This is a genomic window from Adlercreutzia sp. CNCM I-6207 (assembly GCF_977072305.1).
Genome location: NZ_CDRVLZ010000005.1, coordinates 1 through 57,671, shown reverse-complemented (window position 1 = coordinate 57,671; position 57,671 = coordinate 1). Strand labels below are relative to the sequence as shown.

Annotated in this window: 47 protein-coding genes (1 of these 47 running past the window's edge); 16 read left to right on the top strand and 31 right to left on the bottom strand. The window is 64.7% G+C overall.

All coding sequences use genetic code 11. The annotated features are described in order from the left end of the window. Both ACW4QM_RS03890 and ACW4QM_RS03885 read left to right on the top strand, forming a co-directional pair. A protein-coding gene (locus tag ACW4QM_RS03890; RefSeq protein WP_455798208.1) for a MarR family transcriptional regulator crosses the window boundary here: on the top strand, window positions 1-317 show its final stretch. It extends 661 nt beyond the left edge of the window; the window shows 317 of its 978 coding nt (coding positions 662-978); its start codon lies beyond the left edge, outside the window; its stop codon occupies window positions 315-317. Continuing rightward, window positions 305-1,078 (top strand): hypothetical protein, encoded by a 774-nt coding sequence (locus tag ACW4QM_RS03885; protein WP_114539491.1) that lies wholly within the window; start codon window positions 305-307, stop codon window positions 1,076-1,078. The genes ACW4QM_RS03890 and ACW4QM_RS03885 overlap by 13 nt, the downstream gene beginning before the upstream one ends. Window positions 1,079-1,232: 154 nt before the next feature. On the opposite strand, the gene ACW4QM_RS03880 is transcribed toward ACW4QM_RS03885, so the two are convergent. From ACW4QM_RS03880 to ACW4QM_RS03870, 3 genes are all read right to left on the bottom strand, one after another. Next, window positions 1,233-2,144, bottom strand: coding sequence for a dimethyl sulfoxide reductase anchor subunit family protein (locus tag ACW4QM_RS03880; RefSeq protein ID WP_114539492.1), 912 nt, complete (start codon window positions 2,142-2,144; stop codon window positions 1,233-1,235). A gap of 87 nt (window positions 2,145-2,231) precedes the next feature. Beyond that, window positions 2,232-2,918, bottom strand: coding sequence for a 4Fe-4S dicluster domain-containing protein (locus tag ACW4QM_RS03875; protein ID WP_114539493.1), 687 nt, complete (start codon window positions 2,916-2,918; stop codon window positions 2,232-2,234). Beyond that, window positions 2,918-5,896, bottom strand: a complete 2,979-nt coding sequence (locus ACW4QM_RS03870) for a molybdopterin-containing oxidoreductase family protein (RefSeq protein WP_417190773.1) — start codon at window positions 5,894-5,896, stop codon at window positions 2,918-2,920. The genes ACW4QM_RS03875 and ACW4QM_RS03870 overlap by 1 nt, the downstream gene beginning before the upstream one ends. 243 nt (window positions 5,897-6,139) lie before the next feature. Between ACW4QM_RS03870 and ACW4QM_RS03865 the strand changes: the two genes are divergently transcribed. Continuing rightward, window positions 6,140-7,627 (top strand): response regulator transcription factor, encoded by a 1,488-nt coding sequence (locus ACW4QM_RS03865; RefSeq protein ID WP_455798207.1) that lies wholly within the window; start codon window positions 6,140-6,142, stop codon window positions 7,625-7,627. Window positions 7,628-7,684: 57 nt separating this feature from the next. Here ACW4QM_RS03865 and ACW4QM_RS03860 read toward each other — a convergent pair whose 3' ends face one another. Both ACW4QM_RS03860 and ACW4QM_RS03855 read right to left on the bottom strand, forming a co-directional pair. Continuing rightward, window positions 7,685-8,965: a 4Fe-4S binding protein gene (locus tag ACW4QM_RS03860; RefSeq protein WP_114539496.1), complete on the bottom strand. Its 1,281-nt coding sequence runs from the start codon at window positions 8,963-8,965 to the stop codon at window positions 7,685-7,687. Window positions 8,966-9,155: 190 nt separating this feature from the next. Further along, window positions 9,156-10,100 (bottom strand): ATP-binding cassette domain-containing protein, encoded by a 945-nt coding sequence (locus ACW4QM_RS03855; protein ID WP_227070429.1) that lies wholly within the window; start codon window positions 10,098-10,100, stop codon window positions 9,156-9,158. A 492-nt stretch (window positions 10,101-10,592) separates the two neighbouring features. Here ACW4QM_RS03855 and ACW4QM_RS03850 point away from each other — a divergent pair, with 492 nt between their 5' ends. The 5 genes from ACW4QM_RS03850 (at window position 10,593) to ACW4QM_RS03830 (ending at window position 14,608) form a co-directional block, all read left to right on the top strand. Then, on the top strand, window positions 10,593-10,967 hold the full coding sequence (locus ACW4QM_RS03850; protein ID WP_114539498.1) for a GntR family transcriptional regulator: 375 nt from the start codon (window positions 10,593-10,595) through the stop codon (window positions 10,965-10,967). Between the two features lie 13 nt (window positions 10,968-10,980). Next, complete coding sequence (locus ACW4QM_RS03845; RefSeq protein ID WP_173114365.1) at window positions 10,981-11,865, top strand: ABC transporter ATP-binding protein; 885 nt, start codon at window positions 10,981-10,983, stop codon at window positions 11,863-11,865. Continuing rightward, window positions 11,862-12,566, top strand: coding sequence for an ABC-2 transporter permease (locus ACW4QM_RS03840; RefSeq protein WP_161127560.1), 705 nt, complete (start codon window positions 11,862-11,864; stop codon window positions 12,564-12,566). Before ACW4QM_RS03845 ends, ACW4QM_RS03840 begins: the two co-directional genes overlap by 4 nt. 115 nt (window positions 12,567-12,681) lie before the next feature. Then, window positions 12,682-13,170 (top strand): MarR family winged helix-turn-helix transcriptional regulator, encoded by a 489-nt coding sequence (locus tag ACW4QM_RS03835; RefSeq protein WP_173114368.1) that lies wholly within the window; start codon window positions 12,682-12,684, stop codon window positions 13,168-13,170. Between the two features lie 52 nt (window positions 13,171-13,222). Continuing rightward, window positions 13,223-14,608 carry an MATE family efflux transporter gene (locus ACW4QM_RS03830; RefSeq protein ID WP_022740741.1) on the top strand — a complete coding sequence of 462 codons (1,386 nt, stop codon included), beginning with the start codon at window positions 13,223-13,225 and terminating at the stop codon, window positions 14,606-14,608. 131 nt (window positions 14,609-14,739) lie between these two features. On the opposite strand, the gene ACW4QM_RS03825 is transcribed toward ACW4QM_RS03830, so the two are convergent. From ACW4QM_RS03825 to ACW4QM_RS03795, 7 genes are all read right to left on the bottom strand, one after another. Beyond that, window positions 14,740-17,799: an FtsX-like permease family protein gene (locus tag ACW4QM_RS03825; protein ID WP_455798206.1), complete on the bottom strand. Its 3,060-nt coding sequence runs from the start codon at window positions 17,797-17,799 to the stop codon at window positions 14,740-14,742. Then, entirely contained in the window at window positions 17,796-18,479 is a 684-nt protein-coding gene (locus tag ACW4QM_RS03820) for an ABC transporter ATP-binding protein (RefSeq protein WP_022740744.1), read from the bottom strand. The genes ACW4QM_RS03825 and ACW4QM_RS03820 overlap by 4 nt, the downstream gene beginning before the upstream one ends. Before the next feature lie 173 nt (window positions 18,480-18,652). Then, a complete protein-coding gene (locus ACW4QM_RS03815; protein ID WP_241520669.1) occupies window positions 18,653-19,837 on the bottom strand; it encodes a sensor histidine kinase in 1,185 nt (394 codons plus the stop codon). A gap of 99 nt (window positions 19,838-19,936) precedes the next feature. Beyond that, window positions 19,937-20,608: a response regulator transcription factor gene (locus ACW4QM_RS03810; RefSeq protein WP_114539504.1), complete on the bottom strand. Its 672-nt coding sequence runs from the start codon at window positions 20,606-20,608 to the stop codon at window positions 19,937-19,939. Between the two features lie 152 nt (window positions 20,609-20,760). Further along, window positions 20,761-22,215, bottom strand: a complete 1,455-nt coding sequence (locus ACW4QM_RS03805; RefSeq protein ID WP_455798205.1) for a bifunctional phosphopantothenoylcysteine decarboxylase/phosphopantothenate synthase — start codon at window positions 22,213-22,215, stop codon at window positions 20,761-20,763. A 284-nt stretch (window positions 22,216-22,499) separates the two neighbouring features. Then, on the bottom strand, window positions 22,500-23,417 hold the full coding sequence (locus tag ACW4QM_RS03800) for a 3-phosphoglycerate dehydrogenase (RefSeq protein ID WP_022740757.1): 918 nt from the start codon (window positions 23,415-23,417) through the stop codon (window positions 22,500-22,502). A 143-nt stretch (window positions 23,418-23,560) separates the two neighbouring features. Then, window positions 23,561-24,199: a TetR/AcrR family transcriptional regulator gene (locus ACW4QM_RS03795; protein ID WP_022740760.1), complete on the bottom strand. Its 639-nt coding sequence runs from the start codon at window positions 24,197-24,199 to the stop codon at window positions 23,561-23,563. Between the two features lie 353 nt (window positions 24,200-24,552). On the opposite strand from ACW4QM_RS03795, the gene ACW4QM_RS03790 reads away from it, so the two are divergent. Beyond that, complete coding sequence (locus ACW4QM_RS03790) at window positions 24,553-24,993, top strand: plasmid pRiA4b ORF-3 family protein (protein WP_161127552.1); 441 nt, start codon at window positions 24,553-24,555, stop codon at window positions 24,991-24,993. Here ACW4QM_RS03790 and ACW4QM_RS03785 read toward each other — a convergent pair. After that, window positions 24,982-25,827, bottom strand: coding sequence for a hypothetical protein (locus ACW4QM_RS03785; RefSeq protein ID WP_223899882.1), 846 nt, complete (start codon window positions 25,825-25,827; stop codon window positions 24,982-24,984). The two genes, ACW4QM_RS03790 and ACW4QM_RS03785, sit on opposite strands and share 12 nt — an antisense overlap. 10 nt (window positions 25,828-25,837) lie before the next feature. Continuing rightward, window positions 25,838-26,533 carry a SanA/YdcF family protein gene (locus tag ACW4QM_RS03780; protein WP_418694076.1) on the bottom strand — a complete coding sequence of 232 codons (696 nt, stop codon included), beginning with the start codon at window positions 26,531-26,533 and terminating at the stop codon, window positions 25,838-25,840. A 173-nt stretch (window positions 26,534-26,706) separates the two neighbouring features. Between ACW4QM_RS03780 and ACW4QM_RS03775 the strand changes: the two genes are divergently transcribed. Then, a complete protein-coding gene (locus tag ACW4QM_RS03775) occupies window positions 26,707-29,457 on the top strand; it encodes a PAS domain-containing hybrid sensor histidine kinase/response regulator (RefSeq protein WP_455798204.1) in 2,751 nt (916 codons plus the stop codon). 224 nt (window positions 29,458-29,681) lie between these two features. On the opposite strand, the gene leuS is transcribed toward ACW4QM_RS03775, so the two are convergent. Further along, window positions 29,682-32,255, bottom strand: coding sequence for a leucine--tRNA ligase (gene leuS / locus ACW4QM_RS03770; RefSeq protein ID WP_452039287.1), 2,574 nt, complete (start codon window positions 32,253-32,255; stop codon window positions 29,682-29,684). A gap of 361 nt (window positions 32,256-32,616) precedes the next feature. Continuing rightward, window positions 32,617-32,850: a hypothetical protein gene (locus ACW4QM_RS03765; protein ID WP_157012408.1), complete on the bottom strand. Its 234-nt coding sequence runs from the start codon at window positions 32,848-32,850 to the stop codon at window positions 32,617-32,619. 83 nt (window positions 32,851-32,933) lie between these two features. Here ACW4QM_RS03765 and yihA point away from each other — a divergent pair, with 83 nt between their 5' ends. Continuing rightward, window positions 32,934-33,518, top strand: coding sequence for a ribosome biogenesis GTP-binding protein YihA/YsxC (gene yihA, locus ACW4QM_RS03760; protein WP_022740782.1), 585 nt, complete (start codon window positions 32,934-32,936; stop codon window positions 33,516-33,518). Between the two features lie 305 nt (window positions 33,519-33,823). Here the strand turns inward: yihA and ACW4QM_RS03755 are convergent, their stop codons facing one another. Next, entirely contained in the window at window positions 33,824-34,813 is a 990-nt protein-coding gene (locus ACW4QM_RS03755) for a TDT family transporter (RefSeq protein ID WP_455798203.1), read from the bottom strand. A gap of 211 nt (window positions 34,814-35,024) precedes the next feature. Between ACW4QM_RS03755 and ACW4QM_RS03750 the strand changes: the two genes are divergently transcribed. Next, the gene (locus ACW4QM_RS03750) at window positions 35,025-35,906 is read left to right on the top strand and encodes a LysR substrate-binding domain-containing protein (protein ID WP_452040817.1); all 882 of its coding nucleotides are present in this window, start codon (window positions 35,025-35,027) and stop codon (window positions 35,904-35,906) included. 101 nt (window positions 35,907-36,007) lie between these two features. On the opposite strand, the gene ACW4QM_RS03745 is transcribed toward ACW4QM_RS03750, so the two are convergent. Then, a complete protein-coding gene (locus ACW4QM_RS03745; protein ID WP_455798202.1) occupies window positions 36,008-37,525 on the bottom strand; it encodes an IMP dehydrogenase in 1,518 nt (505 codons plus the stop codon). Window positions 37,526-37,717: 192 nt separating this feature from the next. Further along, window positions 37,718-39,178, bottom strand: a complete 1,461-nt coding sequence (locus tag ACW4QM_RS03740; RefSeq protein WP_455798201.1) for a response regulator transcription factor — start codon at window positions 39,176-39,178, stop codon at window positions 37,718-37,720. A 215-nt stretch (window positions 39,179-39,393) separates the two neighbouring features. Between ACW4QM_RS03740 and ACW4QM_RS03735 the strand changes: the two genes are divergently transcribed. Further along, window positions 39,394-41,121, top strand: coding sequence for an FAD-binding protein (locus ACW4QM_RS03735; RefSeq protein WP_237974452.1), 1,728 nt, complete (start codon window positions 39,394-39,396; stop codon window positions 41,119-41,121). A gap of 152 nt (window positions 41,122-41,273) precedes the next feature. Here ACW4QM_RS03735 and ACW4QM_RS03730 read toward each other — a convergent pair whose 3' ends face one another. The 5 genes from ACW4QM_RS03730 to ACW4QM_RS03710 form a co-directional block, all read right to left on the bottom strand. Then, the gene (locus ACW4QM_RS03730) at window positions 41,274-43,007 is read right to left on the bottom strand and encodes an ABC transporter ATP-binding protein (protein WP_455798200.1); all 1,734 of its coding nucleotides are present in this window, start codon (window positions 43,005-43,007) and stop codon (window positions 41,274-41,276) included. Beyond that, window positions 42,997-44,826, bottom strand: coding sequence for an ABC transporter ATP-binding protein (locus tag ACW4QM_RS03725; RefSeq protein ID WP_223899874.1), 1,830 nt, complete (start codon window positions 44,824-44,826; stop codon window positions 42,997-42,999). Before ACW4QM_RS03725 ends, ACW4QM_RS03730 begins: the two co-directional genes overlap by 11 nt. Before the next feature lie 9 nt (window positions 44,827-44,835). Beyond that, window positions 44,836-45,465, bottom strand: a complete 630-nt coding sequence (locus ACW4QM_RS03720; protein WP_303149948.1) for an MptD family putative ECF transporter S component — start codon at window positions 45,463-45,465, stop codon at window positions 44,836-44,838. Window positions 45,466-45,543: 78 nt separating this feature from the next. Then, on the bottom strand, window positions 45,544-47,061 hold the full coding sequence (locus ACW4QM_RS03715) for an ABC transporter ATP-binding protein (RefSeq protein WP_223899872.1): 1,518 nt from the start codon (window positions 47,059-47,061) through the stop codon (window positions 45,544-45,546). Continuing rightward, window positions 47,058-47,891, bottom strand: coding sequence for an energy-coupling factor transporter transmembrane component T (locus tag ACW4QM_RS03710; RefSeq protein WP_223899871.1), 834 nt, complete (start codon window positions 47,889-47,891; stop codon window positions 47,058-47,060). The genes ACW4QM_RS03715 and ACW4QM_RS03710 overlap by 4 nt, the downstream gene beginning before the upstream one ends. Window positions 47,892-48,071: 180 nt before the next feature. Here ACW4QM_RS03710 and ACW4QM_RS03705 point away from each other — a divergent pair, with 180 nt between their 5' ends. Next, window positions 48,072-49,046, top strand: coding sequence for a helix-turn-helix transcriptional regulator (locus ACW4QM_RS03705; protein WP_223899870.1), 975 nt, complete (start codon window positions 48,072-48,074; stop codon window positions 49,044-49,046). 459 nt (window positions 49,047-49,505) lie between these two features. Here the strand turns inward: ACW4QM_RS03705 and ACW4QM_RS03700 are convergent, their stop codons facing one another. Together ACW4QM_RS03700 and ngr are read right to left on the bottom strand one after the other, a co-directional pair. Further along, window positions 49,506-50,315, bottom strand: coding sequence for an alpha/beta fold hydrolase (locus tag ACW4QM_RS03700; protein ID WP_223899869.1), 810 nt, complete (start codon window positions 50,313-50,315; stop codon window positions 49,506-49,508). Window positions 50,316-50,562: 247 nt separating this feature from the next. Next, window positions 50,563-51,171, bottom strand: coding sequence for a nigerythrin (gene ngr, locus ACW4QM_RS03695; protein ID WP_173114423.1), 609 nt, complete (start codon window positions 51,169-51,171; stop codon window positions 50,563-50,565). A 165-nt stretch (window positions 51,172-51,336) separates the two neighbouring features. Here ngr and ACW4QM_RS03690 point away from each other — a divergent pair, with 165 nt between their 5' ends. Further along, a complete protein-coding gene (locus tag ACW4QM_RS03690; RefSeq protein ID WP_302233424.1) occupies window positions 51,337-52,776 on the top strand; it encodes an aminopeptidase in 1,440 nt (479 codons plus the stop codon). Window positions 52,777-53,033: 257 nt separating this feature from the next. Here the strand turns inward: ACW4QM_RS03690 and arcC are convergent, their stop codons facing one another. The 4 genes from arcC to ACW4QM_RS03670 all read right to left on the bottom strand — a co-directional run bounded on the left by arcC (window position 53,034) and on the right by ACW4QM_RS03670 (window position 55,268). Next, the gene (arcC, locus tag ACW4QM_RS03685) at window positions 53,034-53,990 is read right to left on the bottom strand and encodes a carbamate kinase (RefSeq protein WP_173114429.1); all 957 of its coding nucleotides are present in this window, start codon (window positions 53,988-53,990) and stop codon (window positions 53,034-53,036) included. Between the two features lie 264 nt (window positions 53,991-54,254). Further along, entirely contained in the window at window positions 54,255-54,647 is a 393-nt protein-coding gene (locus tag ACW4QM_RS03680) for an arginine deiminase family protein (RefSeq protein ID WP_173114433.1), read from the bottom strand. Between the two features lie 2 nt (window positions 54,648-54,649). After that, window positions 54,650-54,886 (bottom strand): arginine deiminase family protein, encoded by a 237-nt coding sequence (locus ACW4QM_RS03675; RefSeq protein WP_173114437.1) that lies wholly within the window; start codon window positions 54,884-54,886, stop codon window positions 54,650-54,652. Continuing rightward, on the bottom strand, window positions 54,846-55,268 hold the full coding sequence (locus tag ACW4QM_RS03670; protein ID WP_256156218.1) for an arginine deiminase family protein: 423 nt from the start codon (window positions 55,266-55,268) through the stop codon (window positions 54,846-54,848). The genes ACW4QM_RS03675 and ACW4QM_RS03670 overlap by 41 nt, the downstream gene beginning before the upstream one ends. A gap of 161 nt (window positions 55,269-55,429) precedes the next feature. Here ACW4QM_RS03670 and ACW4QM_RS03665 point away from each other — a divergent pair, with 161 nt between their 5' ends. Further along, window positions 55,430-55,711: a hypothetical protein gene (locus tag ACW4QM_RS03665; RefSeq protein ID WP_117284257.1), complete on the top strand. Its 282-nt coding sequence runs from the start codon at window positions 55,430-55,432 to the stop codon at window positions 55,709-55,711. A gap of 180 nt (window positions 55,712-55,891) precedes the next feature. On the opposite strand, the gene ACW4QM_RS03660 is transcribed toward ACW4QM_RS03665, so the two are convergent. Next, window positions 55,892-57,562 carry a C45 family autoproteolytic acyltransferase/hydolase gene (locus ACW4QM_RS03660; RefSeq protein ID WP_117284256.1) on the bottom strand — a complete coding sequence of 557 codons (1,671 nt, stop codon included), beginning with the start codon at window positions 57,560-57,562 and terminating at the stop codon, window positions 55,892-55,894. Window positions 57,563-57,671 lie beyond the last annotated feature (109 nt).

Sequence of the window (57,671 nt, the reverse complement as noted above, 5' to 3'; positions counted from 1 at the left end):
TGTCTTTGCCCCGCGACGCCGTTCCAGAGGATGCGTTCCGAAGCGGCCTTTCCGCCCTCGCCGCTCGCACTCTTCTCATGGCACCGCAGACGTCTGTTTTTGCGATAGGCCCCAAACAAGCCGCGAATCTCACGCCCTTAGCCGTCGAAGAGGGCGATCCAGCAGTTATAATCCAAGTCCTTGCCTTTGATCCAGCTCCCTTCGCCCAAGACGAAGCCGTTGACCCCTTCACCATGCTGAAGACCATCGACCGCCGCGACGAACGCATTGACATGGCGGTAGACGAAATCAAGGAGGCCGAAGGATGGCCCATCTAGAAGACGCCATTCCCGGCTTGGCAGAGTTCACGCGCTGGTTCGCCGAAGATGCGACGCGCTACGTTGTTATCGGCGGTGTGGCGCGGGAGATGATCTACCGCGAAGCGGGGCTCTGGGAAGAATCGGGCACCAAGGACTTCGATATGGTGCTCATCGCGGAGGCGCTCGATGCCCCATTCGTCGCGAAATTCATCCAGTTCGTTCGGGAAGCCCACTACACCCACGTCACCAAGAGCGGGGATGCGCAGATGTTCCGCTTCTGCCGTCCGGCGAGTTCAGCTTACCCCCATCAGATAGAACTGCTCAGTCGCCGACCCGACTACCTGGAAGGCATCGAGGCCCGTATCGGAAAGGTTCCCGTAGAAAACGCCGCCTACAGTCTGTCCGCCATTTTGCTGGATGAGGCCTACTACGGGCTTCTCGCCTCGAAGGAGGCCGTCACGCACCGCTACGGCTTCCCCACCCTTTCCCACGAGTATTTGCCCCTCTTCAAAATGAAGGCGTATCTCAATCTTCGAGAAGCCCGAGCCAACGGAGAACCCGTACGTTCGGGGGAAATCGGAAAGCACCGACGCGATATCTTCCGCCTGTGCTCGCTTTTGCCACCGACAATTCGTGTGGAGTTACCAGGGGCATTGCGAACGGATGTGAAGGAGTTCGTGGAGATCGTCGAATGTCCCCCGCATTTCATGAAGGACATCGGCCTGGCTGCCTATGCCCCAGAAGAAGTGAAGGAAATTATCATCCGCACATATCTGTAGGTGTCATCTCAATCTTCATCGGCTATTCCATGCATCCGTAAGAGGCAGAAAGCCCCCGGTGGGGGCGGTTCGCGTTTGCAAGGGGTTTGGGGATGCGAACCCGCCCTCATCGGGGGCTTTCGTTGTCTCAGGATGGCCCTGAGAAAAATCGAGCCTAGTACAGCATGAACACGCTGGCGCCCAGCTCGTAGAAGACGACGCGCATGCAGATGGCGCCGATGACGGCGGCGATCACGGCCACGGCCATCCACAGCTCGGCCCGGGAGGCCACGGCGGTGCCGTCGGCGGCCGGGGTGGCACCGGAGCGCTTCTCCAGCAGGGCCGCGATGAGGGGCACCACGGCGCCCACCAGGATGACGCCGATCCACATGAGCGGCGCCAGCTCACCGGTGAACACATTGCCCACGGCCGTCACGTCCACCAAAGGCGCGGTGGGCATGGTGGGGTCGGAATAGTAGCCCACCGTAGTGAACGAGCCCTCCAAAAACTGGAGCGTCACGGCATAGACGATGGTGGTCACCGCGTTCACGGCCGCGCCGATCAGGGCCACCGTGGCCGCCAGCCGCACCGGCTCCTTCACGATGGCGCACACGAGGGCCACCGTGGCCGGCCCCAGCACACAGGCGTTGCCGAGCACGTAGAAGATCCACAGCACCGAGTCCCACGCGGGACGGGCGCTCATCATGTAGGAGTGGGCCATCACCACCACGAGCACGGCCGCCAGCGCGATGGAGAGCACAGCCAGCCACGCCGGCACCTTCCCCTCGTCGCGGCGCAGGTACACCAGGTACACGATGGCCGCCACGGCCAGCACCACGATGGCGATGAGCTCCTGGGTGATGCCGCTGGTCAAATGTCCGAAGCCGTTGAAGATGCGTTCGAAGTGCTCCAGATGGAAGAACACCGCGATGCCGCCGGCCGCCAGCAGCACGGCCGCGGTGATCCAGCAGGACAGCTGGGCCTTGGGGGCCTCACCGCGCAGGGCCAGCACTGCCTGGGTGCCGAACACGCCGGCCGACCAGGCCACCAGGGTAGTGAACAGAATCAAAGGCCATTGCAGTTCCATAATCAAAATCCTCTCTCCTAGGTTCCCCCGGAAAATCGGCAGAAGAGCAGGGCGCCCTGGGAGGCAAGACGCCCTGCCGAAGCGATGCTACTCGCCGCCCTGCCAGGTCTCGCGGCGCAGGATGTACACGAAGCTGGGCTTGTTGCCCACGTCGGGCAGATGGTGGATCTCGGCATCGGTGTAGGGCTTCACCGGGTATTCCGGGCCCTCGCCGGTGCACTCGCCCAGGGTCACCCGAGCCGCCGCGCAGCCATCGTAGGACTTGTCGCCGCTTTTCACCGGCGCCCCCGGGGCCACGAAGCTCTCGAGCCCCTGCTCCAAATCGCCGAAGAACCGCGCCCGGCCGCCGCACTGGGCCACGCACTGGGGCAGCTCGTCCTGGGCGATCTTCTGCTCGCACAGGGTGCACTTCTCCACCACACGTTCGGTCTCGTTCAGGTAGCGCACACCGTAGGGGCAGCTCATGGCGCAGAACTGGCAGCCGATGCACTTCTCCTTGTCCACCTGCACCGTGCCGTCGGCCAGCTTATGGGAGGCGCCCGTGGGGCACACCTTCACGCATTCCGGATCTTCGCAGTGCTGGCACTGCATGGTGAGGAAGTACGTGTACACGTCGGGCCACTGGCCGCCTTCCTGGCGCGGGTTCGGGCCGATGCGCAGCACCTTGTTCCAGTAGGAGCCCACCGGCACGTCGTTGGTTACCTTGCACGAGATGGAACAGGCCAAACAGCCCACGCACTTGTTCACATCCGTGAGAATCGCGTACTGGGTCATTATGCCTCACCCCTTTCGGAAGCGTAGTCGGGCAGCCACTCCTTCAGGCGCGGGTCGTCGCAGGTATGGATGATCTCCGTGCCGTCGTCGCCGCAGGGCACGGGGTTGCCGAAGGGCGAGTTCTCGGGCGTGGCCTTGTACACCTTCACGCCGTAGGCGCGCAAGTTGGACGAGCCGCAGATGCGGTCCTGGGCATGGCGGTCGATGAGGCAGTTCACGCCGGACAGCATGAAGCCATGGTCGGGCTGCTTCAGCTCCGGGTACCACCACTGGTGCTCGGCGTTCACCACGCCGGGCTCGATGCCGTAGTACAGGTCCACCACTTCGCGGATCTTGTGCTGGTCGGTCTCGATCCACACCCAGTCGCCCTGGGTCACGCCGATGCGCTCGGCGTCCACCGGGTTCATCTCCAGGCGCGGCACGGGCCACAGCTCGCGGCACCAGGGCAGCTGCCGGTGCTCGGAATGGAAGTAGGTGCCCTGGCGGCGTCCCGTGGTCATGAGGAAGGAGTTCTCGTCGGCGAACAGGTCGGGGTCGGCCACCGGCCCGTGAGGCGCCTCCACGAACAGGGGAAACATCTCCTTGTCGGAGAACTGCTCGGTGTCGGAGTAGGGCAAATTCGGGCGCACGCCGTCATTGCCGGCGCCGTTCACAAGCCACGACTCCAAAAGCAGCGACCAGATCTCCTGCTTGTGGGTGGTGGTGTTCCAGCCCTGGTGCTGGGCCTCGGGGGGCAGCGGCGGGAAGTCGCCGTTCACGGCGTTGGTGCCCACCTGGTAGCGACGGTAGGTGCCCCAGGCCTCGGGCTTCTCGACCTTGGAATCGAACCAGCCGTTCTTCTGGAACTCCGCTTTGTAATCGTCCCAATCGGGAATGCGGAAGCCGGCCAGGCCCACCTCGTTGCAGTGCTTCACGGCCTCGTCGCCGGTGAACCACTTCGCGCCGTGCTTGGCCTCGTCGAAGTAGGGCACGCCGGCGGCCTGGTACAGGCCCACGACGATCTCCAAGTCGTTTTTGGCCTCGCCGGGCGGGTCGATGGCCTTCACCGTGGCGCCGAAGGCGCCGGAAGAGCCCTGGGACTTGCGGATGCAGTCCAGCTCCATCCAGTGGGCGGCGGGCATGGCGATGTCGGCGATCATGTCCACGCAGGGGGTGTGCCACAGATCGATGGAGCACCAGAAATCGAGCTTCTTCAGCTGCTCGGCGGCGTTGATGGAGTTCGACTGGTTCATGAAGTCGCCGGTCTGGCCGATGCCGCAGGTGACGTTGTAGGGGGTGCCGGTCTCGATGGCGTCGTAGATGCTCGTGGCGTCGGCCCAACCGGGGCCGTGATCCGACCCGATCATGGGAAACTCGATGGAGCCCAGGATCTTGCTGGAATCGTAGGGCGGGATTTCCGGGGAATCGGGATTGCACATGCCCAGGTCGAAGAAGGGCCAGCCGGGGGTGGAGCCGCGCATGCCGCCGGGAATATCCATGTTGCCGGTAATGCCGCACACGAGGTCGCAGGCGCGCTGGTTCTGCACGGAGTTGCAGGCATGCTCGGGGGCCAGCATGTACTGGATGCCGCCGTTGCCGTAGCCCGTGGAGGGGTCCACGCGCGTGGCATAGGTGATGGCCGCTTCCTTCAGCACCTCCGGGTCAACGCCGGTGATCTCGCTGGCCTTCTCCGGGGTGTAGTCGGCGAGGAAGTCGATGTAGTGCTCCCACACCGTGCGCACGTGCACCTTGGTGCCGTCCTTGAGCGTCACCTCGCGGCCGCCCTCTTCCGTGTGCAGCGCCGGCCAGAGACCGTCAGGGAAGGGCACGTAGTCCAGCACGAAGCCCTGGGTCTGACCCGTGGCGTCCAGGCCGGGCTGATTCGCCTCGCGACCTTCCGTGGCCGGCTTCCAGTCCTCCCCTTCCCAGCCGGGGTTGGCAGCCGTGGCGTCGTACCAGGACAGCTCGCCGTTCTTCTCGTTGATGACCATGAAGCGGCCGTCGGAGCCGCCCTCTTTCAGGTCGGATTCCTTCAGAATGCGCGTGACGATGTTCGCCGACTGCTGGGCGGAGCTCGTGGGCGTGGGCTTGAAGCTCTCCTCCTGCACCACCAGCATGGGAGCGTTCATCCACTTGCGCACGTACAGATCGTCGTACAGCTCGTTCTCGATGATGACCTGGGCCCAGCAGTTGGCCACGGCGCCGTCGGTGCCGGGTCGCAGGTTCACCCAGATGTCCGCCTCCTTGCCGAGGTTCGTCTGGCGCGGGTCCACGATGATGTGCTTGTCGGCGCGGGTGGCCACGTCCACCGTGGTACGGCAGCTGTCGTCGTAGTTGGAGAGCTCGGAAGCGCCGCCCCACTGCACGAACACGCGCGGGCGGCCCACCACTTCCATCCAGCTGTAGGCGTTGGAGGCGTCGATGGCCGTGGCGTAGAAGCGCGGCCCCTTGCAAATCTCGTTGGCCTGAATGCCGTTGGGGCTGCCGAACAGCTGCTTGAAGGCGCCGTAGGGGGCCATGGACCAAATACGCGACGTGCCGCCCATAAAGATGCAGGTTTCCTTGCCGTACTTGTCCTGGTTGGCATGGATGGCGTCCACCGTGGTCTTGTAGGCCTCGTCCCAGCTGATGCGCTGCCACTGGGGGTCTTCGCCCTTCGGGGTGGTGCGCTTCAGCGGATAGCGGAGCCGGTCGGGGTGGTAGGCCGCCTGCAGTGACGCCTGGCCCTTGGCGCAGTGGTTGCCCGCCGACTGGAAGGCGCTCTCGTCGCCCTCGCTCTTGATGACGCGACCGTCCTGCACCGTCACCCACACACCGCATTCCATCTTGCCGCAGCCGCGGCAGGCGGAACGGATGCGCTTGACCTCGTTGCCCTTCTCGGGGCCGGCGTCGGTCTCGGCGAGGGCCGTGCCGGTCGCGCCGGCGCCCAGGCCCGCGGCCGCCGCCGTGGCCGCCGCCACTTTCGCGAAGGTGCGGCGCGTCATGGTCAATGAAGCCATGGTTCTCCTCCTCTCGAATGAGTCTGACCCTTCATCAGACACTGCACGACCCTACCGCGCCCGCCCCGGCCGCACCATCGGGCTGGGAGCGCGTTTTTGGCGAAAATGCAACAAATGAGAAAATCATGCTGGTAGCACGATAGGTTTGACCTGGGATTTCTTCGCTTCCTTATTGACAGCGGGTCATTTTCTCCGCAGACGCGCCGGAGCGTTTACAATAGATGGGAGGTTAGGGGGAAATCCATGGGAACGCGTTTCACTGCTTCGTCGCCCGTCATCATCGCGCTTCTGGGATGCGCACTCGCGCTCAATGGCACCTGGGTCATGGGGGCGTTCCAAAGCGTGGGCATCTTCGCCTTCGCGGATCACGGCGAGTCTGTCTTAGACGCGGTGTACCTGGTTTCCATCACGGTGCTTTCCCTCACGCTGTTGCTCGTCGGCTACTTCGAGCACGGCGCAGAACGCCTGCTCGCCCGCAGGGGCACTTTCTGGGTCTCGGCGGCGTGCACCGTGCTCGCGACGTTGGCCATGCCCCTCGGCGGTCTTCCATCCCCGGAGGGCTCGCTCTTCGTTGCCGGCACCGGGGTGCTGTCGGGGGTGGCCTCGGCGCTTTTCCTCATGTACTTCGGCATGGCGCTCTCCCGCGTATCGCTGCGCGAGGCCACAGCGGCCGTCGCCATCGGGCAGATCGCCTCGCCGCTTCTGTTCAGCTTCTCGCTCGTGCTCTCGCCTCCGCCGGCCTTGGCCTTCACCGCCCTGTTGCCCGTCGGCGCGGCTGTTGCCCTGTGGGCTGCCATCCGCCGTATCCGCGAGGCGGCGCAGATCAGCGTCATCGAGCTGGCCGACCAGCACCCCCTCACCGACGCCGACGAGCATCGCCAGGTCTCGCGCCTCGTCTTCCGCATCGTGCTCTGCGTGGCCCTCGTCGGCTTCGCCCACGAGCTCATGCGCACCCTCTACATACAAATGGACATCGCGAGCGCCGGAGGGGCTGCCTACGCCCTCGTGCAGGCGCTGGCTGGGGCGGCGGTGGTCATCGGCGCTATCCTCATCGCCCTGGCCATGATGAGCGTGAAGACCCTCTCCATGCCGCGGCTGTGCTACGGCGGCATCACGCTGTTTCTCATGGTGGGCGTCTTGCTGGGGCCGGCGCCGCTTCTTTGGGCGTCCCTGACGAGCATCGTCCCCTATGCCGTGAACCAGGCGGCCAACTCGTGCTTCGGCCTGTTCATGTGGATCATGACCGCTGCCCTCTGCCAGCGTTTCTCCGCCACTCGGGTGCGTACCTTCGCGCTCATCCGCGCCGGCTGGGCCCTAGGTCCCCTGGCGGGGCTTCTGCTCGGCCGCTTCGCCCTACTGGTGGGCGGCCTTACGCCTGCGACCGTATACGCCTGCATGCTCGTGGCGGTGCTGGCGGTGTTCGTGGCCATGGGGGCCGTGTTCAACGAGCGCGTACTCATGGAGACCATGGACATCCTGCCCCTGGAGCGCCGCGAACGCTTCCAGGACAAGTGCCGCCTCATCATCGAGCGCTACGGCCTGTCGGAACGCGAGGGCGAGATCATGATCATGTTCGCGAAGGGCCGCAACCTCGCCTACATCCAAGACGAGTTGTTCATCTCAAAGAGCACCGTGAGCACCCACCGCCAGCACATCTACAAGAAGCTCGGCATCCACTCCCAGCAAGAACTGCTGGATTTGGTGCAGGCCGCTAACCCTTACGGGGAGTAGGAGCCGCAGTGGCCGCCAGCCGAATTCCCCGGCCAGTCGGGACGACGCAAACCGCCTCTACCGCTCGTACACGTTCGGCACGTTCAGCAGGGCGCTCATGGCGTTCACGATGGACTTGGGGTCGTTCACCTTGCGGGCGCGGGGCTTCATGGGGATGCGCTCGGAGCGGCCGCGCTTGGTGACGTCGGCGGCGAACACGTCGGTGGACAGGGTCAGCGCGCCCGTGGGGCAGATGTCCTCGCAGCAGCGGCACTGCACGCAGCGGCCCGTGTAGTGGTCGATGCCGAAGGGCTTGCCGGTCTCCGCGGCCGTAGCGGCGTCGCCGAACTTGTGGATGGCCTCCGTGGGGCAGAACGTGGCGCACATCTGGCAGGACGTGCACTTCTCGGGATCGATGATGACGTGGCCGAACAGCCGCGTGTCGATCATGACGTCGTCCGGCTCGCCCATGTTGCTGAGGGCCAACAGCAGCCGGCCGCGACGCTCGGGCAGGAAGTGGGGCAGCGTGCCGTCCTCGCCCACTTTCGCGAACTTCGGCTCTTCCTCTTCCTCGGCGCCCAGCTTCTCGCGCACCACGTGCTCGGCGGTGATGGCTGCGGCGGCCCGGGCCTCGTCGCGCATCGACGAGAAGAAGCCGCGGCGCCCCGTGTCGAAATCGGCCGGCGCGGTAAGGCGCACGGAACGGGGCAGCTTGGTGGTAAGCTTCACCGTGACGTCGCTGCCCCAGGTCTCCAGCAGCAGGGCGGCCGTGTCGCGCACGAGCCGGGCCGTGCGGTCGACAGCGGCGTCCACCTCGGCGGCCTCGTCGGCGGCTTCCGTGGCCAGCGAATCGGCGGCCGCGGGGTCGGCATCGGCCGCGGCGGCCCCTTCTCCGTCGGTTGCGGCCCGCGGCCCCGCCACGAGGACCACGGAGCTCGCGCCCCCGGCGGCCAGCACGGCGATGAGGCTCTCGTCCACCCGGGCGAGGCTCTTCACCGCCACCACTTTCGCCGGGTCGTACTTGCCCTCGGCGGCCGCCTGCATGGCCTCGTCCATGACCACGGCCACCCCGTCGTTGGCCTGCATGGCCGCCACAGCCGCCTTCAGCAAGCCCTTGTCGTCGGGCTTCTTCGATTCCAGCGCCGCCGTCGGGCACACGGTAGCGCAGGTGCCGCAACCGATGCAGCGTTCGGGGGCCACGGCCAAGTCGTTGCCTTCCACGAGAATGGCACCCGTCGGACACGCCTCGGCGCAGCGACGGCAGGAAGCGTTGCGATTGCGCACCACCACGCACCGGCTCGGCTGCACCGCCAGCGACTGGCTCTCAAGCTTCTCGAAAAGTCCCAGAATGTTGTCCATGGATATCCTCTCCCACTAACCGCTGCATGGCGCAACAAAATACGGCCGGCTTTGCACAGCCGATCCGCCTGGCGCCTCGATATCCATGTTAAAGATCAAAGAGGGCCGAATCGTTGCGGTCATGGTGGTTCCTTCCACAAATCATCGTCCCCAAACCCACTGCTCAGTATGGCGAAAACGCCCCGCTCTGTCAACGAAAAAGAAGGGGGAGAAATCCTACCGCCAGCACCCGCCCGCGACTACGCGAATCGAGGGAGGCCAATCGAGAAAGCGCGTCACGGCACTGCTCGGCGGTGGGCTCCGGCGGGATGACGAGCACCCGCACGGTCGGGTCGATCCGCCGTGCCACCTCACTCACCAACGTGGTCTTCCCGGCACCGTTGGGGCCGGTCAGGGCGATGTGATCGGCGTTCCCGACAGAAAACGGGGGCACGAGAAGCCGACGTTCCCCAAGGGCCAGCGTCAGCTCCGGCTGCCGGTGGAGAACCTTGCGCGCGCTCGGCTCGGCGCGCATCCATAAGTCACCGTCGTAGCGCTTCTCCACCTTAACCGACGCCAGCGTCTCCTCAGCGCGAGACAGGCGGCCCTCCATACGGGAGCTCAGCTTGCCGGCCACGCCGTCCTTTCCCGTGTAGACGGCCAGCTTGACGCGCGCCTTCCCGCTATGGTCCTTCGGGTCGAGGTTGCGGCAGCTGCGCATGCCGGCCGCCCGCGAGGCCTCCTCCCGACGGCGCTGGGCCTCCCCCGCGAGGCGCTTTCTCTCGCGCTTCGCCTGATCGCGCCGGCGGACGGCCGTTTCCCGCTCGAGCTGCTCCTGCCCGCGCCCCTGGCTGTAGCCGCCGGGCCGCGCCGTCACCTGACCGGCCGCCATGAACAAGCACTGGGAGCACAGCGCATCCAGCAGGGCGCGGTCATGGGAGATCAGCAGGCCCACGCCCTTGAAGCGCGCAAGAGCCGCCGTGACGGCCTCGCGGGTGGGGACATCGACGTGATTGGTGGGCTCGTCCATAACAAGCAGATCGGGACGCTGCCAGAGCGCGCAAGCTACCTGCAGCCGCTTTTGCTGGCCACAGGACAAGGTGTCGTGGCGCCACGGCCAGTCGTCTTCCACGTCTAAATCACGGCGAAGGGCCACGGCGTCGCGGTCGTAGGCAGCGCACTTTCCATCTCCCGACAGATCCGAGCCGACCCCGAGCCTGCAATTCCCTCATTCAGACAAGAAAGCTCGCGCACGAAGACAAGATTTTCGAGTTGTTAGGCATGCGCCTGCAAAACACCGTCAGGATTCATCATGCCGTAAAATCACTTCGTCGTAAAACACCAGTTCGCAATTATTCTAACCAAACACTAAACTTCCTGTCGCGCTCTGCATCTCTCTTCTCGTGTCTAACAACTCAAAAATCTGTACCGCAACCGACGGAAATCTTTTCCGGCGGCCTTGACGGCTGTGTATAGGTGTGTATATACTGTGCATGTAGGGTATATACACTATTCACGCCCTTGCCGCGCCCGGGACGCTGGGGCGGCAAGGGCCGAAACTAGGACGGCACATCGCCGCACCTTGGGCGCTCGTCGCGAAGACGAGCGCTGCCGGAGCTCGCGATACGCCGTCTGCGAAAGAGGCACCTTGGACATCATCATTTCAAACGGAAGCAGCGAGCCCATCTACGAGCAGATCACGCGTCAGATCAAGGCGGCCATCATGGCCGGAGAGCTGGCCGAGGGCGATCCCCTTCCTTCCATCCGCGCCCTGGCGAACGATTTGCGCATCAGCGTCATCACCACCAAGCGGGCCTACGCGGAACTGGAAGAAGCCGGCTTCATCGACACCGTGCAGGGCAAGGGTTCCTTCGTCGCCGGAGGCAACCTGGAGCTTCTGCGCGAGGAGCGGCTGCGCCAGGTGGAGGGACACCTCGCCCGCGCCGTGGCCGAAGCGGAAAACGCTGGCATAGAAGCCGCCGATCTGCACGCCATGCTGGATGTGCTGCTGGAAGAAAACTGAACGAGGAGCGAACATGACTTACCTCATGGAGATAAACAACCTGGGCAAGCGCTACGATGACTTCGAGCTTTCCGGCGTGAGCCTGGCCGTGGAACCGGGCTGCGTCGCCGGCTTCATCGGATCGAACGGCGCTGGCAAGACCACCACCATCAAGGCGGCCTTGGGGATCATCGCCGCCGACGAGGGTGCCGTGCGCCTGTTCGGCCAGCCCATCGCCTGCGGCAGCCCCGAGCTGGACGCCATCAAATCCCGCATCGGCGTCGTGCTGGACACCTGCGCCTTCCCCGACACCTGCCGCGTGGGCGATGTGGGCGCTATCGGGCGGGCAGCCTACCGCGAATGGGACGCCGTCCAGTTCGCCGCGCTGTGCGACCGCTTCAACCTGGCCCCGAAAAAGAAGGTGGGCGAGCTCTCGCGCGGCATGGGCATGAAGCTGACGCTGGCCTTCGCGCTCTCGCACAACCCGGAGCTGCTCGTGCTGGACGAGGCCACAGCCGGGCTCGACCCCATCGCTCGCGACGAGGTGCTCGACCTTCTGCGCGACTTCATGGCCGAGGGCGATCGCGGCATCCTCATGTCCACCCATATCACCTCCGACTTGGAAAAGATCGCCGACGAGGTCGTCTGCGTGGACGCCGGCCGCATCGTGTTTACGGCCCCCAAGGATGCCATCACCGACGAGGCCGGCGTGGCCCGCTGCCGCGCCGCAGACGTGACCGCCATCTTGGATGCCGGCTTCTTCGCCCCCGGCGAGGCCCGCATCCTGCGCCACGACTACGGCTGCGACGTGCTCGCCCCCGACCGCTTCGCCTTCGCCCGCGCCTTCCCCGATATCCCCGTGGACAAGGCCACCATTGAAGACTACATGACCCTCATTCTGAAAGGGGAATCCCGATGAAAGCCATGATCGTTTCCGACTTCGCCGTCCTGCGCAGCGCCATTCTTCAGCTGCTCGGCATCTGCGCCATCATTGCCCTGTTCATGGGGTACGCCATGGGCACCCTGGTGGGAGGCGCCGCCGCCATCGCCGCCATGCCGCCGTTCATGCTGCTGTTCTCCCTTGCCGCCACCGACGAGCAGAACGGATGGGAGCGCTTCCGGCTCACGCTGCCCCTCACTCGCCGCCAGGTGGTGTTCGGCCGCTACGCGAGCCTCGCGCTCGTCGCCATCGGCACGATCGTCTTTGCCTTAGCGCTGTCGTTTCTGCTTTTGGGCGTGATTTCCTGCATGCCCGCCGGCACACTGCCCGAGGGGCTGACGCCGGCCGAGAACCCGCCGGCCGCCCTCGTCGGAAGCGTGGTAGGCGCGGTGGGCGTCATCACGCTGGGCATGGCTGTCACGCTGCCGCTCGTTTTCCGCTTCGGCATGACCCGCGCCACTCGCTTCGTGCCCGTCGTCGTGGTGATTGCCATCGCCTGCGGCATCGGCTTTTTCGATGCCGGCATCCAGCCCACCGGCGTGCTCGCCGACCTTGTGCAGTGGCTCGACACCGGCAGCAACTACCTCTTCCTCGCCGCCGCCCTAGTGGCCGTCGTCGCCCTCATCTACGTGGCCAGCGCCTTCGTCGCCGCCAAGCTCTACGAGAAGCGCGAGTTCTAGCCCCTAAACCTCTTGGAAACCTTGTGAAGGCCTTGCTTTGGTCTGATTTCGGACTATACTAGCGAACTCGTTAGTCCGAAATCAGACCAATCGCATTTTGAGGTACAGAAAGCCCATGAACGCCGACAAGATCGCACGCAACGAAAACACCGCGCTCGACGAGAAAAGCCAAATCGTGGAGACAATCCGCGCCATCGATGATTTCTATCGCCAGGCTGACGAGCTGTATCGTCAAACCGCGTGGCGCATGGGACTCCCTGATTGCGCCTTCGATATCGTGTACGCGCTCGTCAACGAAGATGGCCTCACACAGAAGCAGCTGTGCGAGCTCGGATTCTCTTCGAAGCAAACGGTGCACTCGTCTATCAAGCGCATGATCGACAAAGGCGTAGTCGAGCTGCGAGGAGACACGCCCCGCACTCAACGCGTTTATCTGACTGGTTACGGGAGAAAGCAGTACGAAGCCCACATTCAAGCCGTACTGGCCGCCGAGCATGAAGCCGTCGCAATCTTCACCGATGAAGAGCAGCGCCAACTTACCAGCGCCATGAAGCGCTACATCAACGCGCTGAACGAAAACCTCTCGACTCTCGCCTTCCACTAGAGACGCCCGCTTTCCTTGCTTGTTCTGCCCTCTTTTCTCCGAAAGGTTTCCCATGTCAGTCGATATGTCCAAACACTTCTCCACCAGCGCCCTCATACGGTTCACGCTGCCCACCATCGCCATGATGATCTTCACCTCGTGCTACACCATCGTGGACGGGTTCTTCGTGTCGAACTACGCCGGCAAAACGGCGCTCGCCGCCGTGAACCTGATCTTCCCCGCCGTCATGATTTTGGCCTCCGTGGGCATGATGATCGGCACCGGGGGCAGTGCCCTTGTGGCCAAGACCTTGGGCGAGGGCGACCGGCCCCGGGCGCGGCGCCATTTCTCGTTGCTCATCATCTTCGCCTTCGTCGTGGGCTCGGTGCTTTCCCTTGGCGGCTGGTTCTTCATGGAGCCCACGGCCACCATGCTCGGCGCCACGCCGGGAAGCCAGATGCACCATGACGCCGCGCTTTACGGCCGCATGATGATGATCTCACTGCCGTTCTTCATCTTGCAGTACGCCTTCCAGAGCTTCTTCGTCACGGCGGGCAAGCCCAAGTACGGCTTTCTGGTCATTGTGGCGGCCGGCGTGGCGAACATCCTTCTGGACTTCCTGTTCGTCGGCGTGTTCGGCTGGGGGCTTCCCGGTGCGGCGCTCGCCACGAACATCGGTGAACTCATCGGCGGCGGCATTCCACTCGTCTACTTCGCCCGCAAGCGCTCGACGCACCTGTACTTCGTGCGGCCGCATCTGCGCTGGCCCGTCATCGGGAAGGCCTGCGCCAACGGCTCGTCGGAAATGGTCACCAACATCGCCATGAGCCTCGTGGGCATCCTATACAACTGGCAGCTTCTGCGCTTCATCGGCGAGGACGGCGTGGCGGCCTACGGCGTCATCATGTACACCGTGATGATCTTCTCGGCCGTGTTCATGGGCTACTCCGTGGGCACCTCCCCGCTCATGAGCTTCCAGTACGGCGCCCAGAACCATACTGAAATGCGCTCGCTTCTGTGGAAGAGCCTCGGGATCATCGGCGTGGCGAGCATCGTCATGTTCCTGCTCGGCCAGTGGCTCGCCGCACCCCTATCGGCCATCTTCGTCAGCTACGACGCGGCCCTGCTGGAGCTCACCGTGAGCGCCTACAAGCTGTACGCCCTGTGCTTTCTGTTCATGGGATTCGCCATGTACGCCTCGGCGTTCTTCACGGCGCTCAACAACGGGCTCGTCTCGGCGCTCATCTCGTTCCTGCGCACGCTCGTGTTCCAAGTGGCGGCGGTCATCGTGCTGCCGATGCTGTTCGGCATCGACGGCATCTGGCTCTCGGTCACGGTGGGCGACGGGCTCACCTGCCTGGTGGCCGCCACGTTCATGATCGCCCTTTCGGGCCGTTACGGCTACCGCAAAGGCGGCCTGAGCCCGAAGGCGAAAGCGAAGGCAGAAAACGGGGACTAGGCCACGTTTTCTGCATCGTAGTCAACTTATCTGCATCATTTCGGCACCCCTTGATGCAGAAACCAAGTTTACTCGGGCGGGTGGGGGACGCAGCGCACCCTCACCCGCCTTGCTTGATGTCGCAGCACCTCCTACACGGCGTCGGCGCGCAGGGCCTCTACCACGTTGTCGGCGCGACAGCGGTGCATGCCGTAGGCCACCGACGCACCCACAGCGACCACGGTCATGGCGGCGGCCAGGGCCACGTAGCTCCAGGGCAGCGTGAAGGGCAGCCCCGTCATAGAGCCGGAGATCACCTGCCACAAAAGGAAGGACACGAGCAGCGACAGCAGCACGCCGGGCACGAGGCCGCGGATGCACCAGGCGACGCATTCCTCGGCCACCATGGCACGGAACTGCCGGTTCGAAAGGCCCACCGACTTCATAACGGCGAACTCGCGGCGGCGCAGGATAAGGCTGTTGGTCACCGTGTTGAACACGTTGGCCATGGCGATGAGCGCCAGAATAACGGCGAACAGCAGGCAGAACACGTTCACCACCGTGGCGATCATCTGGTTGGAATCGCGCTGCTCGATGTAGTCGTTAAAGGAGTAGAACGCCAGCCCGTAGGGACTCTTGTCATGGAAGTACGCGCTGCCGGCCGTCGCCAGCTCCTCGGCGAGCGCGCCGTGGTCTCCATCGGCAGAGTCGAAATAGCTATAGAAGATGGGGGACGTGCTGCCGAAACCCTGGTAAGCCGCCATGGACTCGGGCACGATGAGCTGCAGGCCCTCCCCACGGGCACTGGCGATGGCAGGCGCCTCCTCGGCCAGGGCGACAACCTCGACGGAGACCGTCTGCGCCTCCGCCTCCTCCAGAGGGAACCATTCGACCCCGTCGTCATCGCCTTCAAGGTAGGGCTGGAAGGCGAAGGCCTCAGCATTGCCCTCTCCGGATGTTGCGCCGACGCCGATGCCCGCCGCCGGCTCGCCGTGATAGGTCACCGCCGTAAGGGCCTCCAAAGTGCCCGGCTCTCGCAGCACGTTGAGCAACTGGTAGACGCTGCCATTGTTGCCGTAGCCCTGGGCCAGGGCGATGGCCCGCAGGTGAGCCGGATCGCGAAAGTCGGCGGGGTCAAGCCCCAAGCTCTTCGCGTAGTCGTCGAAGGCGGCATCGTCCAAGTAGGCGACGGAGCCGACCGCGCCGATGCTGCCGTCGGCCATCGTGCCGCCCGTGCCGTTGCTCGTATCGGCAAGGGCGTCGCCCGCCATGGCCTCGGGAAGAATGGCGTAAATGTCCGCCGTCATCTTCCAGCCCACCGGCTGGGCGCCGGCCACTTGGGAGAGATCGGCGAAGGCATCGGCGAACACCTGGGCCTGCGCTGCGAACAGCTCGTTGTTCGCAGCCGCGACGGCTTCGGGCGTCGTCGAGGCAGCGGGCTGGGCAGCGCCCTCGGCAGCCGCAGGACCGCTGGCTGCAGCATCGCTTTCGCCAGCCGCCGCGCCTCCGTCATCAGCTTGCGCGTTCCCGCCGGCCGTCCCTTCGTCCTGGGACGCCTTCGCATCCAGCTGGGCCCAGACGCCCACTTGGCCGGCCGGCTCGCCGCCGCCGGTCACCACGTTGGTCAGGGTGCCGAGGAACACGTTCAGTGAGCCGGCGGTCATGAGCAGCACGATGGCCAGCGCCAGCGACACCGAGGCCGCCCGGCCCTTCCCCGTGCCGCGCTTGCGGTTGATGCGCGCCAGCATGCCGCCGACGCCGAGCACGCGCCCGGCCGCCCCGCGGGCCTTCCAAAGCCGTGACGCCTCGGTGCACCTCGCGGCCCGCGCCGCCCCGCGCCGGGAAACGCGGCTGCCGCTGGCGGCCCGCAGCGAGTCGATGATGTTCGTGCGGCTCGCCCGCTTCGCCGGAATCCACACGGACACGAGCACGGTGACGAACGTGAGCACCGAGGCCGCAAGCAGCACCCAGCCGCTCACGGCCACGCGGAAGGGCACTTCCACCGACCCGGCCAGCTGGGAGATGGCCGGCCCAAGCGCCGCGAAAGTGGCAGCGCACCCGGCAAGACCGATGAGAAGCCCACAGGGGATGCCGATGACGGCCACGATGGCCCCTTCCAGCACCACGGCCCGGCGCAGCTGCCGGCGCGAGGCGCCCACCGAGGACAGAAGCCCAAACTGCTTGATGCGCTCGGCCACCGAGATGTTGAAGGCGTTGAAGATGAGCGAAACGCACGCCACGACGATGACCGCCGCCAGCACCACGACCAGGCCGTAGAACGTCGCCCAAATGGAGGAGTCGCTGGAAACGCCCATGTAGCGCAGCATGGCCGTGTGGAGCACCACATGCTCGTCGGGGAACAGCGCCTCTGCGGCTTCTTCCACCTGCTGGGTGTTGGCCACGTCGTTCAACGTGAAGAACACGTCGGTAAAGGCGTCGGGCGCGGCGCCCCCAGCGGTCACGCCCACCATGCCTGCCGCCGTGGAAAGGGCGTAGCCCGGACGATCGTAAAAGCCCACCACGGTATAGGTGCTCTCCTCGGTGTTCGTGATATCCTCGTTGAAGATGCCGCCGTCGATGTCCGCCTCCAGCACGCCCATGGAGGAGTTGAGCGGTGTGCCGTCGGTGATCTCGCTCTCGTGGGCCTCCCCCTGCACGCCCCACGAGGCGGTCATGGTGCCCGCGGACATGGATCCCTCCTCGCCCGGGGCGAGTCGGGCCACCCGCTGGCCCACGTCGAAGGTGACCGTATCGCCGAGGTTCACCCCGCCGTAGTCGTTCCACGTGGAGAAGAGCATGATCTCGTGGTCGTTCTCGGGCAGGCGTCCCTCGCTGGGCGTAATGCCGCAGATGTCGCCCACGTCGCCTTCGATGGAGCGAATGGCCAGATAAGTTCCCTGGGTATTCTGCTGGTCGGCAGTCAACGCGGCGAAGCCGACATCGCGCAGGATCGCCGTGCCAGCCACCTGCGGGTCGGCTTGGGCGTCGGCGACCTTCTCGTCAAGCGCCGAGCTGCCATCGGCTTCCACGCAGGCCATCCAGGTGCCGGCCAGGTGCGCCTCGGAACGATAGAGGTAGTCGTTCAGCGACACATAGGTGGTGAGCACCGCCGTGAGCAGGGCCGCGGCCAGGGCCACGCCGGCGATGGTCACGAGCGTGCGCACTTTGTTGGCACGCAGGCTCTTTACGGTGAAGTTCGTCGTGGCGTTCATCGGCGGATCCTCTCGTCGCGCACGATGCGGCCGTCCTCCACGGCGATGATGCGGTCGGCGGCCAGCGCGATCTCCTCATCGTGGGTGATGACGATCATGGTCTGGCCGAACTCGCGGTTGGAATCGCGCAGAAGCTGCATGATCTCGCAGCTGTTGCGGGTGTCCAGGTTGCCCGTGGGCTCGTCGGCGAGCACTACCGCCGGCGCGTTCATGAGGGCGCGCCCGATGGCCACGCGCTGCTGCTGGCCGCCGGAGAGCTGGCTGGGCAGATGCCCCTCGCGGCCGGCGAGTCCCAACCTTTGCACGAGGCCTTGCAGGCGGCCCGCGTTCACCGTGCGGCCGTCCAAGGCCACGGGCAACGTCATGTTCTCCACCACGTTCAGCACCGGCACCAGGTTGTAGAACTGGTACACCAGCCCCACCTCGCGGCGACGGAACACCGCCAGCTCCTCGTCGGAGCGCGCGTACACGTCGGCGCCGTTCAGCAGCACATGGCCCGAGGTGGGCCGATCCACGCCGCCGATGAGGTGCAGCAGGGTGGACTTGCCCGAGCCCGACGAACCCACGATAGCCACGAACTCGCCCTCTTCCACGCTGAAGGACACGTCATCCAGGGCGCGGGTGGCCGCCTCGCCCTCTCCGTAGATCTTCGTCAAGTGGCTGACCGTCAAAATGTCCATGCCAGATGCCTTTCTTCTCCTGGTTTCCCAATCTACGGAACAAGTATGGCGGCCACCCATTGCCGCCCCCTAACGCGCCCATTACGGTAATGTAATTAAAAGACTTAATGCTCGAAATCTGGAACACTAACGGGCCTAATGTCCCAAATTTCGAGCATTAACAGACGCGCCGCCTACACCACGAGTTTCGGGAAGGCGATTTCGAAACGGGCGCCGCCGGCGGGGTTGTTGGAGGCACGCAGGGTGCCGCCCTGGGCGGAGACGAGGGCCTGGGCCAACGAGAGCCCGATGCCGAACCCGGCGGGCTGACGAGCGTCGTTGCCGTTGTCGTCGGCCCAGGGGCGACCAAGGTCGCCCCCTACGGGATCAACCTGCATCCTGTCGGTCGGATCGGTATTTTCCAAACGGGACGGTTTTGATCGAATCCCCTCAGCCGGATCGAAGCCTTCTGTAGGGGGCGACTTCAGTCGCCCCTCGGGCGCAAGCTCGGGAGATGCCGGGACGAGACCTCTTCCTCGGTAGAAGCGCTCGAAGATGTGGGGCAGATCCTCCGGGGCGATGCCGGGGCCGGTGTCGGAAACGGCAATAGTGGTGGCCAGGGCGTCCTCGCTCACGGCCACGGTCACCGTGCCACCGGGAGGGGTGTGCTCCATGCAGTTCTTCGCGATGTTCTCCACGGCCTCGGCAGTCCACGGCGCATCGCCCTGGAAGGTGGCGGTCTCGTCCAATTCCAGCACGAGATTCACGTCGCGCAGATCCATGGCGGTGGCCAGAGGCGCCACCGCCCGGCGCGCTACCTCGGCGCCCCGCACCTCGCGCTGCTCCACGTGCATGGCGCCGGCATCCACCTTCGCGATCTTCAGCAGCGTGGTCACGAGCCACGAGACGCGCTCGATCATCGATTCCAGCTCGCGCACGGCGCGTTTGCGCTCGCGGGCATCGTCGGCGCGCTCCACCACGGGCAGCATGAGGGTGATGGCCGTGAGCGGCGTGCGAATCTGGTGGGACACGTCGGCCAGAGAATCGGCCAGCGCGTTGCGCTCGCGGGACAGCTGGTCGCGGGTGCGCGAAAGGCGCGACACCATCTTCGACAGCTCGTTGGCGAGCACCGCCACGTCGCCCTCACGGCAGTTCGAGAAGCCCACCGTGCGGCCCGAATGCAGCACCTCGTCGATCTCCTCGGCGAGCCGGCGAATCTGGCGGTGGCGGTACAGCGACACGACGAGGAACACCGCCAGCAGCACCGCGCCCGTGCCGGCGACCCACGGCTTCGCCTCGCTCGGCGCCGCCCACGCGAGCACGGCCATGAGCGCCACCATGACCGCGCACTGGCGCAACAGCGTCGATGCGGAGCCCACGCTACTCGCCCCCTCGTGCCGCGGCGGCGCACTCCATCAGCCACACGACGCACTCCATCGACCGCACGGCCTCAGACCACCGAACTCGCGCCATCGCCCCTACTCCCCCACCTTGTAGCCAAGACCGCGCACGGTGACGATGAGTTCAGGCTCGGCCGGGTCGGTCTCCACCTTCTCGCGCAGGCGTTTCACATACACGTTCAGCGCGTTGTCCGACACGTACTCCCCGGCGCTGTCCCAAATAGCGTCGCGCAGGTTCTCACGGGTGACGAGCTTGCCCGCATGCTGCAAAAAATACAGCAGCAGCCGGTACTCCAGCGCCGAGAGAAACACCTCGCGGCCGTCCTTGGTCACGGCCGCCGAGGCTACGTCGAGCCTCACGTCGCCGACGGTGAGCACGTTGGAGGCCGGGGCCGTGCGCCGCAGCGCTCCGCGGATGCGCGAGATGAGCTCGCGGGCGCGAAAGGGCTTGGCGATGTAGTCGACGGCTCCCATATCGAGGCCCGCTACCGTTGAGTACTCGTCGTCGGAAGCGGTAAGGAAGATGACGGGCATATCCGGCGCCGCCTCGCGGGCCGCCGCGCACACGGCGAACCCATTGCCCTGGGCCAGCGTCACGTCCAGAAGCGCGATGTCGAAGTCGTCAGTCGCCAATGCCGCGCATGCCCCATCCTGGGTCGCGCAGGAACGCACGGCAAAGCCCTCGCCTTCCAAAAGATCAGTGAGCGCCCGCACGATGGCATGGTCGTCCTCAACCAACAGAACCCGCATGATGCCCCTTTCCACGCGCGCGTCGCCGCAGTCAGCACCTGAGCCGCTGCGCCCGATGCCCTTTCTCGTTCGCCACCATGATAGCGAAAGCGCCCCTGCACAGGGGGCGCTTTCAGGAAAAACCGCGCCAGCTTACGGAAGCGTAAGAGGCGTTAGTCCAGATGCGCAGCTACCACTTCCATGAGGCGCTCGGCTACGGCGCGCTTGCTCATGAGGGGCAAAAGCACGTCGTCGCCTTCCGTGACGAGCCACACCTCGTTGTTGTCGGTGCCGAAGGCGAGGCCGTCGCCCACCTGGTTGGCCACAATCATGTCGGCATTCTTCTTCTTGAGCTTGGCATGGGCGTTCATGAGCACGTCGTCAGTCTCGGCGGCGAAGCCCACCACGTACTGATCGGGACGCTTACCCGCGGCCAGAGTGGCCAGGATGTCGGGGTTCTCCGTGAGGGGCACGTTGGCGAGCGCCGCATCGTCGCGGCCCTTCTTGAGCTTGCGGTCGGCCGGGTTCGCCGGGCGCAGGTCGGCCACAGCGGCGGCGAAGATGGCGGCATCGGCGGCCGGGAACACCGAAGAAGCGGCGGCCAGCATGTCGCGGGCCGTCTTCACGGGCACCACTTCCACGCCATCAGGTGCGGCGAGGGCCACCGGGCCCGACACGAGCACCACCCGCGCGCCGGCAGCCGCAGCGGCCTCGGCGATGGCATAGCCCATCTTGCCCGAGGAGTAATTAGAAATGTAGCGCACCGAGTCGATGGGTTCCACCGTAGGGCCAGCCGTCACGAGCACCGTGCGGCCAGCGAGCGCGCCCGCGGGCATGGTGGCCGCGCCATCGGCCACGGCGGCCGGCAGCGGGGTGTCGGGAACGGCAGCAGTTGGGAGATCCTTCGACTCCGAGCCTTCGGCGCTCTGCTCGGGATAGCACGGGGCGGAAGCGCTTGCGGCAGCGTCCTCAGTGGAAGACGCAGAAGCCGACGCGCGCGCAGCATCGATCTGCTCCATCACGGTCGCGAACGGCACCTCACCGTGCCGCTCACAGGCCTCCCGCAGGGCGTCCAAGCCCACGCGCTCGGCCAACAGGGCCAGCGTCTCGCGCACGATGACAGCGGGATCGGCCAAACGACCGCGACCCACATCGCCGCAGGCCAGATAGCCCGCGCCCCCTTCGATGAAGCGCACGCCCCGGCGGCGCAGCGTGGCCATGTTCTCCTGGGTGGCCGCCGCCTCGTACATATGCACGTTGGCCGCCGGCGCGATGGCCAGCGTCGCCGTGGTCGCCAGGGCCGTGGTGGACAGCAAGTCGTCGGCAATGCCGCAGGCCACCTTCGCCATCACGTTGGCCGTGCACGGCGCGATAAGGAACACGTCGCATTCTTGGGCGAGTGAAATGTGGTGAATGGGATCTGACGGATCGTCGAACAGCCCCACCGCCACCTTCTCGTGGGTGAGCGCCCGGAACGTCACCGGGTCGACGAAGTGCGTACCGTGCTCGGTCATGACCACCTTCACGCGCACGCCCGCCTTCTGCAGCCCGCGCACGATCTCCCCGGCCTTGTAGGCCGCAATGCACCCGGTCACTCCCACCAATATGCAAGGCCGCTCCACACTCATCGCCCTCTCCTTCCACGAAGTTTTCCGCCTATTATAGGCGAACCAACTGGCTAATTCGAATCGCACGCAGCCAGCGAAGGAGAACGCCCTCTCGGCGACCTCTTATCGCCCTGCGGAGAATGCGGCCGTTAAGAAGCAGATTCTACTTCAGCAGCAACGATGTCGGGATGGTACCGACCCATGTGCGTCATCTTCTCTGCTTCTTTTGCCGCATTCGCAGCAGGATCAAGCGATAAGCGGGCGACGAGAGGGCGCTCTCCTTCGCCACCCGCATTACCGAGTTGCTACATATTCACGCAGTGGATCTTCTCGCCGCGCTCGAGGTAGGCCATGACTTCCTCGACGGCCATCTTGGCGCAGTTATCCTCGGCCTCGGCGGTGGAGGCGCCCAGATGCGGGATGACGATGGCGCGCTCCATCTTCACGACGGCCGGGTTGGCGAAGTCGGTCACGTACGCCGCCACCTTGCCGGACGCCAGGGCCTCGGCCATGGCGACGTCGTCGACCAGCACATCGCGGGAGAAGTTCAGGAACACGACGCCGTCCTTCATCTGAGCGATGGCGTCGGCGTTGATCATGCCCTTGGTGGCGGGCAGCGCCGGCACGTGGATGGTGATGAAGTCGCTCTCCTTGAGTACCTTCGGCAGGTCGGCGAACTCCACCGTCGGGGAAATCTGCTCGTGCACGGTGATCTCGTCCATGGCCGGATCGTAGCCGATGACCTTCATGCCCAGCGCCTCGGCGGACTGCGCCACCAGCTTGCCGATGGCACCCAGGCCAATGACGCCCAACGTCTTGCCAAGAATCTCGCCGCCTGCGAACTGCTTCTTGGCCTTCTCGGCGGCCTTGCCCACGTTCTCGTCGTCGGCGTTGTCGCGCACCCACGCCACGCCGCCGATGATGTCGCGGCTCGCCAGCAGCATGCCGGCCAGCACGAGCTCCTTCACGGCGTTGGCGTTGGCGCCCGGCGTGTTGAAGACGGCGATGCCGGCCTCGGCGAACTTGTCCAGGGGGATGTTGTTCACGCCAGCGCCGGCGCGGGCCACGGCCTTCAGGTTCGCGGGCACTTCCATCTCGTGCATGTCGGCGGAGCGCACGAGGATGGCGTCGGCCTCGTCGATGTTCTCGGTGACCTCATAGTTGTCGGTGAGCAGGGCCAGGCCCTCAGGAGAGATGTTGTTCAGGCAGTAGATCTTGTACACGAAAAGCTCCTTTCAGTAGGCATCCCCAGCATACCGCGAACTTTAGCGCGCTAAAGCAACAGTTGCGCTGACGGAGAAAAAGCGGTTTCGTGCGGCGGCGCGCAAGGGCGGCGGCGCGCAAGGGCGGCAGAAGCCCCGGCCCCCTACGCGTTGGCGTGGTGCACGTAGTCGCAAATGCGCACGGTAAGCGAGCGCTCCGCCGCCGCAAACGCCTCGGCGCAGTCGCAGCCCTCCTCGGCGCGCTGTTCGGCCTCGCGGATGTAGTGCAGCGTCGTCGTGAGCACCATGCCCACCACGGCCACCGCCTCGAACGCCGCATCGATATCGCCGCGAATGCTGCCCTCGCGCTGCCCGCGCTCGATCTGCCCGCGCAGCACCGCCAGCAGGCGCTCCTCCAAAGCGCGCATCGGCTCGGACCATTCGCGCCCGCGCCGCCACAACTCCGACACGAGGATGCGCCCGAATCCGGCGTTGCGGAAAATAGTCGCGGCGAAAGAATCCATCATGGCCGTAAGGGCTTCCACGGCCGAAGGAGCCTTACCGGCGATAGCCACAAAGTCGTCGACGATCTCGCCAATGCCCTCCACGAGGATGCAGGTGGCGATATCGGCCTTGCTGGAGAAGTGGTAGTAGGCCACGCCCTTCGAAACGCCCGCCACCTCCACGATGCGCTCCACCGTCGTGTCGGCGTAGCCGCGTTCGGAAATGACCTCGATCGCCGCATCCAGCAATTGGCGCCGGGTGGCGTCCGCCTTGCTCGTTCTCCCCTTCTGCTGGGCCATGCCCCACCTTCCCGCCCGCGCAACCGACAATGCCGCGTGCAAAACGCCTCGACCGGCTCCGCGCCGTCGGGCAACCACTCATTTTGGTCATCGCAGCGCAGCTGCGGCCATTAATCTCTCATCAACGAGGAGAGACGCTGCTGCGATGATAATACCGGGCTCCCGCAAGACCGGGCGCCCCGGCGAAAGACTCACCAAATCCCTTGAATTCCTGACTTATTTACTTAGTGTAAATAGACACCTTATCCCTGCTTGAAGCTACTTTTTCGGCCAATTTCAACCATTTGATTTCCCTTAGGGAAAACTCCTGTTACAATGCCCCCGTCATGAGGAGGACGAGAAAGGCTCGAGTCGTGACCGCCAAGATCATCGAATTTCCCGGCCAATGGTGGCGCGCGCCCGAAGCGACCCCGTGCGAGGGGGTCTTTTCGAATGCTGCGCTCACCCTCGTTATCGGGCCGGCGGACGACTCCTCCCCGCAGTGCAGCGCCTTCATGAGCGCCGACGAGACCCTTGCCGACCTGCATCGGCTCATCATCCAGCACTTCGGGTGGGACGACGCCCACAACTACTTCTTCAGCCAGGGCTGCGACCGCTACGAGGATCCGTTGCTGTTCGCCACCCAAGATCGCGTCTCGGCCCGCTGCCGCCGCATCTACTGCGCCGCCGACGTGCCGCTGAGCCGCGTGTTCAGCCGTCCAGAGGCGCCGCTCTACTATACCTACGCGCTACCGAATGGCCGCGAACTGAAAATCGTCCTCGACGACACCGTCGCCTTGAAGCTATTCGGCTGAACCGCCCCGCAGCACCTCGTCGCGCAGCGGCTCCGACGCTCCCGTGCGCTTAAACGCGTGCTTGCCGGCCAGCAGCGGCGGAGCCTTCCGCACCCAAATGGAGCCGAGACGCAAGCCCAGCAGGCGGGCGCGCGACCGAATGGCCTCGGAGTACGCCTCCACGATCGGCTTTGTCTGCGCCACGTCGTCCACGTAAAGAAGCAGCCGGTAGCGCTTCTCCCCCTGTCGCTTGCCATCCCGAGCCGCCGTCTCGCCGGTTGGCCCCGCGGCGAACATCTCCCGCACCGAGGCACCGCGAACCTTCTCGAGAAGGGCCCAGGCCAGCTCGGTGTCCTCGAAGACGAGGAACACGGCCCGCTTCACGATATCCAAGGCCCGCGCCTCGTCCTGGTACTTGAGCCCGTCACGGTTGCCGGGAACGCGGGCGTTCTCCCCTTCCTCCCACAATTCCGGAAACAGCCGCCGCTGGCGCATATCCCATTTCGCAGGGAAGAAGCGCAGCTCGTTGACGGCGAAGCCCTCTTGCTCCAGATTCATGAGCAGTACCGACTGCCAGGCGTCCACCTCGGTGCGCGCCATGGCGTCGTCCAGATACATGCCGAAGACCCACCAGTCCTTATGGCGGTCGGGCCCTTTGCGGGGGCGCTCGTCCTTGGCGATGTAGATGCCGTTGGTGTGCATGAGGACGAACCGCCCCACATCCGGGCGCAAACGCCACGTGCGCTCCACGGCGGCGCGGAAGCGATCCTTGTTCCGCGAGCGCTTGAGAGCTGCGGCGGCTTCAGGACCCCAACCGGCAATGGTTCGATCCAGCTCGGTGCCTAGCGTCTGCACAAGCGCCCCCTCACGTCAGATCTCCGGAATCGTTCAGCGATACCGCCTCGCCGGCCGTGTCCACGGGCAGGCGCAAAAGCGCCGCGTAGAAGTCCTTCGTGCGGGCGAGCACCTCGCGGATGCTGTAGGCCCGCTGGTTATCGTAGGCCCCCTTGTCGCAGGGCACGCCCCACGCCTGCATGCCCAGACAATCGGCAGCGAACATGGCGCGATACAGATGGTAGGCCTGGGTGGCCACGATGATGCGGTCCGCCCCGAACACGTGCCGCGCCCGCCACATCGACTCGTAGGTGGTGTTGCCCGCATGGTCTACGTACACGTCCTCGCTCGGCACGCCCAATTCAACGCAGTACGCCTTCATGGCGTCGGACTCGTTGTAGTGGGAGGTGCGGTTGTCGCCGCTGACGATGATGGCCCGGGCCGCACCGCTCTTGTACAAGTCGCAGGCCACTTCCAGCCGATCGGCCAAAATGTCGCTCGGCGTGCCGTCGGCGTACACGCTGGCCCCCAGCACCACCACGGCATCGGCGGCATCGCCGGCCAGGGCCCTCGCCGCGCCTTCCACGGTAACTACCCGATCGCGCGTCGTGGCCACGGTGACCACGTTGGCCACGCCCACGATGAGCACCGCCAGCGCGCAGACGGCCAGCAGCACGCGAGCGCACCAGCGCCACCAGGGCACGGGTCGGGCGTTGTCGCGGGCCACAGGCCACCTCCTTCGTAGCATCGGAAAAGCGGGGTACACTATAGCAAAAATTCAAACTTGTCCAGTGGTGCGGGAAGTCATCCCTGATAAAGTTGGTATACTACACAAGTTGAGAAACCGTTTCCTCGTTGTTACGGCAACGACACGTTGAGCAACTCCAAAGGACGCGCGCCATGTACCATTGCCCGGTGACTTTCTATCTCGTGGGCCTGCCCGACGAGATCGCACGCATTATCGAAGATGCGCAGCCGCAGCCAAGCTTTACGCACCATTTCACGCGCAGCGATGAGCCCGAAGAGGCGCTCACCGCCCAGGCCAGCGCCATTTTCGCCGATGCCACGGGCCACGATGCCGCCGCCTGGGCCCGCGTCTTCGCCGCTCACCGGCAGGCCACCACAACGGTCACCCTCATCGTCTCCCACGACCAAGCGCCCGCCGTCGAGCCCTACTTCAACGACATCGCCGACCTGTGGATCGCGCCCTTGAGCGCCGCCGAGGCATCCTGGCGCTTCAACCATTGGCAGCGCGCCTGCAAGCGCTACGCCGACTCCTGGGAGACGAGCCAGTATTTGGAAGCCACCATCAACTCTATTCCGTCGCTTGTATGGTACAAGTCCAAGGACGGCATCCACCACAAGGTCAACGACGCCTTCTGCGCCACGGTGAACAAGACCAAAGAACAGGTGCAGGGCCGCGGGCACGCCTACATCTGGGACGTGGAAGCCGACGATCCCGCCTGCATTGAATCGGAGCGCCGGGTCATGGCCGCCAAGTCCACCATTGTCTCGGAGGAGACCGTGCAGACCAGCGATGGCACGCGCCTGCTCACCACGTACAAGTCGCCCCTCTACAACATCGACGGGTCGGTCATGGGCACCGTCGGCGTCGGCATCGACGTCACCCAAGAGCGCGCCTACGAGGATGAGATCGTCGAGAAGAACCACACCATGGAAACTATCTTCACCACCATGGAATGCGGCGTCATCACCCACTCGCTCGACGGCACGCGCCTGCTCGGCATCAACCAGGCGGCGCTGGACATTTTGGGCTACGATTCGGCGGAAGACCTCATGGCCGCCGGCTTCGACATGGTGGCCCCCTCGGTTGTCGACGAGGACGCCGCGAAGATGCGCGAATCAATCGCTACCCTGAAGAACGTCGGCGACTCGGTGGCCACCGAGTACCGCGTGCGCCACAACAACGGCGACATCGTGCACGTCATGGGCAACGTGAAGCTCATCGAAAGCGATGGCGAGCTGCTCTTGCAGCGCTACCTGCTCGATTACACGGACAAGAAGAAGGAAGAAGTGCGCAAGGAGCGCCGCCAGCGCGATCTTATCCAGGCGCTTTCCGAGGACTATCTGCTCGTGTGCTCCTTCAACCTGGACACCAAAGCGGGCGAGGCCCTGCGCGTCAGCGGCGACAGGCTTCGCAAGCTGGACGAGCTGTTCGCCGGCGAACTCAATCTCGACGGGTGTCTTGGCGGATACATCAATGAAGCTGTCGTGGAAGAGGACCAGGCCATGCTGCGCGACGCGCTTTCGGCGGAAAGCCTCATCACGCGCCTGACCGACGAGAGCCGTATCCATGTGAACTATCGCATCAACCACGGCGACGTTACGGAGTACTGCCAGGCCACCGTCGTGCGCGGCGGCGATTGGCCCCAAGCTCACAACATAGTGCTGGGCCTGCGCAGCGTCGACGTGCAGACGCGCGAGGAGATGAAGAAGAAGGCCCTGCTGGAAGAGGCGCTGACCCAGGCCAACAAGGCCAACGCCGCCAAGAGCGCCTTCCTCTCGAACATGTCCCACGACATCCGCACGCCCATGAACGCCATCGTGGGCTTCACCACTCTGGCCGCCAGCCGCCTCGACCAGCCGGAGAAAGTGGAGGAGTACCTGAACAAGATCAAGTCCTCCAGCACGCATCTCTTGAGCCTCATCAACGACATTCTGGACATGAGCCATATCGAGAGCGGCAAGGTGTCCCTGGACGAGCAGCCCTACAACCTCATCGACCTTCTGGACGACCTTTACAGCATCATCCAGGCCGAAACGAGCGCGCGGCAGCTGTACTTCTCCATCAACACTGAAAGCGTGCGCCATGCCGACGTGCGCTGCGACAAGCTGCGCATCAACCAGATTCTCTTGAACCTGCTGGGCAACGCTCTGAAGTTCACGAATCCCGGCGGCTTCATCAAGGTAACGCTGGACGAGCTGCCCGGCGCGCCGGTCGGCTACGGGCGCTACCGCTTCACGGTGTCGGACACGGGCATCGGCATGAGCCCGGAGTTCGTCGAGCACATCTTCGATCCCTTCGAGCGCGAGCGCACTTCCACCATCAGCGGCATCCAGGGCACCGGGCTCGGCATGGCCATCACGAAGAACCTCGTAGACATGATGCACGGCACGATCTCCGTGAAGAGCGCCAAGAACAAGGGCACCGCCTTCACCGTCGAGCTGACCCTGCAGCTGGCCGGCGAGGGAGACGCCGCGACGGCCCAGGCGGCCAAGACCCAGCACGTTGATCCGAGCCACCGGCTGCGCCACAGCCGCATCCTGCTCGTGGACGACAACGACCTGAACCGCGAGATCGCCATCACCCTTCTGGAAGACGAGGGCTTCACCGTGGAATACGCCGTCAACGGCTGCGAGGCGGTGGAGAAGATCATGGACGCGCCGTCGGGGCACTACCAGCTGGTGCTCATGGACGTGCAGATGCCGGTCATGAACGGCTACGAGGCCACCAAGGCCATCCGTCGCCTGAACGACCCCACCCGGGCACAGGTGCCCATTCTCGCCATGACCGCCGACGCCTTTGAAGAGGATCGCCAGAAGGCCCTGCGCAGCGGCATGAACGGCCACCTCACCAAGCCCGTCGAAATCGACAAGCTCTTCAAAGCTTTGGACGAACTGCTCAGCTAGCATCGCTCGCTGCGGGAGGGCGGACCCGCCCGCAGACCTCTGGGCGCCCTGCGGAGAACGCCGTTAGTTAAAGAAATAGCCCCACGTCAGCAGCAAGCGTGCTGGGATGAGGCTATCTTTTGTGCGTTCCTTCCGCTATTTCCTTTAACGGCGTTCGCAGCAGGATAAAGCGCCCAGCGGGCTGCGAGCGGGTTCGCTCTCCCGCAGCCCACGAGGAGTTGCAGCTACACCGCGACGATGTTCACCAGACGCCCGGGGACGTAGACTTCCTTCTTCACCGTCTTGCCCTCAAGGGCGGCGGCCACGGCCTCGCGGGCGGCGGCGAGCACCTCGGGCTCCGGGGCGTCGGCGGCCACGGTCACACGACCCTTGATCTTGCCGCAAATCTGCACGGCCAGCTCCACCTCGTCGGCGCGGGCCTGGTCGGGGTCGTATTCCGGCCACGGCTGGTCGTAGACGAAGCCCTCGCGGCCCAGCGCCTCGCGCCACAGCTCGTCGGCCAAATGGGGTGTGAACGGCGCCACGAGCTTCACGAGCACCTCGGCCACTTCCGCATCGAGCGCGCGGTGGTCCTCGCAAGCGGCGCGGTCATCGGGGCTCGCCGCACGCAGGTACTCGCCGGCGGCGTTCGACAGCTCCATGATGGCGGCGATGGCGGTGTTGAAGTTGTTGCGCTCGATGTCGGCCGACACCTTCTCCACCACGCGATGGCGCTCGCGGACGAGCTTCTTCGCCGCAGCGACCGCGGCCTCGTCGGCCGGCTTCTGAGCGAACAGCGTTTCGTCGCCGGCCTTGCCGCACAAGTCGTGCACCTGGCGCCACAGACGGTTCAGGAACTTGTACATGCCCGGCAGGCCGTCCTCGTTCCACAGCTTCTCCTTCTCGGGCGGCCCCAAAAACAGGATGTAGGCGCGCACGGCGTCGGCGCCATATTCGGCGATCATCTCCTCGGGCGAGACCACGTTGCCCTTCGACTTGCTCATCACATCGCCGTGGGCGTCGAGCACCATGCCCTGGCACAAAAGGTTCGTGAAGGGCTCGTCGAAGTCGAGCAGGCCGCAGTCGCGCAGCACCTTCGTGAAGAAACGGCTGTAGAGCAGGTGCAGGATGGCGTGCTCGATGCCGCCGATGTACTGATCGACGGGCATCCAGGCGTTGGTCTTTTCCGGATTGAAGGGGGCGTGCACGTTGTGCGGGTCGGTGTAGCGCATGTAGTACCAGCTGGAGCACGTGAAGGTGTCCATGGTGTCGGTCTCGCGCTTGGCCGGGCCGCCGCAAACCGGGCAGGTGGTGTTCACGAACCCGGCATGGGTGGCCAGCGTCTCGCCGGCGGCCAGATCGATGTCCTCGGGCAGGCGCACGGGCAGATCTTCCTCGGGCACGGGCACCACGCCGCACTTCTCGCAGTGGATGGCGGGGATGGGGTTGCCCCAATAGCGCTGGCGGGAGATGAGCCAGTCGCGCAGGCGGAACTCCACGGTGCGCTTGCCTCGGCCCATTTCTTCCAGCGCGGCCACGATGGCCGCTTCGCCCTCGGAGTGCTTGCCGCCGCGCATGCCCGTGTAGGGACCGGATTGCACGAGGATGCCCTCGGCGGCATAGGCCTCCGGCCAGTCGACTGTGGTCACTTCACGGCCCTGCTCGTCTTTGAGCTGCGGGTACAGCGGATCGTCCTCGGGCAGGATGATGGGGATGATGGGCAGATCGTACTTGCGGGCGAACTCGAAATCGCGCTGGTCGCCGCAGGGCACGGCCATGACGGCGCCGGTGCCGTAGTCGGCCACGATGTAGTCGCCCACCCACACGGGCACCTTCTCGCCGTTGATGGGGTTCACCACGTAGCGGCCCGTGAACGCGCCGTGCTTCTCGTGGTCACCCTGGGCTCGCTGGACGGCGGTCACCTTCTTGGCGGCTTCCACCAACTCCATGACCGGCGCCTCATATTCGGTGCCTTCCACGAGGCCGTGCAGCAGCTTGCTTTCCGGCGCCAGCAGGAAGAAGCTGCAGCCGAACAGCGTGTCGGCGCGCGTGGTGAACACAGTGATGATGTCGTCTTCCGTGGGATTCTCCGGCGCGTTGCCGTCGCGGTCGCACAGGATGAAGTCCACGTTGGCGCCCTCGGAGCGGCCGATCCAGTTGGCCTGCTGCTGCTTCACGCGCTCGGGCCAGCCTTCCAGCTGGTCGAGGTCGTCCAGCAGCTCCTGGGCGTAGTCGGTGATCTTGTAGTACCACTGGGTGAGGTCGCGCTTCTCCACCTCGGAGTCGCATCGCCAGCAGCGGCCCTCGATGACCTGCTCGTTGGCGAGCACGGTGCCGCAGCTCGGACACCAGTTCACCGGCGAGTTGCGACGCTCCACGAGACCACGCTCCCAGAACTTCAGGAAGATCCACTGGCCCCAGCGGTAGTACTCCGGATCGCACGCCACCACCTTGCGATCCCAGTCGTAGGAAAAGCCCATGCGGGAGAAGCTCTTCTTCTGGGTCTCGATGTTCTCGTAGGTCCAGATGGCCGGATGGCTGTGATGCTTGATGGCGGCGTTCTCCGCCGGCAGACCGAAGGCGTCCCAGCCCATGGGGTGCAGCACGTCGAAGCCCTGCATCTTGGAGTAGCGGGCCACCACGTCGCCATAGGTGTAGTTGCTCGCATGCCCCATGTGCATGTCGCCGGAGGGATACGGGAACATCTCCAGGACATACTTCTTGGGCGCATCGGAATTCTCCGGCACCGTGTACAGCCCGGCCTCTTCCCAGGCCAACTGCAAACGGGGCTCGATCTCATGGGGATTGTAGGCTTTCATGGCACTCCCTCGAAAACGTGGCTTTCGACCGCGCGCATTCCCCGCGGCCGCGAGTTGATTTCCCCATTATAGCCATGATGCGCTCTTGGAAAAGGGGCACCAGCGCCCGACCGCGCCCCTCACGGGATAGACGGACGAGCCAGAAAACCTATCACCCGATTTCGGGCGTTTTTTTCGACTTGTTAGACATGCCCGATGCGCACTACGATCCTTTCGAAGGCGACCGCTAACGAATCGCGATAACTTGCGGCGAAAACACGCCGGCGCTCTCGCTGACTATTGCAGCGGGCATCTAACAAGTCGGAAAATCCGCCCGACGGCAACCTGCAGATCTTCTGGAACCACACCGCTATGTCAAAAGTTAGCGCACACGGCGCAGGGAGGCGCCGCAGTTCCAGCAGGTTTCTCGGGAACCGTCGTTGTCAGCAGCACACACGGAACAGATGCGGCGCCCCAGCGGCACCTCCTCGGGCGTTGCGCCAGGCAGGGGCACGTCGGCCTCCTCATCGGCCAAGCGCGCCATGGCGGCGCGGATGCCCTGCACGCCCGTGATGTGCGCCACTTCCAGCGCATCTTTCCTATGATTTGCCGTCATTTCCGCGCCCCTTCGCCCTTCGACCGTCCAATTCAAGTACCATGATAGCGAAATACCGCGATCCCCTCCGCGAAGGAGCACCCATGAACTTCCACAACGCATCGTTTAAAGCCGCTTACGGCACCTCGGAGCAGCTGCCAGCATCCACAGGTCCCGAGGTTTCCTTCGCGGGGCGCTCGAACGTGGGCAAGTCGTCGCTACTCAACAAGCTCATGTACCGCAAGGGCCTGGCGAAGGTGTCGTCCACGCCGGGCAAGACGGCCACCATCAACTTCTACGATGTGGACGGTCACGATCTCGTGGACCTGCCCGGCTACGGCTACGCGAAAGTGTCGAAAGCAGAAAAGGGCCGGTGGAGCGAGCTCATCGAGGGCTACTACAATCAAGATCGCGACTTCGCACTCGTGGTGTCGCTCATCGACATCCGCCACGAGCCCTCGGCGCTCGACCGCAACATGGTTCAGTTTCTCATGGACGCCGAGCTTCCCTTCGCCATCGCGCTGACCAAGGCAGACAAGCTATCGAAGCAGCAGCAGATGAAGCAGCGCGCCGCCATCAAGAAGGCGCTCAAGCTGCCGGGTGGCGTACCCATGGTGGTGACGTCGTCGGAGAAGGGCGACGGCATCGACGAGCTGCGCGCCCTCATCAACCGCGCCATCGAGAGATAAGGGCCGCAAGCCCCGAAGTTAACGCTGCGTAGTAAGCCCGCGCAAGGAGAAGAAGCTCGACTCGCAATAAAACATGGCGGGATTTCCTGATTTCCACGCTCATGCATGCTCAACGAGATGGAAATCGGGAAATCGCGGCGATGCCGAGGACGCTGCCGATGGAAATCGGGAAATCCCGCCACAAACGAAACTCCTCTCCCAAAAAGGAGAGCGCCCCAGTGGAGGAACCGGGGCGCCGAGGAGAGGAGGGGCCGTCGTCGGCCAGAGCAGGGCATCGAGCCGACGAGGCGATAGGTGTTCAAACGTTATTCGGTAACCTCGACGGTGAGAGCCGCAGGAACCTCGGGACGCGCCTTCGGGGCCTTGGCAGCCTTCGGCGTGCCGAAGAAGAACTTCATGAAGTGCACGAAGACGTAGGCGACCATCACGGCGGCGAACAGCGTCTCCACGGCGATGAGGGCCTCGATCGCCGGAAGCGCCGGGATGGAGTAGCCGGCAGCGTAGAGAGCCTGCACGCCCTTGCCGAGCGCCATCGCGGAGATGACGAAGGGGAAGGTCATGGCCGCGTAGCTCGGATAGAACTGCAGGGCGAGGAACTTCGGCACCCGGGTGACGACGCCGACGAGCATCAGCTGGCCGAGGCCCATGAGCACGGCCACGAACACCGGGTTCGGATCAGGCATAACCGACAGATAGCCCACCAGCGACAGACCCATAGGAGCAGCATAGATGCAGAACAGGGGACGAGCGCCTTCGGGGATCTCATGCTTGATGTAGCGCATCGTCACCACGGCGAGCAGCACGAGATAGCAGGCGAAGCCGAACCAGAAAATACCCTGGCCGAAGGCCTCGGCGCCGAAGACGGGAGACGTTACAGCCGCCACGATGATACCCACGTAGCAAATGAAGTACGTGGGGAAGACCTCGGTGAGCTTGAAGCGGCGGATATAGTACAGGGTGAACCACGCCATCAGCACGAAGTGACCCGCCACGGCCGCGCACCACAGCCCGAAGGCCGGCACGATAGCCGCGGGAGCAAGGTAGCCAGCCAGCTGCATCAGCGTCATGAAGAACGTGGCGGAAACGCTTGCGAAAACGGAGTTCTTCATGTCCTCGCGAAGCATGGAGGGGAACATGATCAGCTTGGCGACGAGCATAGCCACCAAGAAGAGGGACAACGCCCCACAAGCAATGTGGGCGATCTCGGCATAGGGTTGAAGCAAGTTGCCCAAAGCGGCCAGGCCCAAGGCCACGCCCGCTGTGGGGATGGGTACTTTCTTGATAATGTCGCGCATAGAGCACCTTTCGTCGGGGCCTTTGGAGCCGGAAATGTCTCGACCACGAATCGCCGGAGATAACGCAACGACCCGCAGGAGTAGGATGGCTTTATTATGCGCGGTTTCTTACCAAAAGAAAACTTATATATCATTATGTAGCCATTAGCGAAGTTTATTGATATGCTACCCGAGCCCCTCAGGAACCACCGCACCCATCGAAGGAGGCGCCATGCAAGATTTCCGCGTAAAGACCTTCCTCACCGTATGCCGCACCCTGAACTACACCCGAGCCGCCGAGGAGCTGGCTCTCACCCAGCCGGCCGTCTCCCAACACATCACGTACCTGGAGCGCGAGTACGGCGCGAAGCTGTTCACCTACCATCGCAAAAAACTGGAGCTGACGCCGGCGGGACGTGTTTTGCGCGACGGGCTGGCCACCATGGCCCACGACGACGTGCTGTTGCACGAACGCATCGAGGAGGTGGCCCATGGCGCCACGGTCAAGCTGCGCATCGGCATGACGCTGACCGCCGGCGAGTACGTGGTGGCCCGGCCCCTCGCCCGCTGCCTGGCTGCTCGGCCCGACATCCAGGTCACCGTGCGCTCGGGCGGAACGCAGCGTTTGTTGGAGCTCCTCGATGCCGGGACCATCGATTGCGCCTTCGTGGAAGGCCTCTTCGACAAGGCCCGCTACGCCTCGCGGCCCTTCTCTGCCGAACGGCTGGTGCCCATTTGCGCGGCCGAGCATCGCTTCCCGCGTACGCCGCGCACCCTGGAAGACCTCTTGGGCGAACGGCTCATTCTGCGCGAGGAGGGCAGCGGCAGCCGCAACGTTCTCACCCACGCCCTTGCCCAGCGCAACCTCTCGCCTGCCTCTTTCGCCGACCACTTCGTCGTGGAAAGCCTCGACATCATCAAGATATTCGTGGAGGCCGACTTAGGTATCTCCTTCGTCTACGAAGCTGCCGTGCAGCGGGAGGTGCAGGAGGGAACGGTGCGCGTTATCCCGCTTTCCGATGCGGGCATCTTCCACGACATCAGTTTCGTGTACCTGCGCGACAGCTTGTACGAGCAGGATATGGAAGATCTTTTCGAAGCGCTCAAAGTATAGCTTCCATCCCACCCCCACAAAAAAGGCGCTCCGCGTTGTCGCGAAGCGCCTTTCGGCAATCCCAGAGTTTGGCGATGCGCCTGCGCGCCGCCAAGCGAGTCCTAGCGGGTGTTGCTCGCGTAGGGAGCCTTGTCCTTCAGCAACACGTCGTGGGCGCCGCCCTCTACGATGGAGGTGGCGGACACCAGCGTGAGCTTCGCCTTGTCCTGGAACTCGGGGATGGTGAGCGCGCCGCAGTTGCACATGGTGCTCTTCAGCTTCAGCAGGGTGATGGCCATGTTGTCCTTCAGGCTACCGGCGTAGGGCACGTACGAATCGACGCCCTCCTCGAAGGACAGCGACTTCTTGCCACCCAAATCGTAGCGGCCCCAATTTCGGGCGCGGGCGCTCCCCTCGCCCCAGTACTCCTTCATGTAGGTGCCGTTCACCATGACCTTGGCCGAAGGGCTCTCGTCGAAGCGGGCGAAGTAGCGGCCCAGCATGACGAAGTCGGCGCCCATGGCCAACGCGAGCGAGATGTGGTGGTCGTAGACGATGCCGCCGTCGGAGCAGATGGGCACGTAGACGCCGGTCTCGCGGAAGTACTCGTCGCGGGCCTTCGCCACTTCGATGGTCGCGGTGGCCTGGCCGCGGCCGATGCCCTTGGTCTCGCGGGTGATGCAGATGGAGCCGCCGCCGATGCCGATCTTCACGAAGTCAGCGCCCGCATCGGCGAGGAAGCGGAAGCCCTCGGCGTCCACCACGTTGCCCGCGCCGATCTTCACATCGTTGCCGTAGTGCTCACGCACCCACTCGATGGTCATCTTCTGCCAGTCGGAATAGCCCTCGGAGCTATCGATGCACAGCACGTCGGCGCCGGCCTCGACAAGCGCCGGCGCACGCTCGGCGTAGTCGCGGGAGTTGATGCCCGCGCCCACCATGTAGCGCTTGTGGGCGTCCAAAAGCTCGTCGGGATTGGACTTGTGGGAGTCGTAGTCCTTGCGGAACACGAGCGCCACCAGATGGTCGTCCGCATCCACAATGGGCAGCGAGTTCAGCTTGTGATCCCAGATGATGTCGTTGGCGGCCTTCAGAGAGGTGCCATCCGGAGCCACCACGAGCTTCTCGCGCGGCGTCATGAAGTCGGCCACCTTCTCGTCCATGGACATGCGGGAGAGGCGGTAGTCGCGCTCGGTCACGATGCCGAGCAGCTTGCCGTGGGCGCTTCCGTCGTCGGTGACGGGCATGGTGGAGTGGCCGTACTGCTCCTTCAGAGCCACTACCTGCTCGAGCGTCATGTCGGGGGAAAGGTTTGCGTCGGAGGTGACGAAGCCGGCCTTGTAGTCCTTCACGCGGGCCACCATGGCGGCCTCGTCCTCGATGGATTGGTTGCCGTAGATGAACGACAGACCGCCCTCGGTGGCGAGCGCCACGGCCATCTTGTCGTCGGACACGGCGGCCATGATGGCGGAAACCATCGGCACGGAAAGCGAGAGCGGGCACTCCTCCTCGCCCTTGCGGTACTTCACCAGCGGGGTCTTCAGGCTGACGCGCGCCGGAATGCAATCGGCCGGCGTATGGCCCGGAACCAGCAGGTACTCGTTGAATGTGCGGGACGGTTCATCGAAATAGTAGGCCACGGCTGCGCTCCTTCTTCCACTCGGTGCCCTAACGGGGACGGGCGGCCGTCGGTGCCACGACGACCAAGTGTTTCAACCCACGCTCCCCGCAATGAGTAATTGACTCATTATAGGCCGAGACGGGACCTGGTGCCAGACCCGCCGCAGACCCGCCCCATTTTTTCGGCAGCGGTCGAAGGCGCGGCGGCCAGACTACGCCTCATGGGCGCCGGCCGTTTCCTCCACAAGCTGGATGAGTTCCTCGCGGGAGTTGATGCCGAGCTTGCGGTACATGTTGCGCAGATGGGTGCACACGGTGTGCTCGGAGATGCAGAGAAGGTCGGCCACATAGGCGGGGCGATGGCCGCGGGCGATGTAGGGCAGGATCTCGCGCTCGCGGGCCGACAGATTGCGCTTGTCGGCAAGTGCGGCGCACACCCCATCGTAGTCGAGCGGTTGAGCCGAATCGCGGGAGGCTCTCTCCCTGAGGTCTTCAGCGCCATCCGTTTCTCGGAACATCCGATAGTAGTCTGCAAGCGGGGAGATGAGTATATACACGAAATAGGCCATGGCGCAGACCAGGAGCACCGCCCCCATCGTATCATCTTGGGGAACCAGCTGGGCGAGATTGGAACCTACGAGCACTGCCACACTCGTCATGGCGCACAGAGCCGCCCCCACGACCACCGGGGAGAACTCGCCGGCCCGCGCAACGGCGGCGAGCGACGCCAAGGCCAGAAGCGCCACAGTCGCCATGACGCTGTGAGAAACGAGGAACCCCAAGCTGAAGGACATGGTGCCGACGGGAAAGCTGCTCAGCACGATGAAGATCGCCGCTGCTACCGGCAGTAGCACCCGGTAGATTGTCGCCAGGGAGAAGCCGGGCCAGAACCGGGCTAGCACGACGGCCAGTACCGCCGCCACAATCACCGAGGAGGCTCCGATGTGCTCGTAGCCCATGAACACAAATCCACGGGCGCTCATGACGAAGAGGAACAGGCACAGCCCCAGACAGGGGTTGAAGACCATAGTGCGCATCGAGTCCCACAGATGCTCCACCGGGGCATCCTGTTCCACCGCATTATCCCCAACTACCGACTCTTCCGATTCGACAGAGCTGCGAAGCGAGTCGATCGCAGGCGCTACCGCACCTGCCAGGGCGAAGGCCATGAAAGCGCTGAGCGGCTGGGGCAGAACGTCCATCTCGAAGCCGAGCCCTGCCAAAGCCGCTGCCCCACAGGCGATGCCGAGGCCCACCAACGAGCGCCTCAGGCCGAAGCGCGCCAGCAGGCGACACCAACCCACCACGACAACGGCGAGACCCGCACCGATGGCAGCCCCCATCACTGCCGCGCCGAAAGCGCTGACAGGCACGTCGGCCCCTTGAATCACCGCATACAGGCAGAGGCCCATTCCATAGACCAGGGCTCCGGCCACAGCGAGCGGCTTGGGAACGCGCGCCGTCCCGCGGGCCATGGATCCGAGCCCCAACGCCAAGGACGCCATGAACCCTGCGACGCATAGGCCGTCCACGACGGCGACCTCAAGGACACGGTCAAACGATATTTGCGCGAACAGGCATGAGTCCCACAGCCCCAAGGGGCATGATAGGAAAAAGGACCCGAACGATAGGAACTGAGCCGCGGTGCGGGCGGCCTCGCTTTGACGGATCATGAAGTCCCTCCTCTTCATCGGCGTCGTCCCAGCACCCACACTCTACCCGATTACTCCAAAACGCCAAGGCCTCTACCAGGAAATACCCCGTTTTCGTTAGAGCTTTACCTGATTTCGAGTATGGGCGGCGAGCGTCTGTTCCCCGAAGATGAAAAGCACAAGAGGCGCCCGAACCATCGACACCTCGACCGTCTCACACCCAAGGAGGGAATCACATGGAAAACACCCAGGGCTTCACGCGCCGCAACTTCCTGAAGGGGGCCGGCCTCGGCGCGGCCGGTCTCGCCGCCGTCGGCCTCGCCGGCTGCTCCCCGTCGCAGAGCGCGGGCTCGTCCGCATCCGGCACCGCATCGTCGGGTACCGCTTCCAGCACCGCCGCCACGAGCTGGCGCACGGCCCCCGAGCCCATCGCCGAGGGCGACATCGCCGAGACCGCCGAGTGCGACGTACTCGTCATCGGGCTGAGCTTCTCCGGCTGCTCCGCCTTCCGCGCCGCCGCCGAGAGCGGGGCGAAGGTCATCGCCATGGAGGCCCATCCCGAGGACAACCACCCTTGCATGGGCATGGGGCACTTCGGCCACATCAACTCCGAATTCCTCAAAGAGCGCGGCGTTGACGGCGTGGATCCCATCGAATTTCTGAACAACTGGCAGCTGCGCGCCGCCAACCGCTCTAACGTCTCGCTGGCCCGCAAGTTCACCACCACCTGCGGCGAGGCCTTCGATTGGTACATCGATTGCCTGACCGACGAGGAGCGCGACGCCCTGGAGATCCAGTTCTACCCCACCGATGAGGCCTACACCACCTTCAAGAACGGCCTGGGCACCTACATCGGCACAGCCTCCACGATGCCCGTGCAGGAGAAGATCCTCGCCAACTTGCTGCAGGTGGGCCTTGATGCCGGCGCCCAAATCTACTGGGGCTGCCCGGCGCGCCAGTTTCTCACCGCCGACGACGGCCGCGTCACCGGCGCCGTCGGTCAGAAGGAGGACGGCAGCTACGTGCAGGTGAACGCCGCCAAGGGCGTCATCGTCTGCGCCGGCGACTACTCCGCCAACCCCGAGATGGCCAAGGAGTTGCTCTCCCAGATCACCAACATGATCGGCGAGGATGGCCAGATCGTCACCTCGGGCTATGAGGGCGACGGCCTGAAGCTGTGCTACTGGGCCGGCGGCCAGCTCGACCCCTACCAGTCCTCCATGGGCGGCGACTACTACTACCCCTGCGACAGCCCCGCAGACCCGCTCGGCTCCGCCGCGTCGCTGTGGATCAACGCCGACGGCAAGCGCTACTGCAACGAAGGCTTTGGGTTCATGGAATGGGCGGCCTACGCCGGCGCCCTGCAGCCTGCGGGCAAGATCGCCAACGTCTTCGACAGCAACTACGAGGCGCTGATCAAGGCCCAGCCCGCCTGCCACATGGGCATCGACTACCCCAACGGCGGCATGGACGGCCTGCCCGCCATCCTGGAGGCTGCCGTCGCGGGCGGCCCGGAAGGCTCCGGCCCCGATTCCAACCCCGTCGTGTACGCCGCCAACGACTACGAGACCCTGGGCGGATATTTGGGCTACGAGGGCGAGGCCCTGGACAACTTCGTGGCGTCCATCGAGCGCTACAACGAGCTGTGCGCCACCGGCCTCGACGAGGACTTCGGTAAGGAGAAGTCGCTCATGTTCGCGGTGAACCAGCCGCCCTACTACGCCTATGCCGGCGAGAAGACCTTGGGCGGCATGCTCTGCAACACTTCGGGCGTGGCCATCGACGAGAACGGCCAGGTGCTCGCTCGCGAGACCTTCCGCCCCATCCCGGGCCTGTTCGCCGCTGGCAACACAGCGGGCAGCCGCTTCGGCATTCAGTACACCACGGCCCTGTGCGGCGTATCCATCGCCTTCGCCGTCACCCAGGGCAAGTTCACCGGCGAGTACGTGGCCTCCCTCGCCTAGCCATCCCGCTTACTCCTGCCCGGCGATAACCTCCCTCCCACTTATCGCCGGGCGCCTTCACCCCCAAGGGCCCGCAGCTTCCGCCGCGGGCCCTTGCTGTTAGAGGCAGATATGCCGCAGAGGGTGAACGGAAAAGGCAGATACGCCCTGTCTTACAACTTCCAATCGGCGGCTTGGCCTTGGAGGGAGGCCATGCGGGCGAACAGGCCGCCGGCCGCGAGCAGTTCGGCGGGAGTGCCGTCTTCGGCGACGCGGCCCTCGGCGAGGACCACCACGTGGTCGGCGCCCATGACCGTGCGCATGCGGTGGGCGATGACGAGCACCGTCTTGCCCACGAGCAACCGGGAGAGCGCCTGCTGCACCGCCGACTCGTTCTCCACGTCCAGCGAGGCCGTGGCCTCGTCCAGAAGCACGATGGGGGCGTCTTTCAGAATGGCCCGGGCGATGGAGATGCGTTGGCGCTCGCCGCCGGAGAGCAGAGCGCCGTTCTCGCCGATGGGCGTGGCGTAGCCCTGGGGCATCTTCTGCACGAACTCGTCGCAGTTGGCCGCCCGGGCCGCCGCCAGCACCTCCTCGTCGGTGGCGTCGCGCCGCCCGAGGCGGATGTTCTCCATCACGGTGCCGTTGAACAGCACCACGTCTTGGAACACCTCGGTGTAATCGGTGAGCAGCGTCTCCGGGTCGATGCCGGAGACGTCCACGCCGCCCACGGTGACCGCGCCCTCGCCCACATCCCAGAAGCGCGCCGCCAGCTTGGCCGCCGTGGACTTGCCGGAACCGGACGGCCCCACCAGGGCAGTGACCTCCCCTTCCCGGGCCGTGAAGCTCACGGAGCTGAGCACGGGACCCCCGTCGTCGTAGGCGAAGGTCACGTCGTCGAACACGATGTCGTGACCCTGGGGGTTGAAGGTAAGCTCCCCCGTCTGCGCCGGCTCGCCCTCGATGGCCTTCATGCGGGCGAGCGACTGGGTCATGTCGATGAGCTCGGCCACCGACTGCAGAATGAGGCCGATGGGGTCGTACAGACGCGTGACCACCAGCACGAAGCAGAAGAACACGAGCAGGCTGCACTGGCCGGCGGCCACGAGCGCCGTGCCGACGAGGATGGTGGTCACGATGCCCAGGCGCAGCAGCGTCTGGGTGCAGACGACCGCCGTGCCCGTCACCAGCTCTGAGGCCAGCTTCGCCCGCTCGAAGGCGTCCACGTCATCGTTCAGGCGGCCCAAGAAGTCGTCGGCGCGGTTCAAGGCGCGCACCTCGCGGTTCGATTCCAAGTACTCCTGGATGTCGTCGGCAAGCGCCAGGGCGGCGGCGTTCTTGCCCCGGGTCTTCGCCGTTTGGGCGCGGCTCGTCGCCAGCAGGATCAGCAGAGCCACGGGCACCGGCCACAGCGACGCGCAGGCGAGCCGCCAGTCGAAGACGAGCAGCATGACGGCGACGATCACCGTGGAGATGCCCGTGCCGAAGGCCTGGGGCATGGTGTGGCTGAACAGGCGCTCCTGGTCGGCGGCGTCCTTCATGATCACCGTGGTGAGATCGGCCAGATCGCGCTTGCCGAAAAACGACAGCGGCAGCACACGCAGCCGCTCGGCCAGGCCGATACGCTTGCGGGCGCTCTCCTGGTACACCACGCTGTAGGTGGCGTGGTACTCCCAATACTGGGTGGCGAACACCGCCGCCAGCACCACCGCGATGAGCGCCAGGTAGGGCCAAAGGGTCGGCAGCGGCACCGCCCCGTCTTCCCAGTGGGCCAGAAACTCGCCGGTCACAAGGTAGAACACCCCGACGGGGAACATGAGCACGAGGTTGGCCAAGGCGCAGACGAGCGCGCCTTTCCGCAGCGAGCGGGCGCCTTCCTCGGTCAGGGCCAGACGATCACGCAGCATGGGCGCTCCCTCCCGCGATCTTCCATTGGGCGGCCTGGCAGTAGTTCTTCCACAGGCGCGCGTAGGTGCCGCCGCGGGCCAGCAGCTCGTCGTGGGTGCCGCGCTCCACGATGGCGCCGTCGTCCACCACGGCGATGAGGTCGGCGTCCACCACCGTGGACAGCCGGTGCGCGATCATGAGCACCGTCTTGCCGGCGGCCAGGCGCCCCAGGGCCTGCTGGATGAGGGCCTCGTTCTCGGGGTCGGCGAAGGCCGTGGCCTCGTCGAGCACCACCACGGGCGCGTCCTTCAAAATGGCGCGGGCGAGCGCGATGCGCTGGCACTCCCCGCCCGACAGGTACACGCCGTCCGCGCCCACGCGGGTGGCAAGCCCCTCGGGGAACTTCGCGATGATGTCGTCGCACTGGGCCGCCCGGGCCGCCGCGGCCACGTCCTCGTCGCTGGCATCGGGGCGCCCCATGCGGATGTTGTCGGCCAAGGTGCCCTTGAACAGGCGATCGTTTTGGAACACGAAGGCCACAGTGTCCATGAGCTCGGCAGCGGGAATGCGCCGCACATCGGCGCCGCCCACCGCGACCACGCCCTCCTGCGGATCCCAAAAGCGCGGCACCAAGCTCGCCAGCGTGCTCTTGCCGCCGCCGGAGGGCCCGACGAGCGCCACCGTGGCGCCAGCCGGCACCGTGAGGCTCACGTCGCGCAGGGCCGGGCGCGCCGAGCCGGGGTAGGCGAAGGTCACGTTCTCAAGCGCCACCTCAGTGCCCGCCGGGTGCGCCGCGGCCCCTTCGGCGACCTCTTCCATGGGCGCCACGGCCAGAATCTCGTTCACCCGGCGCATGGAGTCCTCGGCCATCATGAGCGCCTCGGAGGAGTACATCACCTTGCTCATCACCGTGGTGGTGAAGGCCGAGAAGATGACGTAGAACAAAAAGTCGGTGAGGAAGCGGCCGAAGTCGCCCGCGCCCGCCGCCAGCAAAATGGCCGCCGGCACGAGCACCACGAAGGTGCCGTTGATGGCTGTGAGCTGCACCACCTGGGGCAGGCGGCAGAAGTTCACGTAGTTGGTGGCCATGTCGCGGTAGTCGACGATGGCCGCGTGGAAGGCCCGAAACGAGTGCACCGTCTGCTGGAACACCTTCACCACGGGAATGCCGCGCACGTACTCGGTGGCCGCCGTGGACATGCGGTTTAGGGCCTCCTGGTAGCGTTGCATGAAGTAGCGGCCGCCCTCGGGCACGTCGCGGCCCATCATCCACCACATGGCGAACAGCGACACCGCCACGGGGATGAGGCACACGAGTCCCATGACCCAGTCGAACAGGAACATGGCCACCAGATAGGCCACCGGTGCCGTAATGGAAGCGATGAAGTCGGGCATCTTGTGGGCGATGACGTCCTCGGTCTGCCCGGCGCAGCCGTCGATGATGCGGCGCAGACGGCCCGAGGCGTTCGCGTCGAAATAGCCGAGCGGCACCTTCGCCACATGGGCCAGGCACGCCTTGCGCATGTTGGCGGCCACGCGGAAGGCGGCCGTGTGGGTGAGCATGAGGCCGGCGAAGTAGCACAGCGCCCCTAGCACGGCCGCCCCGAAGGCGAGCCACGCCCACAGCGTGGCGTCGGTGGCCTCCTCGAAATGGGGCGCTACGGCCACGAAGTCGCGCAGCACGAACCACACGAGCACGAGCGGCACCACCGTAAGGATGCCGTTGACCGCCGCCAGCGCCGAGCCCGCGAAGGCGAGCCAGCGCCGCGACCCGGCGAATTGCAGCAGCTGCATCACGGCGTTGCCGCCCTGGGGCCGCTTATCCTGTTCCGTCGCCATCGCTTCCCCTTAGGCCGCGATCTTCGCGAAGTGCTTCTGGAAGATGCGCAGTCCCAGCCAGCTGCCGAGCGCGGCGCACAGCGCCGTCACGCAGCCGCAGATCGGGAAGGCAGGGCTGTACACCCAGTTCACGAGCCCCTGGCCGTACTCGGCCGTCATGCCCATGTCCACCACCATCTGCACATAGGACTCGCCGGCGAACAGGATGAGCGAGATCTGCCCGAACCACCAGCACAGCACGAGCACCGCCCAGCCCACGACCACCGTCCACTTCGCGCGGCGGCCGGCCATCATGACAAGCTCGCAGAGGGCCGCGCCGGCAAGGATGCCCACCGGGCCCGTCCAGGCCATGCCCATGACGAAGCCGAGCAGGGCCATGATGGCGCCGGCGATGAAGGCCGCCCCGCGCTTGGGCACCCGCGCCATGAGGTAGGTCCACACGATGCCGGCCGGGATGGAGCCGATGGCGTGGGTCCACCAGGCCATGTCGGTGCTGAAGCTGCACACCATGGACACCGCCATCATGACGAAGAAGGTGACCACGCCGAACACGGCCAGAAGCACGATGTCCTTCGCCGTGAGGCGCCCCGAGGCTGCCAGGGGTGCTGCGCTCGTCGTCTTTGCCGTTGTCGTTGCCATAGATTCAATCCTTTCCTTTGGGGATGGGTTACCGTGAGGTTCAGAGAGCCGAAGGGCTCGGAATTTGAGGGGGGGGGTTCAGAGGCCGAAGCGGGCGCGCACGCGGGCGAGGCCGGCGTCGTCGAGGGGGTAGCGGGCCTGAATGCGGCCGCCTTCCACCTCGGCCGCCTCGTCGCAGACCGCGCAGAGGAACTCGTAGTCGTGGGTGACGAGGACCACGGCGACGCCGTCGGCGGCGGCCCGGCGCAAAACCGCGGCGACGCGCTCCATGTTGGCGCGGTCCAGGCCGCTCGTGGGCTCGTCGAGCACGAGCACCCGGGCACCCTGGGCGAGGCCGGCGGCCACGGCCAGGCGCTGGCGCTCGCCGCCGGAAAGGGCCAAGGGATGGCGCTCGGCGCAGGCGGCGAGGCCGAAAGCGGCCAGCATCGCGTCGGCGGCCTCGTCGCTTTCCCGATGCAGCTCGGCGCGGGCGCTGTCGGCGAACAGCTGGTAGCCCGGCTCCTGCATGACCAGATGCACGAGGCCCGGGCGCCGTCGGGCGGCCACGGGCGCCCCGTCCACGGCCACGGTGCCCGCGCGCTCGCGGGTAAGCCCCGCCAGGCAGCGCAAGAGCGTGGTCTTGCCGGCGCCGTTGCGGCCGACGATGCCGAGCACGCGCCCGGGCTCCAGGGAGAGGTCGAGGCCGTCCAGTACCGGCGGCCGGCGGCGGAAGGCCACGGTCAGGCCGGCGGCCTGCAGCCGGGGCGCTTCGGGCGCGGGGGCATCGGCTGAGACCGCGCCGGCCGGGACCGCCGCAGCGGGGCGGCCCTCCCCTTCCATCTCCGCCACCGTCCAGGCCCGCACGCCGGCCGCGGCGCGACGGGCGGCCGGCAGCGCCGCGAAGTCGGCGGCCGTCCAGTCGCCGGCAACGGCGCCATCTTCCATGAGCACCACCCGATCGGCCACGTCCGCCAGCCACCACAGGCGGTGCTCGGACACGACGACGGTCTTGCCCGCCGCTTTCAGCGCCGCCACCACCTCGGCGAGGCGCTTCATGGAGGGCACGTCCAGGGAGGCCGTCGGCTCGTCCAGCACGAACACCGCCGGCTCCATGGCGAAGGCCGAGGCGATGGCCACCGCCTGCTTCTGGCCGCCGGAAAGCTCCTCGATGCCGCGATCGAGCAAATCGGCGATCCCCAAGGCCCGGGCCGCCTTGGACACCCGCGCCACAATCTCGCCGCGGGGAAGGCCCAGGTTCTCGCAGCCGAAGGCGATCTCGGAGGCCACGTCCAGGTTCACGAACTGGCTGCGGGGGTTCTGGAACACCGAACCCACGCGCACGCCCAGCTCGTCGGGAGTCCAGGCGGCCACCTCCGTTCCCTCCACCATCACGCGGCCCTTCACCTCGCCGGCATAGACATGGGGCACCAGGCCGTTGATGAGGCGCGTGAGCGTGGTCTTACCGCAACCGGAGGCGCCGGTGACCACCACGCACTGGCCCCGCGGAATCTCGAGGAAGACCCCGCGCAGCACCGGCCGCTCCGCGCCGGGGTAGGTGTAGGACACATTCTCGAGGACGATGGCGGCCGTTGCGGCCGATGGGGTCGCGGCGCTCACGGGAGCACCTTCCCCGCCACCGCCGCCGCGACCAGCGCCACGGCCGCGACCAGCACCACGACGTCCAGCGCCCCGATGCGCAGCTCGTGGTAGGAGCCGCGTCGGCGCGTCGTTTCCACGCCGCGGGCCATGACGGCGTCCCCCAGCTCGTCGGCCACGATGGACACGCGGTGCAGGTAGGGCACCATGAAGTTCTCCAGCAGCCCGGCCGGATGGCGCAGGATGGCCGCCGGCGTCAGGCGAAGGCCCCGGGTGAGCATGGCCTCGCGCACGGCCCTCGCCTCCCGGGCGATGGTCGGGAAGAAGCGCATGCCCACGCACACCGCCACGGTCATGCGCCCCGAGAGCCCGAAAGACTGCAGAGCGCAGGCCAGCTCGCCCAAATAGGTCGTGGAGATGAGCGCGGCCGCGAACATGGCCGTGGGGAACAGCCGCGCGAGCATGACCAGACACGAGCCCATGGGCATGAAGAAGGGACCGCCCAGGATGCAGGCCAGCGCAATGAGCGATAAGGCGGCGTAGGCGCCAAGCCACGCGCAGGCCAAACGTCCGCGGCGGCACCACAGCATGAGCGCCGCATCGCCGGCCACGGCCGCCAGCTCGATGGCCTTCGCGCCGGATGCGAACACGGCCACGTTGAGCAGCACGAGCACCGCCAGCGCCACCCGCGGGTCCACGCGGCGACGGTCGTGCTCGGCCGCCGCCATCATCAGGCCGCCCGACGCCCCGCGAGTCGAGGCGCCCTCGCGCGCCCGAGATACCGACGCCGGCCGCGGCGCCTTCCTGGGCTCGGGCATGGCGCCCTCGATTCCGTCCATCGTGCCTTCCACCTGTGCGCACCTTTCCGCTTAAGGCGGCGCTCCCGTCCCTTTTCCGTCGCGTCGCCGTTCTCTTCTTGAAAGTTTCAGTCGGTTAATTTACCTTGCGTTAAGGCCTTTGTGTTAAGTAAGGCTAACTTATGGACGAATCGGAAAGAACTCTGGACGGATCGGAAAACGACGGGCACGATTATGGGCGCGAGCGCGTTGGCGAACATAGACAAGGGACTGCACCACCTGTTCCTCTCCCAAATTGAGACGCTGGGGATGGAGCCGGTGGCCCGGCGCAGCGGCATCGTGTCGCAGCTCGCGCCGGAGCGCGGCCGCGGCAGCGCCTGGATGGCGGGCATCGGCCCCGATTGCCTGATGACCGTGCTCGACCTCGAGGTGGAAGGCGCCGTGGACCTCACGAGCTGCGGACCCGGCTACTTCTGCCTGGGCATCATGTCGCCGAGCTGCCTGGAAACCATGCCGCGGCCCGTCAGCGCCCCCGGCCCTGCAGGTCTTGTCATGTACTGCCAGGATGCCGGCTCCTACGCCTACCGGCTGAAGCCGCGCACCCCCTATGTGTCCCGCTCGCTGTGCTTCACGCCGCGCTTCTGGGAACAGCTCGCTTTCGACCGCCGCTCCGACGGCGATGCCCTGCTGGAGCGCTTTGCCACGGCGCCCCAGGTCCTGAACGCGCCCCACGTGGGCGCCATGCTGCAGCGCCTCGACGCCCGAACGGCCGACGCCGCGGCGACCGAGCTGCACCTGACGGCGCTTGCCGCCGAGGCCGTCGCCTGCCTCATGGATACCGCCGAGGCCGAAGGACAGGCCGAAGCCGCTCGGGGCAGCAGCGAAGCGGCCCGTCTGGCCCGCGACGCCCGCGCGCTGCTGGAGCGCCACTTGGATGCGCCGCTCACACTGGAGTCCATCGCCCGCGAACTGTGCGTGAGCCGCTCGCGTCTGGCGGCCACCTACAAGGCCGAGCGCGGGCGCGGCGTGGCCGAGGAGCTGCGGGACCTGCGGATGGAGCGCGCCCGCGAGCTTCTGGCCGGCACGGACCTCCCTTTGTCCGAGGTGGGCCGCGCCGTGGGCTATCCGCGCCCGACTACCTTCGCCACCGCCTTCTCCCGCGAGGTCGGCTGCTCCCCCGCCGCCTGGCGCAAACAGCACCGCCTCTGAGACCGCGCTGCTGCGGGATCCCGTCGTCGGGCCTCTATAAAAGGGAAGGAGCCCCGAGAGGCTCCTTCTTGTCGCATCTGTCGCTGCCAGACCTGCTTGGCCCGCGCTCGGCTGTACTTCGCCGAACCGTGGGCGCCATGCCCACAGGCGAACCCGTTGTAGCGCGGCTTGCTCGCCAGCGTCGCTTCCTCAGCCGACTGCCGCCACACGACATCGCTTTTCGGCTTTACCGCCTGCACAGGATGCGCCTTCTTGCGCTTCTTCGACATTCCTCTCACCTCCTTCACGCTATGGCTTTCTCAGCGGAAGCATTCTAGCAGAACTAAACCAGCCAGAGCCGTCTCTCACACGATCGTTTGGAAGCTGGCAAGGCGAGCGCCGAACATCTGCGCCCGATCATTTGCAAGCTGCGAGGCGGCCGCGAGTGCCTGAAGCCGCCGCAATCCGCTGGGTGCAATCTCAGTTGCCGCCGAGCGCCTCTTCGATGATGGCGTTCACGGCAGCTGGATTATCGGCGTTGGAGTTATGGGCGGCGCCTTCTACCCAGCGAACGGGCAAGCCCGTACGCTCCGACCACAGCTCGTTGTACTTGCGGACGAACCCCGTGCGGTCGAGCTCGCCGACGATCAGCGTGAGCGGGGCGGTCGGCGCGGCGTACTCATCGCTTCTCACCACCTCGGCCAGCATGGCGAACCCATGGGCGGAAAGCCGGCAGTACTCCCCCTTCTCGTAGCCGGCCAGGATCGAGCCCATGATGGCGCGGCCCTCGGGAGTTGCGGCATTGCCTTCGGTGCTCGTCTTCTTAAGCGTGGCCCACGGGTACAGGTAGAACATGCGCGTCACGAAAGGCAGACAGGCCAACTCCCATCGCTTGTAGTAGTCGCGACCGAGCGGCGCGGAGTCCACCGACACGATGCCGCGGGCGCGCCCTGGGAACAGCACGTCGAACACCTGAGCCACGTACCCTCCCATCGACTGACCTACGAGCACAGGCGCACTGACGCCTTCTGCCTTCATGATCTCCCCCAACCAACGGGCCAAGTCGGGCAGCGAGAAATCCAGCGGGAACGGGCGCGACTCACCATGGGCCGGCGCGTCCCACACCAGGCAGTTGGCACGGCCCTCGAAGTGCTCGATCTGCGGCGCGAACAGGCGACGATCCGCCGTAAGCCCCGGCAGGAACACCACCCACGGCCGCGTCGCATCGGGCACATCGCTTACCCAGTAGACGATCTTTCCCCGCCCCGTATCGAAACTCGCCTTCCGCATGTTCTCGCTCTCCTTTCGCCGCCGAACGACACCCAGTATCGCACATTGCCGGCAGAAGAAGCGTGAGGGCCGCCCCTGCGAAAATGCTCGGCCACAAAGGCCACCTTCCCCTTCGCAGCACAGACGCAACCGATCAAACCGTGTCCGTCGCTCGCGTCCGGCAACAGCGAGAAGCACCCATGCGCACGAAAAAAGCGACCGCCCCGAAGGACGGTCGCATGAGGTGCGCGCTATGCGTGCGGACGACTTAGAACTTGCGGAACTTGTCGGCCGGGGTGAAGCAGATGGGGCACTTCTCGAAATCGTCGCCCTTGTGGATGTAGCCGCAGATGGGGCACAGGTAGTAGGCCTCGTCGGTGGGAGCGTCGATGTTGTTGTAGGCGTCCATGTACAGCTCGGCGTGCACGGCCTCGGCGAGCTTGGCGCGGGTGAACACGAACTCGGCCTTCTTGTTGCCCTCCTCCTGAGCGACCTTGATGAAGCTCGGGTACATGTCGGAGGTCTCGTAGATCTCGCCCAGGGCGCCGGCGATGAGGTTCAGGTCGGTAGCGATGCCCTCGGCCTCGGGAGCGGCGGGGCGCTCGTAGCCCGGCTCGATCTCGGCGATCACGCCGGCCTCAAGGCCGATGTGGATCTGCTCGGCGGCGCTGGTGGCCTCGAACAGGCGGGCGATCTGGTCGAAACCCTGCTCCTTGGCGGCAGCGGCGCAGGCGGCGTACTTGGCGGACGCGCCGGTCTCGCCGCACACGGCAGCCTTCAGGTTCTCGAGGGTGGTGCCCACCTCGGTGATGGACTCGGGGACGACGTTGAAGTTGCTGGAGTTCTCGGCGGTAGGAATAACGTCACGCAGATTCATGGAATCTTCCTTTCTTAAGTATCGGCGACATCGTCTCAATGTCTGGGCCATTATAGTACGGCGCTCCCGCCCCGCGCATCGAGAAAACAGGATGTAACAATTTCCGAACTTTTCCCCACAGATTGGTTCATACTGTGTTCGATCGCACAAGAGAAAGGATGTTACGTGGAACGCGAAGTGGCTTGGAAGAAGTACGACGAGGCGTCGCTGGACGAGCTTGAGGCGCTGGCCGTCGACTACATCGATTTCATCTCCGAGAACAAGACCGAGCGCGAGTGCGCGGCGGCCGCCATCGCCGCTGCTGAGGACGCCGGCTACGATTCGCTGGCTGATTGCATCGCCGCCGGCACACCGGTGGGCCCGGGCAGCAAGCTGTGGGCCTGCGCCCAGGGCAAGGCCGTCATTCTCGTACATGTGGGGGCCGCACCGATCTCGGAGGGCATGAACATCCTGGGGGCGCACATCGACTCGCCGCGCCTCGACATCAAGCAGAATCCGCTGTACGAGACGAACGACTTCGCGCTGCTGGACACGCACTACTACGGCGGCATCAAAAACTACCAGTGGACGGCGTTGCCGCTGGCGCTTCACGGCGTCGTGGCCAAAACCGACGGCGCGGTGGTGGAGGTGAACATCGGCGACGACCCGGCTGACCCGGTGTTCTGCGTGACCGACCTGCTCCCCCACTTGGGTTCCCAGCAGATGGATAAGAAGGGCTCGAAGGTCGTGGAAGGCGAGGACTTGGACGTGCTCGTGGGCAACCGGCCGCTCGCCGCGACCGGCGCCGACGAGGCGGACGACGGCGCCGGGAAAGCCGAAGGCGACAAGGCCTCCAAAGATCCCGTGAAAGCCTACGTGCTGGCGCTTCTGTCCGACAAGTACGGCATCGCCGAGGAGGACTTCCTCTCAGCCGAGCTGGAGGTAGTGCCCGCCGGCCGCGCCCGCGACCTCGGCTTCGATCGTTCCATGGTCATCGGCTACGGCCAGGACGACCGCGTGTGCGCCTACACCTCCCTTGCGGCCCAGCTGGCCTTGGGCGACGACATCCCCGCCCGCACCGCTGTCTGCGTGCTGGTGGACAAGGAGGAGATCGGCAGCGTGGGCGCCTCCGGCATGGCCTCGATGTTCTTTGAAAACACCATCGCCGAAATCATGGCGCTCGCCGGCGAGAGCAGCCCGCTGCGCCTGCGCCGCGCCCTCACCCGCTCGCGCATGCTGTCCTCGGACGTGTCCGCCGGATTCGACCCCGCCTACGCGAGCGTCTTCGAAGCTAAGAACTCCGCCTATCTGGGCCGCGGTCTCGTGTTCAACAAGTACACCGGCTCCCGCGGCAAGAGCGGCTCCAACGACGCCTCGGCCGAGTACGTCGCGCTCGTGCGCCGCATCATGGACGACGCGGGCGTGAGCTTCCAGACCGCCGAGCTGGGCCGCGTGGACGCCGGCGGCGGCGGAACCATCGCTTACATCCCCGCGAAGTACGGCATGGACGTCATCGACTCCGGCGTGCCCGTGCTTTCGATGCACTCCCCCTGGGAAGTCACCAGCAAAGCCGACATCTACGAAGCCCGCCGCGGCTACGAAGCCTTCCTGCGCGCGGAGGGCTAGCGGGGAAGCCGGATCCCCCGCGACAATCGGCGGCCATTTGCAGAGCGGTTTTTTCGAGTTGTTAGAGTTCGGGACGAGCGCTCGAAAGAATCGGCTGCAGAGGATCGTACAGCGACCTGGGATTTCGCCGTCGCTTTCCCTGGATCAAGCGGCAAGGGGTCCTTTCCTGCCTCCCATAACTCTAACAAGTCGAAATTCTTGCATAAAAAGGGGCGGCTCCTTATCCCGGAGCCGCCCCTTGGCTTGTAGATCGTTGCCTAGTTGGCGGTGATGACCGTGCCCGTCTCGCCGCGCAGGCCGGCGGCCGCGCACTCGAGCGAGGTGATGAGGGCGCGGCCCTCGGGGTAGGCCTCGACGTACTCGATGCAGGCCTCCACCTTCGGGAGCATGGAGCCGGGGGCGAACTGGCCCTCGGCGATGTACTCCTCGGCCTGGGCCACGTCCATCTCGTCGATGGTCTGCTGCTCGGGCGTGTTGAAGTTGACGCACACCTTCTCCACGGCGGTGAGGATCACGAGCATGTCGGCGCCGAGCTCGGCGGCCATGAGCGCGCTGGAGCGGTCCTTGTCGATGACCGCGGGGGTGCCCACGTAGCCGTCCCCGGTCTCGAAGACCGGCACCCCGCCGCCGCCGGTGGACACGACGATGTAGCCGTCCTCCACCAGATCGCGCACGGCGTCGAACTCCACGATGCGCTTGGGGATCGGGGAGGCGACCACCTGGCGCCAGCCGCGGCCGGCGTCCTCCTTCACGGTGATGCCCATCTCCGCCGCCTTGGCCTTGGCGGTCTCCTCGTCCATGAACGCGCCCACGGGCTTGGTGGGGTTCTGGAACGCCGGGTCGTCCTCGTCGACGACGGTCTCGGTGACGATGCAGGCCGTCGAGCGCATGATGCCGCGGCGCTTCAGCTCGTTCAGGATGGCCTGGGACAGCTGGTAGCCGATGTAGCCCTGGGACATGGCGCCGGCCTCGGGGAAGGGCATGTCCGGGGTCTTGTCGTCGTTGGCCGCCGCGTAGGCGAAGGCGTTGTTGATCATGCCGACCTGGGGGCCGTTGCCGTGGGAGACGACGACGTTGGTGCCCTCCTCGATCATGTCCACGATGTGCTTGGCGGTGTTCCGCACGAGCGTAAGCTGCTCCTGCGGGGTGTTGCCCAGGGCGTTGCCGCCCAGGGCGATGACGACGGTCTTGCCGTTGCCCTTTTCGTATGGCATAGAATTCTCCTTACCTGTTGGCCTCATCATGAGAAGTACGCAGGATGGCTCGGCACAAAAGCCATTCTGCGTACTTACTTTATTGAGCGCCACGTAGGCGCAAAAGATAAGATTGGGTTTATTTTTACCGCAACTACCCCTAATCCGCCCTAAACCAGCGGCCCTGGAAGTCATTCTCCAATCGCGGGTTAACCTCACTTGGAGGGAGGCGGTTTCAGTCGCCCTTCTAGTCAAAGCAACCACGCCGGCATCGGCTCAGTAAGATTAGAGGGCCTCTCGGATGATGGGCATCGACATACAGCGGGCGCCTCCACGGCCGCGCGACAGCTCCGCTCCCTCGAAGGTGCGCACTTCGATACCTGCCTTATCGAGCAAATCGAGGGTTATTTTGTTGCGATCGTAGCAGACCACCAATCCTGGAGCCAACGTGAGCACGTTCCCGCCGAGATTCCACATCTCCCAAAAGCCCTGGATCTCATCTCCGTTGCCTACGGGAATAAGCCGTACCGAGGACTCACCAAGCGCATCGGCGAGCACCTTGCTCCAGTCGGAGCCGACGGGCTGCGTCCTGACGCAATCGGAAGCGGGGGTCAGCTTGTACACGTTCACATTGCCGCTCAGGAAGGGGTTGAACAGGAACGCGTCCCGATCGACCATGGTCAACATTCCATCGAGTAGAAATCCTGCGTGGGGTTGTCGCGATACTCGTCTGCGGCGCGATGGATGTATTTCATGAGCAAGGGCTCGCGCTGGCGGTAGGGCTTGCCCATGTGGGACAAAATGACGTCATCGGCGATGTTGATGCTGCTATCGCGCGTGAAATAGCTGTTGGGCAGCGGGTTGACGAGAAAAAGATCATCGAGGTACGTAACAGCCCCCCAGCGAATCCCCTCCATCGAATTCGCTCTTGAGAACACCGGTGTAAACACGCTCCACGAACTCATCGAGAGGAAGCCCATTGTAGTATTCCGCCAACCGATCGCGCAGCCCGATAGAGGGAATCGCAGAACGATCGAGGAACTCCTCGACAAATGCCGATCTCTCGCTCTCGTTTTTCATAGCCTGAGCGAACATATCCTCTTGGTAGAGGATTTCGACGCCATTTTCTCTGAGAATACCCGCGAACGTATCGTGCTCGGCCTGCGCTTTCTCCAGAAGAGGCGTGTCCTCGAAGAGCATCTCCTGCAGATGAAAGGGATGCACTCGCTTAAGCTCATTGCCCGGACGATGAAGCATGACTTTCTTCAAAGGACCGATTTCCGAATTAACCTGGACCATGGTGTCCCCTATCTCAAAAAAACAATTCTCAAGGACGGCAAAATTCACTCTAGACCTTGGGACAGTACCAAGGTCTAGAGTGAATTTCAGCAGATTCTCCTTTTGCAGGACGGCAAGGAGATCGGCCTCTATCTACCGGCAAATAGCTGAGAGAAAAAGATATGTCCGAGAACGCGAGGCAAGACCGCAAGGCCCGTAAAATGAAAATGCCCACCTCATTCGCTATTTTGGGCATCCTGCTTCTTGTCATGGCCATCCTCACGATAGTCGTGGCCGCAGCAGGAGGTGAGGGCGTGCGCGAGGCCCTACCCCTTCCAGAAATCGCGGGTGAGATCTTGGCGGGTGGAGTGGTGGGCGTTTCTCGTGCCGCGATATTCGGCCCGTTAAACGTCCGACACGTCAATATTCCGCGCGCGATCAGTATCCAAGCATTCATTCACTGAAATCTACCACTTAACTCGGCCCTGATCTGCTATCGGAATTTGCGGACGCTCCATAGGAAACGTAGCAAGCGGAGATGATCAGAGGAGAACCTCAGAATCATCTCCGCTTTTTGAAAGACTCTTGTGACTGCAAACTTTAGGAATTATATGAAGTACTGAGGGATCAAGTGCTGCATAGCTTTAGTCAACAATCACGTTTTCGGTAGTATAAGATGCCTGCGCATACCGCTGGGCATTGGTGAACTGCGAAGTTGCAAGGCCATACAAGATCGCAGCCTGCTCCTTATCGCCCTTTGCCCCAGCGCAATCGGCCATGGTCGTATAATTGCATCCCGTGTGCACTGCCTCGGCGGCCTTGTTGTAGCACTCCAACGCGTCGGCATCTTCGGTATCGCTCTTGTACAATTCGGCGCCAGCGTTTCTCACTGCAATACGGGCATCGGTTTCCGCGCTCTTATTGGTGGCCTGCATGCCCTCTCCAAGAGTGAGCTTGTAGTAGTTGGCCGTACCGAACGGGACATCGGAGCGGAATTTCTCATCATGGCCCCTCAAGACGAACATCTCAAGATCGGTCGCGTCGAAAATCGTCCTGAAGATGGTCTTGAACTCCAGATCATCTCCTTCTGGGGAATGGAACTGATAGAAGCCGCCGAAATCCCAATTCTCCTCGCTCCATTTGCCCTCGTCATAGTAGCGAATGCTTCCGAGTGCATCCGCGATGGTGCGCGGGGTAACAGAGCCCTTGTTGTCCAGCAGGATCCTCTCTACCGTGCTAGCCCTGGGCACGCTGTCCGGATACGCCTCGTACGAATCGTTCATCCACGACTCGTCCAGGAAATGATTTGCCGTAATAAGGTAATCCTCCTCGCCATGATCGCCGGCCTTACGGACTACATAGGCAGTGTCTTTTTGCTCTACAACATAAGCATTCCCGTTATTATCAGAAATGTTAATGTTGCCGGTATGGATCCACTCAGTTTCCGTAAGCATTTTGACCGCTTCATCTGCTGTAGCGCACTTTGTAGCTGTATACCAGTAAGCGAACAGGGTATCGAGGAACGTGCCTTCCCTATCAATCACCTCGGCACCCTCGCTCGGTGCCGCGTGGGGCCCTCCGGCATAGGTAATAATGAGGCCTTCAGAGTTCATGAATGCATTGCCCTGCATTCCGCCAGATGCCATAACCGCATAGCCATCATCCGGATAAGAAATCATATCCGAGAACATTGCAGCAGGCGTTGCGCTGATTGCATCAAGATTGGCGCCTCCAAGATGACGGCCGTCCAGGGTCATGTTTCCCCAAGCCGATACGGTCATGCACGTTTTTGAGCGCTCCGGATCATAATGCATCATCAAATCGTAGTTAAGGACAGAGGAACCCATAATTGCAACAATCGCATCTTCCTTTGAGATTCCTGCCCCATCAGCCACCCCTGACAAGAAGTCAAACACAGATGGCTCATCCGCTTCGTAGTGCTTCAGGATCTTACCCATGGCTTCGTTATATGCGGCATCGTCTGCCTCCGTATAAATCATGGCCATTACAGATGCCCAGTTATTCTCTAACTGCACTTTCTGCTGTAATCCGTACTGCCTTCCCATATCAAACCAGGAGCCGTTTACATAGACAACTTCCTGCGTGTTCCCTGCGTTGACGGTTGCATCGAACACCCCATCGAACTCTTCGGCGCCAGAAGCTACCGCTACATCCGTCGATGCATTGTCCGGCGTTCCGCTAGGCGCATTGTCCGATGCTCCGCCCGTCGTGCTCTCTGCGGAACAGCCCGCAAATGCCAGCAGACTTAAACATAAGCTGGCGCAAAACAATACACGAGCTACTTTTCTTCTCATAATCTAGCCCCCCGCTGTTAAACCACCATTGACATATAGCCGTACCTCTCCCCGATGCTGACGCGGTTGGCCAGGCTCAGGAAGGGATGCGACTCCAGGTGCGTCAGCT

Excerpts from the sequence above, each read along its gene's own strand:
- ACW4QM_RS03885 (WP_114539491.1), top strand. The coding sequence starts at position 305 with ATGGCCCATCTAGAAGACGCCATTCCCGGCTTGGCAGAGTTCACGCGC.
- ACW4QM_RS03880 (WP_114539492.1), bottom strand. The coding sequence starts at position 2,144 with ATGGAACTGCAATGGCCTTTGATTCTGTTCACTACCCTGGTGGCCTGG.
- ACW4QM_RS03875 (WP_114539493.1), bottom strand. The coding sequence starts at position 2,918 with ATGACCCAGTACGCGATTCTCACGGATGTGAACAAGTGCGTGGGCTGT.
- ACW4QM_RS03870 (WP_417190773.1), bottom strand. The coding sequence starts at position 5,896 with ATGGCTTCATTGACCATGACGCGCCGCACCTTCGCGAAAGTGGCGGCG.
- ACW4QM_RS03865 (WP_455798207.1), top strand. The coding sequence starts at position 6,140 with ATGGGAACGCGTTTCACTGCTTCGTCGCCCGTCATCATCGCGCTTCTG.
- ACW4QM_RS03860 (WP_114539496.1), bottom strand. The coding sequence starts at position 8,965 with ATGGACAACATTCTGGGACTTTTCGAGAAGCTTGAGAGCCAGTCGCTG.
- ACW4QM_RS03845 (WP_173114365.1), top strand. The coding sequence starts at position 10,981 with ATGACTTACCTCATGGAGATAAACAACCTGGGCAAGCGCTACGATGAC.
- ACW4QM_RS03840 (WP_161127560.1), top strand. The coding sequence starts at position 11,862 with ATGAAAGCCATGATCGTTTCCGACTTCGCCGTCCTGCGCAGCGCCATT.
- ACW4QM_RS03835 (WP_173114368.1), top strand. The coding sequence starts at position 12,682 with ATGAACGCCGACAAGATCGCACGCAACGAAAACACCGCGCTCGACGAG.
- ACW4QM_RS03830 (WP_022740741.1), top strand. The coding sequence starts at position 13,223 with ATGTCAGTCGATATGTCCAAACACTTCTCCACCAGCGCCCTCATACGG.
- ACW4QM_RS03825 (WP_455798206.1), bottom strand. The coding sequence starts at position 17,799 with ATGAACGCCACGACGAACTTCACCGTAAAGAGCCTGCGTGCCAACAAA.
- ACW4QM_RS03820 (WP_022740744.1), bottom strand. The coding sequence starts at position 18,479 with ATGGACATTTTGACGGTCAGCCACTTGACGAAGATCTACGGAGAGGGC.
- ACW4QM_RS03810 (WP_114539504.1), bottom strand. The coding sequence starts at position 20,608 with ATGCGGGTTCTGTTGGTTGAGGACGACCATGCCATCGTGCGGGCGCTC.
- ACW4QM_RS03805 (WP_455798205.1), bottom strand. The coding sequence starts at position 22,215 with ATGAGTGTGGAGCGGCCTTGCATATTGGTGGGAGTGACCGGGTGCATT.
- ACW4QM_RS03795 (WP_022740760.1), bottom strand. The coding sequence starts at position 24,199 with ATGGCCCAGCAGAAGGGGAGAACGAGCAAGGCGGACGCCACCCGGCGC.
- ACW4QM_RS03775 (WP_455798204.1), top strand. The coding sequence starts at position 26,707 with ATGTACCATTGCCCGGTGACTTTCTATCTCGTGGGCCTGCCCGACGAG.
- leuS (WP_452039287.1), bottom strand. The coding sequence starts at position 32,255 with ATGAAAGCCTACAATCCCCATGAGATCGAGCCCCGTTTGCAGTTGGCC.
- ACW4QM_RS03765 (WP_157012408.1), bottom strand. The coding sequence starts at position 32,850 with ATGACGGCAAATCATAGGAAAGATGCGCTGGAAGTGGCGCACATCACG.
- yihA (WP_022740782.1), top strand. The coding sequence starts at position 32,934 with ATGAACTTCCACAACGCATCGTTTAAAGCCGCTTACGGCACCTCGGAG.
- ACW4QM_RS03755 (WP_455798203.1), bottom strand. The coding sequence starts at position 34,813 with ATGCGCGACATTATCAAGAAAGTACCCATCCCCACAGCGGGCGTGGCC.
- ACW4QM_RS03750 (WP_452040817.1), top strand. The coding sequence starts at position 35,025 with ATGCAAGATTTCCGCGTAAAGACCTTCCTCACCGTATGCCGCACCCTG.
- ACW4QM_RS03740 (WP_455798201.1), bottom strand. The coding sequence starts at position 39,178 with ATGATCCGTCAAAGCGAGGCCGCCCGCACCGCGGCTCAGTTCCTATCG.
- ACW4QM_RS03735 (WP_237974452.1), top strand. The coding sequence starts at position 39,394 with ATGGAAAACACCCAGGGCTTCACGCGCCGCAACTTCCTGAAGGGGGCC.
- ACW4QM_RS03730 (WP_455798200.1), bottom strand. The coding sequence starts at position 43,007 with ATGCTGCGTGATCGTCTGGCCCTGACCGAGGAAGGCGCCCGCTCGCTG.
- ACW4QM_RS03725 (WP_223899874.1), bottom strand. The coding sequence starts at position 44,826 with ATGGCGACGGAACAGGATAAGCGGCCCCAGGGCGGCAACGCCGTGATG.
- ACW4QM_RS03720 (WP_303149948.1), bottom strand. The coding sequence starts at position 45,465 with ATGGCAACGACAACGGCAAAGACGACGAGCGCAGCACCCCTGGCAGCC.
- ACW4QM_RS03705 (WP_223899870.1), top strand. The coding sequence starts at position 48,072 with ATGGGCGCGAGCGCGTTGGCGAACATAGACAAGGGACTGCACCACCTG.
- ACW4QM_RS03700 (WP_223899869.1), bottom strand. The coding sequence starts at position 50,315 with ATGCGGAAGGCGAGTTTCGATACGGGGCGGGGAAAGATCGTCTACTGG.
- ngr (WP_173114423.1), bottom strand. The coding sequence starts at position 51,171 with ATGAATCTGCGTGACGTTATTCCTACCGCCGAGAACTCCAGCAACTTC.
- arcC (WP_173114429.1), bottom strand. The coding sequence starts at position 53,990 with ATGCCATACGAAAAGGGCAACGGCAAGACCGTCGTCATCGCCCTGGGC.
- ACW4QM_RS03680 (WP_173114433.1), bottom strand. The coding sequence starts at position 54,647 with ATGGTCGATCGGGACGCGTTCCTGTTCAACCCCTTCCTGAGCGGCAAT.
- ACW4QM_RS03675 (WP_173114437.1), bottom strand. The coding sequence starts at position 54,886 with ATGGAGGGGATTCGCTGGGGGGCTGTTACGTACCTCGATGATCTTTTT.
- ACW4QM_RS03670 (WP_256156218.1), bottom strand. The coding sequence starts at position 55,268 with ATGGTCCAGGTTAATTCGGAAATCGGTCCTTTGAAGAAAGTCATGCTT.
- ACW4QM_RS03665 (WP_117284257.1), top strand. The coding sequence starts at position 55,430 with ATGTCCGAGAACGCGAGGCAAGACCGCAAGGCCCGTAAAATGAAAATG.
- ACW4QM_RS03660 (WP_117284256.1), bottom strand. The coding sequence starts at position 57,562 with ATGAGAAGAAAAGTAGCTCGTGTATTGTTTTGCGCCAGCTTATGTTTA.